Source organism: Acidobacteriota bacterium (assembly GCA_019347945.1).
Lineage (GTDB): Bacteria > Acidobacteriota > Thermoanaerobaculia > Gp7-AA8 > JAHWKK01 > JAHWKK01.
Map to the genome: position 1 here is coordinate 57,672 of JAHWKK010000001.1, position 57,671 is coordinate 115,342.

43 protein-coding genes and 1 pseudogene (2 of these 44 cut by a window edge) are annotated in these 57,671 nt (G+C 61.9%); 17 read left to right on the forward strand and 27 right to left on the reverse strand.

The genetic code is table 11. The features are described from left to right. Positions 1 to 1,642, forward strand: partial view of a DNA-directed RNA polymerase subunit beta gene (gene rpoB / locus KY459_00255; GenBank protein MBW3563139.1) — the 3' end only. 2,645 nt of this gene lie to the left of the window's left edge; only the last 1,642 of its 4,287 coding nucleotides appear in the window; its start codon lies beyond the left edge, outside the window; its stop codon occupies positions 1,640 to 1,642. 63 nt (positions 1,643 to 1,705) lie between these two features. After that, positions 1,706 to 5,866: a DNA-directed RNA polymerase subunit beta' gene (rpoC, locus tag KY459_00260; GenBank protein MBW3563140.1), complete on the forward strand. Its 4,161-nt coding sequence runs from the start codon at positions 1,706 to 1,708 to the stop codon at positions 5,864 to 5,866. 85 nt (positions 5,867 to 5,951) lie between these two features. On the opposite strand, the gene KY459_00265 is transcribed toward rpoC, so the two are convergent. Further along, positions 5,952 to 6,131 (reverse strand): DUF1328 domain-containing protein, encoded by a 180-nt coding sequence (locus KY459_00265; GenBank protein ID MBW3563141.1) that lies wholly within the window; start codon positions 6,129 to 6,131, stop codon positions 5,952 to 5,954. A gap of 299 nt (positions 6,132 to 6,430) precedes the next feature. On the opposite strand from KY459_00265, the gene KY459_00270 reads away from it, so the two are divergent. Beyond that, positions 6,431 to 8,245 (forward strand): S8 family peptidase, encoded by a 1,815-nt coding sequence (locus tag KY459_00270; GenBank protein ID MBW3563142.1) that lies wholly within the window; start codon positions 6,431 to 6,433, stop codon positions 8,243 to 8,245. A gap of 165 nt (positions 8,246 to 8,410) precedes the next feature. On the opposite strand, the gene KY459_00275 is transcribed toward KY459_00270, so the two are convergent. From KY459_00275 to KY459_00290, 4 genes are all read right to left on the reverse strand, one after another. Then, on the reverse strand, positions 8,411 to 10,456 hold the full coding sequence (locus KY459_00275; protein ID MBW3563143.1) for a S9 family peptidase: 2,046 nt from the start codon (positions 10,454 to 10,456) through the stop codon (positions 8,411 to 8,413). A 246-nt stretch (positions 10,457 to 10,702) separates the two neighbouring features. Next, a complete protein-coding gene (locus tag KY459_00280) occupies positions 10,703 to 11,794 on the reverse strand; it encodes a sporulation protein (GenBank protein MBW3563144.1) in 1,092 nt (363 codons plus the stop codon). After that, on the reverse strand, positions 11,776 to 12,468 hold the full coding sequence (locus KY459_00285; protein ID MBW3563145.1) for a hypothetical protein: 693 nt from the start codon (positions 12,466 to 12,468) through the stop codon (positions 11,776 to 11,778). Before KY459_00285 ends, KY459_00280 begins: the two co-directional genes overlap by 19 nt. 69 nt (positions 12,469 to 12,537) lie before the next feature. Continuing rightward, entirely contained in the window at positions 12,538 to 14,808 is a 2,271-nt protein-coding gene (locus KY459_00290; GenBank protein MBW3563146.1) for a protein kinase, read from the reverse strand. Positions 14,809 to 14,924: 116 nt separating this feature from the next. On the opposite strand from KY459_00290, the gene KY459_00295 reads away from it, so the two are divergent. The 4 genes from KY459_00295 to KY459_00310 are packed head-to-tail and all read left to right on the forward strand — an operon-like array spanning position 14,925 to position 20,003. Next, a complete protein-coding gene (locus KY459_00295) occupies positions 14,925 to 15,326 on the forward strand; it encodes a GntR family transcriptional regulator (protein ID MBW3563147.1) in 402 nt (133 codons plus the stop codon). Beyond that, positions 15,319 to 16,245 carry an ABC transporter ATP-binding protein gene (locus KY459_00300; protein ID MBW3563148.1) on the forward strand — a complete coding sequence of 309 codons (927 nt, stop codon included), beginning with the start codon at positions 15,319 to 15,321 and terminating at the stop codon, positions 16,243 to 16,245. The genes KY459_00295 and KY459_00300 overlap by 8 nt, the downstream gene beginning before the upstream one ends. Continuing rightward, a complete protein-coding gene (locus tag KY459_00305) occupies positions 16,242 to 18,092 on the forward strand; it encodes a hypothetical protein (GenBank protein ID MBW3563149.1) in 1,851 nt (616 codons plus the stop codon). Before KY459_00300 ends, KY459_00305 begins: the two co-directional genes overlap by 4 nt. 9 nt (positions 18,093 to 18,101) lie before the next feature. Then, positions 18,102 to 20,003 carry a hypothetical protein gene (locus KY459_00310; GenBank protein ID MBW3563150.1) on the forward strand — a complete coding sequence of 634 codons (1,902 nt, stop codon included), beginning with the start codon at positions 18,102 to 18,104 and terminating at the stop codon, positions 20,001 to 20,003. A gap of 115 nt (positions 20,004 to 20,118) precedes the next feature. Here the strand turns inward: KY459_00310 and KY459_00315 are convergent, their stop codons facing one another. From KY459_00315 to KY459_00340, 6 genes are all read right to left on the reverse strand, one after another. Then, positions 20,119 to 21,816: a S8 family serine peptidase gene (locus tag KY459_00315; protein MBW3563151.1), complete on the reverse strand. Its 1,698-nt coding sequence runs from the start codon at positions 21,814 to 21,816 to the stop codon at positions 20,119 to 20,121. A gap of 213 nt (positions 21,817 to 22,029) precedes the next feature. After that, complete coding sequence (locus KY459_00320; GenBank protein MBW3563152.1) at positions 22,030 to 23,067, reverse strand: glycosyltransferase family 9 protein; 1,038 nt, start codon at positions 23,065 to 23,067, stop codon at positions 22,030 to 22,032. Continuing rightward, positions 23,039 to 23,824 (reverse strand): hypothetical protein, encoded by a 786-nt coding sequence (locus KY459_00325; protein MBW3563153.1) that lies wholly within the window; start codon positions 23,822 to 23,824, stop codon positions 23,039 to 23,041. Before KY459_00325 ends, KY459_00320 begins: the two co-directional genes overlap by 29 nt. A 57-nt stretch (positions 23,825 to 23,881) precedes the next feature. Further along, positions 23,882 to 24,115 (reverse strand): hypothetical protein, encoded by a 234-nt coding sequence (locus KY459_00330; protein MBW3563154.1) that lies wholly within the window; start codon positions 24,113 to 24,115, stop codon positions 23,882 to 23,884. Positions 24,116 to 24,417: 302 nt separating this feature from the next. Next, positions 24,418 to 24,612, reverse strand: a complete 195-nt coding sequence (locus KY459_00335; protein ID MBW3563155.1) for a hypothetical protein — start codon at positions 24,610 to 24,612, stop codon at positions 24,418 to 24,420. 111 nt (positions 24,613 to 24,723) lie between these two features. After that, positions 24,724 to 25,455 carry a VIT1/CCC1 transporter family protein gene (locus KY459_00340; protein MBW3563156.1) on the reverse strand — a complete coding sequence of 244 codons (732 nt, stop codon included), beginning with the start codon at positions 25,453 to 25,455 and terminating at the stop codon, positions 24,724 to 24,726. Positions 25,456 to 25,574: 119 nt separating this feature from the next. Between KY459_00340 and KY459_00345 the strand changes: the two genes are divergently transcribed. Both KY459_00345 and KY459_00350 read left to right on the forward strand, forming a co-directional pair. Continuing rightward, the gene (locus tag KY459_00345) at positions 25,575 to 25,961 is read left to right on the forward strand and encodes a YkgJ family cysteine cluster protein (protein ID MBW3563157.1); all 387 of its coding nucleotides are present in this window, start codon (positions 25,575 to 25,577) and stop codon (positions 25,959 to 25,961) included. A gap of 181 nt (positions 25,962 to 26,142) precedes the next feature. After that, positions 26,143 to 26,714: pseudogene (locus tag KY459_00350) on the forward strand (hypothetical protein). Here KY459_00350 and KY459_00355 read toward each other — a convergent pair. The 5 genes from KY459_00355 to KY459_00375 form a co-directional block, all read right to left on the reverse strand. Beyond that, on the reverse strand, positions 26,696 to 27,898 hold the full coding sequence (locus KY459_00355) for a site-specific DNA-methyltransferase (GenBank protein ID MBW3563158.1): 1,203 nt from the start codon (positions 27,896 to 27,898) through the stop codon (positions 26,696 to 26,698). The pseudogene KY459_00350 and the gene KY459_00355 sit on opposite strands and share 19 nt — an antisense overlap. Positions 27,899 to 28,036: 138 nt before the next feature. After that, positions 28,037 to 30,439, reverse strand: a complete 2,403-nt coding sequence (locus KY459_00360) for a YfhO family protein (protein ID MBW3563159.1) — start codon at positions 30,437 to 30,439, stop codon at positions 28,037 to 28,039. Further along, positions 30,436 to 31,365 carry a lysophospholipid acyltransferase family protein gene (locus KY459_00365; protein MBW3563160.1) on the reverse strand — a complete coding sequence of 310 codons (930 nt, stop codon included), beginning with the start codon at positions 31,363 to 31,365 and terminating at the stop codon, positions 30,436 to 30,438. The genes KY459_00360 and KY459_00365 overlap by 4 nt, the downstream gene beginning before the upstream one ends. Beyond that, complete coding sequence (gene lpxK / locus KY459_00370) at positions 31,349 to 32,320, reverse strand: tetraacyldisaccharide 4'-kinase (protein ID MBW3563161.1); 972 nt, start codon at positions 32,318 to 32,320, stop codon at positions 31,349 to 31,351. The genes KY459_00365 and lpxK overlap by 17 nt, the downstream gene beginning before the upstream one ends. Continuing rightward, complete coding sequence (locus tag KY459_00375; protein MBW3563162.1) at positions 32,317 to 33,573, reverse strand: 3-deoxy-D-manno-octulosonic acid transferase; 1,257 nt, start codon at positions 33,571 to 33,573, stop codon at positions 32,317 to 32,319. The genes lpxK and KY459_00375 overlap by 4 nt, the downstream gene beginning before the upstream one ends. A 45-nt stretch (positions 33,574 to 33,618) precedes the next feature. On the opposite strand from KY459_00375, the gene hflX reads away from it, so the two are divergent. Further along, positions 33,619 to 34,821, forward strand: coding sequence for a GTPase HflX (hflX, locus tag KY459_00380; GenBank protein ID MBW3563163.1), 1,203 nt, complete (start codon positions 33,619 to 33,621; stop codon positions 34,819 to 34,821). Between the two features lie 31 nt (positions 34,822 to 34,852). Here the strand turns inward: hflX and KY459_00385 are convergent, their stop codons facing one another. The 7 genes from KY459_00385 to KY459_00415 form a co-directional block, all read right to left on the reverse strand. Beyond that, complete coding sequence (locus KY459_00385; protein MBW3563164.1) at positions 34,853 to 37,021, reverse strand: cation:proton antiporter; 2,169 nt, start codon at positions 37,019 to 37,021, stop codon at positions 34,853 to 34,855. Between the two features lie 17 nt (positions 37,022 to 37,038). Beyond that, a complete protein-coding gene (locus KY459_00390; protein ID MBW3563165.1) occupies positions 37,039 to 37,335 on the reverse strand; it encodes a peroxiredoxin family protein in 297 nt (98 codons plus the stop codon). Between the two features lie 130 nt (positions 37,336 to 37,465). Further along, complete coding sequence (locus KY459_00395) at positions 37,466 to 39,412, reverse strand: Zn-dependent oligopeptidase (protein ID MBW3563166.1); 1,947 nt, start codon at positions 39,410 to 39,412, stop codon at positions 37,466 to 37,468. Positions 39,413 to 39,532: 120 nt separating this feature from the next. Beyond that, entirely contained in the window at positions 39,533 to 41,965 is a 2,433-nt protein-coding gene (lon, locus tag KY459_00400) for an endopeptidase La (protein ID MBW3563167.1), read from the reverse strand. A gap of 111 nt (positions 41,966 to 42,076) precedes the next feature. Then, positions 42,077 to 42,565 (reverse strand): transcriptional regulator NrdR, encoded by a 489-nt coding sequence (nrdR, locus tag KY459_00405; GenBank protein MBW3563168.1) that lies wholly within the window; start codon positions 42,563 to 42,565, stop codon positions 42,077 to 42,079. Between the two features lie 7 nt (positions 42,566 to 42,572). Next, complete coding sequence (locus tag KY459_00410) at positions 42,573 to 43,661, reverse strand: flippase-like domain-containing protein (protein MBW3563169.1); 1,089 nt, start codon at positions 43,659 to 43,661, stop codon at positions 42,573 to 42,575. Between the two features lie 9 nt (positions 43,662 to 43,670). Continuing rightward, complete coding sequence (locus KY459_00415; protein ID MBW3563170.1) at positions 43,671 to 44,840, reverse strand: glycosyltransferase family 4 protein; 1,170 nt, start codon at positions 44,838 to 44,840, stop codon at positions 43,671 to 43,673. Positions 44,841 to 44,921: 81 nt separating this feature from the next. On the opposite strand from KY459_00415, the gene KY459_00420 reads away from it, so the two are divergent. From KY459_00420 to KY459_00445, 6 genes are all read left to right on the forward strand, one after another. Beyond that, positions 44,922 to 46,217 (forward strand): hypothetical protein, encoded by a 1,296-nt coding sequence (locus tag KY459_00420; protein MBW3563171.1) that lies wholly within the window; start codon positions 44,922 to 44,924, stop codon positions 46,215 to 46,217. A gap of 172 nt (positions 46,218 to 46,389) precedes the next feature. Beyond that, positions 46,390 to 46,866, forward strand: coding sequence for a DUF1844 domain-containing protein (locus KY459_00425; protein ID MBW3563172.1), 477 nt, complete (start codon positions 46,390 to 46,392; stop codon positions 46,864 to 46,866). Between the two features lie 4 nt (positions 46,867 to 46,870). Continuing rightward, entirely contained in the window at positions 46,871 to 48,712 is a 1,842-nt protein-coding gene (locus tag KY459_00430; protein MBW3563173.1) for a hypothetical protein, read from the forward strand. Then, on the forward strand, positions 48,712 to 49,992 hold the full coding sequence (locus KY459_00435) for a DUF4388 domain-containing protein (GenBank protein ID MBW3563174.1): 1,281 nt from the start codon (positions 48,712 to 48,714) through the stop codon (positions 49,990 to 49,992). Before KY459_00430 ends, KY459_00435 begins: the two co-directional genes overlap by 1 nt. Positions 49,993 to 50,049: 57 nt before the next feature. Beyond that, entirely contained in the window at positions 50,050 to 51,834 is a 1,785-nt protein-coding gene (locus KY459_00440) for a hypothetical protein (GenBank protein ID MBW3563175.1), read from the forward strand. A gap of 82 nt (positions 51,835 to 51,916) precedes the next feature. Continuing rightward, on the forward strand, positions 51,917 to 52,711 hold the full coding sequence (locus KY459_00445) for a DUF4339 domain-containing protein (protein MBW3563176.1): 795 nt from the start codon (positions 51,917 to 51,919) through the stop codon (positions 52,709 to 52,711). Between the two features lie 22 nt (positions 52,712 to 52,733). Here the strand turns inward: KY459_00445 and KY459_00450 are convergent, their stop codons facing one another. From KY459_00450 to KY459_00465, 4 genes are all read right to left on the reverse strand, one after another. After that, complete coding sequence (locus KY459_00450) at positions 52,734 to 53,129, reverse strand: type II toxin-antitoxin system VapC family toxin (protein ID MBW3563177.1); 396 nt, start codon at positions 53,127 to 53,129, stop codon at positions 52,734 to 52,736. 290 nt (positions 53,130 to 53,419) lie between these two features. Next, positions 53,420 to 55,276, reverse strand: a complete 1,857-nt coding sequence (locus KY459_00455; protein MBW3563178.1) for a potassium transporter Kup — start codon at positions 55,274 to 55,276, stop codon at positions 53,420 to 53,422. Positions 55,277 to 55,479: 203 nt separating this feature from the next. Further along, a complete protein-coding gene (locus KY459_00460) occupies positions 55,480 to 56,454 on the reverse strand; it encodes a beta-lactamase family protein (GenBank protein ID MBW3563179.1) in 975 nt (324 codons plus the stop codon). Positions 56,455 to 56,557: 103 nt separating this feature from the next. After that, positions 56,558 to 57,103, reverse strand: a complete 546-nt coding sequence (locus KY459_00465; GenBank protein MBW3563180.1) for a DUF1453 domain-containing protein — start codon at positions 57,101 to 57,103, stop codon at positions 56,558 to 56,560. 176 nt (positions 57,104 to 57,279) lie between these two features. Here KY459_00465 and KY459_00470 point away from each other — a divergent pair, with 176 nt between their 5' ends. Beyond that, positions 57,280 to 57,671: the 5' end (the start) of a hypothetical protein gene (locus KY459_00470; GenBank protein MBW3563181.1), read on the forward strand. Its footprint extends 646 nt past the window's final position; only the first 392 of its 1,038 coding nucleotides appear in the window; the start codon lies at positions 57,280 to 57,282; its stop codon lies beyond the right edge, outside the window.

The window sequence follows — 57,671 nt, forward strand, 5'->3', positions numbered from 1 at the left end:
GAACACGAGCATCACTCAGAAGCCGATCGTTCGCGAAGGGCAGCGGGTCCGCAAGGGACAGGTGCTCGGCGACGGGCCATCGACCGAAGCCGGTGAGCTCGCGCTCGGCCGGAACGTCCTCGTCGCGTTCATGCCGTGGCGTGGTTACAACTTCGAGGACGCGATTCTCGTCTCCGAGAAGCTGGTCAAGGACGATTACTACACGTCGATTCACATCGAAGAGTTTGAGGTCGAGGCACGGGATACCAAGCTCGGTCCCGAGGAGATCACCCGCGACATCCCGAACGTCTCGGAAGCGGCGCTTCGCGATCTCGACGAGTCCGGCATCATCCGCATCGGTGCGACGGTCAAGCCGGGCGACATTCTCGTAGGAAAGGTCGCGCCGAAGGGCGAGACGCAGCTCACGCCCGAGGAGAAGCTTCTCCGCGCGATCTTCGGTGAAAAGGCCGGCGACGTCCGCGATGCTTCGCTGACGGCGCCTCCTGGCATCGAAGGGACGATCGTCGACGTCAAGATCTTCTCGCGAAAGGGTGTCGAAAAGGATGCACGTGCCCGCTCGATCGAAGAGGAAGACATCGACCGGATGAATCGCAACATTCAGGACGAGATCCGGATCATCAACGAAGCCCGAAACAAGAAGATCTTCGAGGTTCTCGGTGACACGAAGATGACCCGCGACGTCGTCGACTTCCGCAGCGGTGAAACGCTCGTGAAGAAGGGCTCGGGAATCGATCGCGACACGATCGGCCAGCTGTCCCGCCGAGAGCTGCTCGCGCTGCCCGTCGACGACGAGATGCGCGAGACGATCCGGATGTTCATCGAGCGCGCCGAGAACCGAATCAACGTTCTCGAGCGTCGCGCCGAGGAACGCCGGGAAGATCTCGAAAAGGGCGACGAGCTGCCCCCGGGCGTCATCAAGATGATCAAGGTCTACGTCGCGATGAAGAGAAAGCTCTCCGTCGGCGACAAGATGGCCGGGCGTCATGGAAACAAGGGCGTCATCTCGCGGATCCTTCCGGAGGAGGACATGCCGTACCTCCCTGACGGGACACCCGTCGAGATCGTTCTGAATCCGCTCGGCGTACCGTCACGAATGAACGTCGGCCAGATTCTCGAGACACACCTGGGCTGGGCCGCGCGAGCGCTTGGTCTTCATTTCGCGACACCGGTGTTCGACGGAGCCACCGAGGAGGAGATCCGTGCTCAACTTCGCGCGGCCAATCTCCCCGAGGGCGGCAAGACGGTCCTTCACGACGGAATGACGGGCGAGCCGTTCGAACAGCAGGTCACCGTTGGTTACATCTACATGCTCAAGCTCTCCCATCTGGTCGACGACAAGATTCACGCTCGGTCGATCGGGCCGTACTCGCTGATCACCCAGCAGCCGCTGGGAGGGAAGGCGCAGTTCGGTGGACAGCGGTTCGGAGAGATGGAGGTCTGGGCTCTCGAGGCGTACGGCGCTGCCTATACGCTTCAGGAGCTCCTCACCGTCAAGTCCGACGACGTCGAAGGCCGTTCGAAGGTCTACGAGGCAATCGTCAAAGGTGAGGTTCCGGAGGATCCGGGCCTGCCCGAGTCGTTCAACGTTCTGGTGCGCGAGCTTCAGTCTCTCTGTCTCGACGTCGAGTTGATGAGCGAATGAAGACGATGACGAAAAACAATAAGACTCCTGACCAAAGAGGAGGCACAGTTGGAAAGTTTTAACCTGTTCCGGCAGTCGAAACAGCAGCGTCCGAACGACTTCAACGCGATCAAGATCTCGCTCGCATCACCGGAGAAGATCCGCAGCTGGTCCTTTGGCGAGGTTACCAAGCCCGAGACGATCAACTATCGGACCTTCAAGCCGGAGCGCGACGGGTTGTTCTGCGCGAAGATCTTCGGACCGACCTCCGACTGGGAGTGTCTGTGCGGCAAATACAAGCGGATGAAGCATCGCGGGGTGATTTGTGACAAGTGTGGCGTCGAGGTCACCAAGTCGAAGGTCCGCCGCGAGCGGATGGGTCACATCGAGCTCGCTTCGCCCGTCTCACACGTCTGGTTTTTCAAGGGTCTTCCCTCGAGAATCGGACACCTTCTCGACATCACCCTCCGCGATCTTGAACGGATCCTCTACTTCGAGAGCTACGTCGTCATCGATGCGGGTGACATCGCGGAGATCATCAGCGAGAAGGAGCTGTTGACCGAGGAGAGGTTCCGTGAGCTCCGCACCGAGCACGGCGAGGTCTTCGTCGCGAAAATGGGCGCGGAAGCGATCAAGGAGCTGCTCTCGCAGGTCGACGTCGAGGAGCTGGCAGACGAGCTGCGACTCCTGATGAGAACCGAAACCTCGCAGGTCAAGAAACTGAAAGCCGCGAAGCGCCTGAAAGTCGTCGATGCGTTCCGCCGCAGCGGCCATCGGCCGGAGTGGATGATTCTCGACGTGATCCCGGTCATTCCCCCGGAGCTTCGTCCTCTGGTTCCGCTCGATGGCGGCCGTTTCGCCACCGCGGACCTGAACGATCTCTATCGCCGGGTGATCAACAGAAACAACCGTCTGAAGAAGCTTCTGGAGCTTCGCGCTCCGGACGTCATCGTCCGGAACGAAAAACGGATGCTTCAGGAGGCTGTCGATGCGCTGTTCGACAACGGCCGGCGTGGCCGCGTCCTGAAAGGCTCGAACAACCGGCCGCTCAAGTCGCTGTCGGACGGCCTTAAGGGCAAGCAGGGGCGATTCCGGCAGAATCTGCTCGGAAAGCGTGTCGACTACTCCGGCCGTTCGGTGATCGTCGTCGGGCCTGAGCTGAAACTTCATCAGTGCGGGATCCCGAAGAAGATGGCGCTCGAGCTGTTCAAGCCGTTCATCTACCATCGGCTCGAGCAGAAGGGTCTCGTCGGGACGATCAAGGCGGCGAAGGAGCTCGTCGAGCATCAGGGGACCGAGGTATGGGATGCTCTGGAAGAGGTGATCAGGGAACATCCGGTTCTGCTGAACCGTGCACCTACGCTTCATCGTCTCGGCATCCAGGCGTTCGAGCCGGTGCTGGTCGAAGGCAAGGCAATCAAGATTCACCCTCTCGTCTGCACGGCGTTCAACGCGGATTTCGATGGAGACCAGATGGCCGTGCACGTCCCGCTCTCACCAAAGGCTCAGATCGAGTCCCAGGTGCTGATGCTGGCGGCCAACAACATCCTGTCGCCCGCGCACGGCCGGCCACTGGCCGTTCCGTCGCAGGATCTCGTGCTCGGTTCGTACTACCTGACGCTCGAGAAGCCGGAAGCGAAGGGTGCTGGTAAAATCTTCGGCAACGCCGAGGATGTCGAGCTCGCGCTGGAGCACAAGGAAGTCGAGCTTCTGACTCCGATCAAGCTCCGTCTGTCGGGCCCGTACATCGATCTGACGCGCCAGCTCATCCGTCAGGACATTGTTCACGCGGAAGTCGAGGAGCTCGACAACGAGATCATCGATACCACCGTGGGAAGAGTCGTCTTCAACTCCCGTCTTCCCGAGAAAGTCCCGTTCATCAACGGCCTGATGAAGAAGAAAGCCGTCCAGGATCTGGTCAACTACGTCTTCATCAATCTCGGAAACGCCGCAACGGTGCAACTGCTCGACGACATGAAGGAGATGGGCTTCCTCTACGCGACTCTCGCGGGCGTCTCGATCGGTATCGACGACATGGTGATTCCGAAGAAGAAGCCGGAGATCGTGGAGCGTGCGCGCAAGTCGGTTCTGGAGGTCGAACGCCAGCGTCTCGATGGTGCGATCACCGCCGGTGAGCGTCACAACAAGATCATCGACATCTGGCATCGGGCGACCGAGCAGGTGTCGGACGAAATGTTTGCTCAGATGCGCCGAGTCGAGGAGGACAAGGGAGAGTTCAACCCGATCTTCATGATGGCCGACTCGGGAGCGCGAGGCTCGCGCGAACAGGTCCGGCAGCTGGCCGGTATGCGAGGTCTGATGTCCAAGCCTTCGGGAGAGGTCATCGAGACACCGATCACGGCGAACTTCCGCGAGGGCCTGTCGGTTCTCCAGTACTTCATCTCGACCCATGGTGCGCGAAAGGGTCTTGCGGATACGGCGCTCAAGACGGCCGACTCCGGTTATCTGACGCGGAGGCTGGTTGACGTCGCGCAGGATGTCATCGTGACCAACGGTGACTGCGACACGATCGATGGGATTACGGTCCAGGCGATCATGGAGGGGGGAGACATTCTCGAACCTCTGCGCGACCGCATCGTCGGCCGCGTTGCGCAGGAAGATCTTCACGATCCGCTGACCACCGAGCTCATCGTCGGGCAAAACGAGGAGGTCACCGAAGAGCTCGCCAACCAGATTCAGGAAGCGGGTATCGAGAGCGTCAAGATCCGTTCGGTTCTGACGTGCGAGACCCGTCGCGGAGTCTGCCAGCGCTGCTACGGGCGTAATCTCGCGACCGGGCGCCTGGTGGAGCTCGGCGAGGCGGTAGGCGTCATCGCCGCCGAGTCGATCGGCGAACCGGGCACGCAGCTCACCATGAGAACCTTCCACGTCGGTGGTACCGCCTCTCGTGTGTCCGAGCAGTCCAAGCACGAGGCCACCAACCCAGGGATCGTCCAGTTCGCCAACGTCAACACGGTCACCAACATCGATGGCAATCTCGTCGCGGTCAACCGCAACGGGAAATTGCTGATCGTCGACGAGAATGGTCGCGAGAAGGAGCGTTACCAGATCGTCTACGGATCAACTCTGAAGGTGCACGACGGCCAGAAGGTCAAGCCGGGTCAGAGCCTCGTCGAATGGGATCCGTTCACCTCGGCGATTCTCACCGAGATCAACGGTAAGGTCGAGTTCCGCGACATCGTCGAGGGTGAGAACGTCCGCGAGGAGACCGATCGCGTCACGGGTCTGACGCAGATGGTCATCGGCGAATCGATCGCCGCCGAGAAGCGAACCCCGACCGTCATGGTCATCGGAAAGAAGAGTGCCGAGAAGAAATACCTCCTTCCCATCGGGGCGCATCTGATCGTCACGGAGGGTCAGCAGGTCCATCCCGGAGACATCATCGCGAAGATTCCGCGAGCCACGACCAAGACGAAGGACATCACCGGCGGTCTTCCCCGGGTGGTCGAGCTCTTCGAGGCCCGTCATCCCCGCGACAGGGCGGAGATCACCGAGGTCGACGGTACCGTCCATCACGGACCGATCGTCAAGGGCAAACGCGAAGTCGTCGTGGAGACCGAGGACGGACAGCAGTTCACGTATGCCGTGCCGCGCCAGGCGCACATCAACGTGCAGGAAGGCGAGCACGTTCGTGCCGGCGATGCCCTGATCGACGGATCGATCGATCCGCATGACATCCTCGCGGTTCTCGGAGTCAAGGAGCTGCAGCGCTACCTGGTCGACAAGATCCAGGAGGTCTACCGCTCACAGTCGGTCGCGATCAACGACAAGCACATCGAAGTCATCGTCCGTCAGATGTTGCGGTCGGTGAAGGTGACGCGCGTCGGCGATACCGACTTCCTGATCGACGAGCAGGTCGACCGGTTCCGGTTCCTCGAGGAGAACGAGAAGGTCATCATGCGCGGTGGTGAGCCGGCAGACGGTACGCCGATGTTGCTCGGAATCACCAAGGCCTCGCTTTCGACCGAATCGTTCATCTCCGCGGCTTCGTTCCAGGAGACCACGAGGGTTCTCACCGAAGCTGCCATCTCGGGTCGGGTCGACTACCTCCGAGGCCTCAAGGAGAACGTCATTGTCGGGCGACTGATCCCGGCAGGTACGGGGACGGCCGACTTCCATCGCCTTCAGCTCGAAAGAGACGAGCCGGTACTCGATCTCGACGAGCAGCTCGCGGCGGAAGCGGATGCGGCTCTCGCGTTTGCCGACTTCGACGACGAGATCTGATCGCGTAAGTCACTTGCAGTAATTCGAGAGGCAGGCGCCGAGAGCGCCTGCCTCTTTTTTCATACCTCTCGTCCGGATTCGAATATCAGGTGACCGCACCGACGCCGAGTACGACCATGAGAATGACGATGATCGCGATCGCGAGAAAGATGAAGAAGAGTATCTTCGCCACCTTCTTTGCGCCGCTCGCGACGCCCGTGAAACCCATCGCACCGGCGATGACCGCAATGATGAATGCAATGATTGCCCACCAGAGTAGATCCATTCGTGTCCTCCTGCCGATCCCCGGGTTCATGGTCGGTGCCATGATGAGATCCTTGGCCGGCAAAATCACTGTCGTGTCGCCCTCTTTCCGAAGATCCGGCCGCATCCGTCGACGACGTCCTGATCGGCCAGATTTGTCGCCCGAGGTCTTTGTTTCCGCGCGCGCCATCCACGTAACCTCCATCACTTCAGTTATTTGGGCTTGTGGTTGAAATGCGTCAACTTTTGAAAAACAATTACACCACTGAAAGGCGGTCGGCCGGCGACAGCCTCCCACAAAAACAGGAGGGTTTGTTAATCATGAAGAAGCTCAGTCTATTGACTCTGTCATTGTTACTCTGCGCGCCCACGTTTGCGGGGCAGTTCATCACCGTAGACAACCCGGTGCCCAACAGCTACATTGTCGAGTTCACACCGGCCGCAGTGGAGGCTGCAAACCAGGCACACGGCAAGGGCAAGGGCGTTGCTGCTCTCGCTCAGGAGCTCGCCGGACGCAGCGGAGGCAGCGTGGATCGAGTCTACAACCATGCGATTCGCGGGGCAGCGATGACGATCTACAACCCGAAGCAGGCGGAGGCTCTGTCGCGAAACCCGAACGTCCGGCTCGTCGAGCAGGACGGCTACGTTTCGATCGACGCGACGCAGTCGAATGCCACATGGGGTCTTGATCGTGTGGATCAGCGCGACCTGCCCCTCAGCGGGACCTATACGTACAACACGACCGCTTCGAACGTCAACGCCTACATCATCGACACCGGCATCCGTACGTCGCACGACGACTTCGGGGGGCGGGCCCTCCACGGCTACGACGCCGTCGACGGCGATTCGAATGCCTCGGATTGCAACGGACACGGCACGCATGTCGCGGGGACAGTCGGTGGAACCACGTGGGGAATCGCCAAGGGAGTCACGCTCTACGCTGTTCGGGTCCTCGACTGCAACGGATCCGGAACAACGTCCGGTGTGATCGCCGGCATCGACTGGGTGACCCAGAATCACATCGCGCCCGCGGTCGCGAACATGAGCCTCGGTGGCGGCGCATCCACCTCGCTCGATAACGCCGTCGAGAATTCGATCGCCGCTGGCGTCACCTACGCGGTGGCGGCCGGGAACGACAACGCGGATGCGTGCAACAGCTCGCCTGCCCGTGTCGACGCTGCACTGACGGTCGGCTCGAGCACGTCCTCGGACTCCCGCTCCTCGTTTTCTAACTGGGGAAGCTGCGTCGACATCTTCGCTCCCGGATCGAGCATCACCTCGGCCTGGTACACGAGCGATACTGCGACCAACACGATCAGCGGCACGTCGATGGCCTCTCCGCACGTCGCGGGAGCCGCCGTGCTTTATCTCGCCGATAACCCCGGCGCCTCTCCTTCGACCGTCTTTCAGGCGATTCTCGGCGATGCGTCGGCGAACAAGCTTTCGAGCATCGGCAGCGGATCGCCGAACCTTCTGCTCTACACCCTCTTTGGCGACGGTGGCGGAGGTGGTGGCGACACCGAGCTTTCCAACGGCGTCTCGGTCTCAGCTTCCGGTGCGAGTGGCTCGCAAACGTATTACTACCTGGACGTTCCTTCCGGCGCATCGAAGCTGACCGTCACAATCAGTGGTGGGAGCGGCGACGCCGACCTCTACGTGAAGTTCGGGAGCAAGCCGACCCTGTCGAGCTATGACTGCCGTCCCTACAAAAACGGGAACGAAGAGACCTGCACGTTCAACTCTCCTGCGGCGGGTACCTGGTGGATCATGCTCCACGGCTATACGTCCTACTCGGGCACGTCGCTGACGGGAACCTACGAAACAGCGGCATCCTGCGGAGACGAGATCTACACCGGAACGCTTTCCGGCAGCGGCGACTCCGACGTTCATCCGGACGGAACCTATTACCACTCTTACGCTGGTACGCACCGTGGCGTTCTCGACGGCCCCTCCGGCACCGACTTCGACCTCTATCTGTACAAATGGAACGGGTCGAGCTGGAGCTTGGTGGCGAGGTCGATCAGCAGCACGTCTCACGAGGAGATCAACTACAGCGGAACCACCGGCTACTACTACTGGAGGATAAAATCGTACAGCGGGTCCGGCAGCTACACATTCTGCCTGACCCGGCCGTAAACCGACGGCTTCCGCTTCGACCGATTCCGGGGTCCGCCGCTCACACGGCGGACCCTTTTTTTTGACCACGGTCCGTTACTCGAAAAGCATCCGCCAGGCGGGTGCGCGGCGTCCGCCGGGAGGAGTTTCATCTGACCGGACTCTCTACCGGCCACCCTCCGAATATCATGGTTCGCTGTCGAGACCTCCGTATCTCTCGAACCATGCGAGCACATGCGCGGGCTTCGCGATCAACCGGCTCGGGCGTGCAACGATGCCGTGCGAAGCTCCCGGCACGCGGACGAGCGCCGTCGGTACACCCCGAAGCTTGAGCGCCTGGTAGAACTGCTCGCTCTCCGAGATCGGAGTGCGGTAGTCCTCTTCGCCCGTCAGGAGCATCGTCGGCGTCGAGACGTTTCCGACGAGCGACAAGGGGGAACGCTTCCAGTAGTGCTCGACCTCCTCCCACGGAAGTCCGGGAAACCAGTACCGATGAAAGAAACTGTAGAAGTCCGCCGTCAGCGCGAAGCTCGTCCAGTTGATCACCGGTTTCGCCACGACCGCTGCGCGGAATCGATCGGTCTTTCCGACGATCCAGGCCGACAGCACACCGCCGCCGCTTCCCCCCGTCACGTAAAGCCTGGCGGGATCGACGAAACCTCGTTCCAGAACCGCGTCGACACCCGCCATCAGATCGTCGTAATCCTGCCCCGGATAGTTGTGATGAATGAGGTTGCCGAGCTCCTCACCGTAGCTCGTGCTGCCTCGTGGATTCGCGTAGAGAACGACGTATCCCGCCGCCGCGTACAGCTGAATCTCGGGCGAAAATCTCGGACCGTAGTTCGCAAAGGGCCCGCCGTGGATCTCCAGAATCAGCGGATACGATTTCGTTGGATCGAAATCCGGAGGCGTCACGAGCCAGCCCTGGATCCGACGCCCGTCGTACGACGACTCCCACCACAGCTCCTCGGTCTTTCCGAGATCCCGGAACGCGAGCAGATCGCGGTTGAGGTTCGTCAGGCGTTTCGCGTCCCCCCGCCCTCGAACGCCTGAGAAAAGATCTGCCGGGTAGTCGGGCGAGGTCCCGGTGTAAACGTAGCGATCATTTCGTGCGAGAGAGAACGATCCACCGGGGTAGGGGCGGCCGATCGAGGTTCCTCCGACGTTGGAGGCGACGGTCTCGAGTCGGGAGTCGAGCGAGACGGATCCGATTTTCGTGACGCCCTCGTCGTCGTATTGAAACCAGATGCGCCGTCCATCCTGCGACCAGACGGGATCATCGACGCTCCGGTCGAGCGACCCGGTCAGGACGCGCCGGGAACTTCCGTCGCGATTCATGACGTAAAGCCGCGTGATCTGGTATCCCTGATAGCGGTCATCGAAGCCGGTGAAGGCGATCGATCTGCCGTCGGGAGAGATGGCGGGGCTTCCGTCGGGTCCGTCGCGGTCGGTGAGGCGGACGATCGCCCCGTCCTCGATCGATACGCGATAGAGCTCGCTCTCCAGCGGGTCGGTCTCCCAGTCCTCGTTTCGATTTGCAGAAACCACGATCGACCGCCCGTCGCTGTCCCAGGCAACCGAGGGGCCGTGATCGAAGTCCCCCGAGGTCAGCTGCCTCGGCGTCCCTCCGTCGGCCGGAACCACGAAGAGGTGATCGAATCCTTCTTCGAGGTATCCGGCGCCATCCGAACGGTATTGGAGCGACTCGATCACCTTGAGCGGTTCCGCCCACTTCGCTCCTTCGGGCGGTTTAGGCATCTTCGCGAGCGGCTCCCGCTCGCTCGGCACCTTCATCGTGAATGCGATCCAGTTTCCATCCGGCGACCAGGTGACGCCGCGCGGCGAGTCGGGAAGCTGCGTGAGTCGCGCCGTCTCGCCCGAGCCCAGCCATCGGACGAAAAGTTGCGCGGAACCCTCCGACGACGAGACGTAGACGATGCGCCCCCCCTCGGGCGACCAGCGCGGAGAGGTGTCGTTGCGCAGGCCGCTGGTCACCGGACGATGCCTTCGGCCGTCGAAATCGATTGCCCAGAGATTCGCTCGCCGGCGGTCCGACTGAACGTCCATGAAGTTCCGGACGTAGACGATCGATTGCCCGTCCGGAGACAGCCGCGGATCGGATGCCCATTCGAGCTCGAACATGTCCATCGGCTCGAGCGGTCGGGGAGCATCCGCGCCTGCTGCGGCTCCGGCAGCCATTAGTGAAAAGATCAGCGGTACGAGTCGTTTCATCACTATCCCCCTTCGAGCTGGATTCTCATCCGTCTGCGTGACTCTACTTTAACCGCACCTCCGGGAACGGGGAGGCAATCGCCGTCACGGTAGGTCTCTTGCACGCGCCGGGGCCGTGCTGAGTCTGCTGTTTCTCCTCGCGGCGGCGTTGCCCGTTTCCGCTGAAGAGCCCGATCCGCCGCCGGAGGAGCAGGTCGTGGCGGAGGTGATCGTTGTGACGCCTTCGAAACCGATCGATACCGACCGTCAGGCGTGGACCAGGATCTCCCGCTCCTCGATCCAGTCGGGCCAGCGCGCAATGTCGAGCTGCGTCGTGACAGTCCAGGTCAGACTGTTGCTCGACGCATAGAATGACGGTGACGCGTCCGCCGGGATCCGGATCGATGCGCCTTCGTTGAATGGCATGTTCGGAGAGAGCGTTCGTGCGCCCGCGACGTTCAGCTGCTGCTCGAAGACGACGTGGCGGTGCGTGGTTTTGTTCGTGCCGGAGCCGCTGACGACGATCTCGGTCGCCACAACCTTCGCGGTTGCGCCGTTGAGCTCCACGGGGTTCTCCGGCCGGCAACCGATGCTCACGCGAACCTCTTCGCCCGCCCGGATCAGTGCGGGCTCGACCGTGAGCTTCACCTGACCGAGTTTCTTCCGGGCGACCATGTTCCGGACTACCTTCAGGAGGATACCGAGGAACAGCGCGATGACCACGAGTCCCCCGACCCCCCACATCAACGCTTCGATGAGTGCGACCTCCCCTCTCGTGAACCCGATTCCCTGCCGGACCGCCGCCCCCAAAATAAAGACCAACGGTCCCAGAAAAACGAAGAGACAGCCAATTGCCACGAGGTTGCCGACCCAGCCACCCGATATTGTGGGCGCTGCGGCCGCTCCGCCGGAGGTCTGTTCCTTCAGTTTGGCAGGCAGATACGTTTCCGAGCCGGCAGCGGTGAGCCAGTTTGGTTCCGCCTCCGGGTTGGGTCTCAACACGACTTCCTCTTCCACCCTCGGATCGATCGCCCAGGGAATATCGGCGGTCGCGTAGACTTCCCAGACGACGTTCAGGAGGGTGCCGTGGTAGGTGTAGGGGCCTGCCGGAAACTCGAATGCGAAAGGGCGCCGGAAAACCGTACCGGCGGTCCATTCGCCTTCGAAAAGCGTCTCGAACACGATCCTTTCGGTAACACTGTTGCCCCTGCCGTGGGTGCGCCATCGAAGTCCGACCTCGAGTCCGTCGCACCGGACGTCCTTGTCGATTCGCACGTCGATGATTCCGCGCACGGTCTCGCCCGGGCGGAAAGTATTCTTCCCTTCATCCAGATGCAGTGTCAGATCACATTTCGCCATTGCGTCTCCTTCTCGCTGCTGCGCAGCATGTTCTGATAGTCCTCGTAGAGCTGGTCGAGCAGCGAGCGGAGATCATCGCCGTATTGTTCGACGAGATCGCGGGCGATGGCGCGGCTCATCACCGGCAGGGATCCGTCACCCGCACGCGCCCGCTCCAGCCTTCGGCTCACGATCTCGAGAAGCAGGTCTTCATCGAGCCCGCTCACCGTGATCGTACGGCTGACCAGACCCTTCGCGCGCAGTTCGTCGGTCAGATCCTCGTGACTCGCGAGCACGAGTGTCGCACCGGTACGACGGGCCTCGCGAAAGAGCCGGCGGCGCCGGCGCCGTGGCAGGCGCTGTGCTTCGTCGAGAAGAAGAGCCGGCCCACCCCCCGGTCGGGCCTCGAGGCGGGGGAGCGAAGGTAGGGGCTCGTCTTCCGCGAGATAGACGTACGGGGCGCCGCGGAAGCGCCTCTGCAGCAGCCGGAGACGGGCTGTCTTGCCCCGGCCAGCCTCCCCCAGAAACTGGAGAACTGCTCGCGGTTTAGCCAGCCAGTCGAGCAGTTCGGCTTCGTTCGAAAGTACGATGAGATCGCCCACGACATCCAATGGCGGCTCACCGAACGGGTTCCGGCGGAGATTGAGCCGCGACCAGGGAGACACCTCGCCGCGCATGACCGGGGAGAGTAGCACGGCAGCGGCCGTTCCGGGTGCTCGATCTGAACCGGGAGCGGGCGACACCTCCGCCAGGACGGCGGGGCGTCAGTTCCCCTCGAGCACACGCGCCTCGATCGAACGGAACCGAGGGGTGTGCCGGATCGGGTCCCATGCCGCGTCGACCCTGAGGAAGGCGAGATGAACCTCACGCTCCTCCAGCGCCCTGTCGAGTCGGTCGAGCGCCGCGTCGGTGCTGCCGAGGACGCTTTCGATCCTCGCCACCAACGTCTGGGGTACGTAGCGTGGACGTGGCGGTTTGTCGAGCCGCCGGATCGCCTTCGATGCGCCGGCTCGCTTCCCCCACAGCGCGTAGAGCTCCGCGAGCGCGACCTCGACTTCCGGATAGTCGGATCTTTCACGAGAGAGCGCCTGCAGCTCGTCATGAGCCTCTTCGAACATTCCCTGTCGCGCCAGTGCCAGCGCCAGAACGATGCGCGCTCCGGCCGCGGAGCTTCTCTGGATCAGCGTCCGATGCCCGTGCTCCTGTGCGTCGATCCACCGCCGCCCGAAGTAGAGCACTCGTGTCGCGCGCTCGCCCAACTCCGGGTTCAGACTGTCGAGTACGACCGCGCGTTTGGCGTCGACGACCGCCTCGTCGGGCCTCCCCACGCAGACCAGGATCTCGGCACGGCTGATCAGGCTTTCGGGCGATTCCCGAAGGCCGGAGACGATGGTCAGTGCCTGTTCCCACTTCCAGTCCATGAAGGCCCGCATTCGAGCGCAGGCCAGCTTCGTCTCGTCGCTCGGGTGAATCGCTTCGGCTCTGGAAGCCTCGGAGAGCGCTTGATCTCGAACCGCGGATGTGGGAGCGAAGCCATTCAGTGCTTCCTGAAGCCGGGCTTCGGCCAGTCTGGCGTGCCCGAGCGCAAATGCAGGCATGCTCGTCACCGCGCGTTCGAGCGCTTCGATCGCGCGTCGAAAGCCGCTGCTGGTTCCTCGCGAAAGATCGCTGCGCACCGCTCCGAGGATCTCGACGGTTTCGCTCGAAAGCTCCGGCTGCGAGGTCATCTCGACGGTGGCATCGACCGCCGGTCTGCGAAACGGGAGGTGCGGGCCGAGCGTCTTCACGATGTTCGAGATCAAACCTTCGATTGACGCCTCGCCGGTATCGACCAGACGTTCTCGTCCGCCCCAGATCTGTGCGCCGCGGGAAGTATCGATCAGCTGGAGCTGCACGAGAACGGAGCCCGAAGATCTGCGAATCGAGCCGGCGATGACGAGCGTGGCCTCGAGCGCAGATCCCGCCTCTTCCGGATCGGGTCGGGCGCCAAGCTTTCTGATCCGGCTGCGCGCGACGACCTCCAACGCCGTCTCGTTGGCGAGCCGGTTCTGAATCTCCTCGGCGACGGTCATCCCGACCGATTCCAGCTCGGGATCCTCATCCGGCGTCTCCAGATCGAGAACGGCGAGCGTTGCGCGTCCCCGCTTCCTCACGACCGGCAGGTAGCCGGAGAGCGTCTCGTGATCCCCTTTCAGAAGCGCGTCGAGGGCCGATCGGAGCTCTTCTCCCTCCGGAAACCGATCCTCGACGTTCTTTTCGAGACTCTTCATCACGATCGACTCGAGGTCCGACTGAATCGCTGCGTCGATGGCCGGCAGGGGTCGCGGCTCTTCCTTCATGATTGCGTGCATCGTTTCGGCCGCCGTCTTGCGCGCAAAGGGTCTCGAGCCGACCAGCATCTCGTAGAGCACGCAGCCGAGCGAGAAGATGTCGCTCGCAGGCCCTGTCTCTTCTCCGGCAGCCTGTTCCGGCGACATGTAACCGACCGTGCCGAGAACAAAGCCTGCCGGCGTTTTCACGATCGTCTGTTCGGTGCTGTTGATCTCCCGCATGGAGGTGTCGAGCCGCGCAATGCCGAAATCGAGCACTTTCGCTCCGTGTACCGTCAGGAAGATGTTTTCCGGCTTGATGTCACGATGCGTGATTCCGCGGGCATGTGCGGCCGCAAGAGCACGCGCGACGTCGAGCGTGATCCTGAGCGCCTCGCGGTAATCGATCCTTCTTTCATCTCCGATGCGCTCCCGAAGAGTCTGTCCTTCCAGCAGCTCGGTCACGACGTAGCGTAGGTCTCCGTCGTGCCCTACGTCGAAAATCGAGACGATGTGCGGGTGGGAGAGGGCGGCGACCACCTTCGCTTCCCGCTCGAATCGCTCGAGAACGTCCGCGCGGGAGGTGAGGTGGGGCGAGAGCACCTTGACCGCGACGTCCCGGTCGAGCCGGGAATCATGAGCGCGATAGACCTCGCCCATACCCCCCGCACCGAGCAGTCCCTGGATTTCGTAGGGACCGAGCAGTGTGCCTGACTCAATCGGCATGCGACGGAGTATAACTTCGGGGAAGATTCGCATTCGCGGGGCTTGACAGATGGCGATCCCAGGTGTATTAGTACAGCAGTACAGCAACTCACCTCGAAGGAAGGATCCGGCAATTCATGTTCAGCATCAATCCGGGAGACGCCGTCCCGATCTGGAAGCAGATCGAGCAGGAGATGCGGAGACTTCTCGCGATCGGCCGCCTCTCGCCCGGCGAAGCTGTACCGAGTGTGCGGGAGGTGTCGAGGGAGCTTCGCGTCAACCCGGCGACGGTTCAGAAGGCCTACCAGCGGCTCTGCGACGAAGGATTGTTGATGGTTCGCCGCGGAGAGGGAACCTTCGTGGAGGTGCAGCCGGCGAGGCTCGATGGGGCGCATCGCCGGGAAGAGCTCCACGACGCTGCCGTGCGGTATGCCAGTCTGGCAGCGACGATCGGTGCGACTCCGGCGGAGGCGCAGGGGATAGTGACCAAGGAAATCGAACGAGTCATGAAAGTGGCACAAGGGAGGCGAAATGAGTGATCACAACGGAGCTGAACCCGTTCTCGAGCTCGAGGGTCTGAAGGTCCGCTACGGCAAAATGATCGCGGTCAACGACATCTCCATCCGCGCCGAAGAAGGGTCGGTCTACGCGTTGCTGGGCCGGAACGGAGCGGGAAAGAGCTCGATCGTCCGCTGCCTGCTCGGATTCCAGAGGCCGAATGGTGGCGAGGCGCGGCTATTCGGCGAATCAGTGTGGAAAAAGCGCGCGAGCCTGATGGACCGGGTCGGCGTGGTTCCGGAAGACCCCGATGCACCGCCCGAGATGAAACCGCGCGAGATTCTCGAGTTCTGCTCGCGCCTCTATTCGAAGTGGGATCACGACACGGCGATCTCGCGGCTCGACCGGTTCAGAGTTCCGCTGAATACTCCCTTCGGAAAGCTCTCCAAGGGACAGAAGCGCGAGGTCCTTCTCGCCGCGGCTCTTGCGAGTGAGCCGGAGCTCCTGGTGCTCGACGATCCGACGCTCGGGCTCGACGTCGTAGCTCGAAAGGAGCTGTTCGAAGAACTGATCTCGGACCTCGCGGATCGGGGGACGACCGTCTTCGTCACGACCCACGACCTTCCCGGAATCGAGGGAATCGCCGATCGCGTCGGCATCATGCTCGAGGGCGACATGCTGGTCGACGAGGACCTCGAAGCGTTGAAGTGGCGTTTCCGCCGGATTCGCTTCACTGCGGGTGGCCAGACGAGCGACCAGATCGATCTCGGCTCTCTTCATCCAGTTTTGAGGAAGCGGTGGGGAACGGGGGTCGAGGTCGTCGTTGACAATTACTCGGAGGATCGGCTCGACGAGCTCCGAACGAAATCGGGTATTGCCGAGATCGAAGTCAATCCCCTGTCACTCGAAGACATTTTCATCGCGGTCGCCGAGGCCGACCTAGTGAGGGGCGCGTCATGAAAAATCTCCTGCTCGTCATTAGTCGAGAACTGGTCGAACGGAAAATGCTGATGATTGGTGCTTTTGCGATCGGCCTGGTCATTCTGGCCGTTCCCCTGGTCACCCGCGCACCGGCAAGAGATACCTGGAACATCGCGAGCCTGTACCTGCCGATCATGCTCGGCCTGGGGATCGCTGGTTTTGCCGCATCATCGTTCGTCGCGAGCGATCTGCGAGAGCAAAGACTCTCGTTCTTCCTCGGGCGTCCGCTGTCGACGGCGAGCGTGTGGGGAGGAAAGATGCTCGCGGCGTGGCTTCTCGCGATCCTCTGTGCGCTTCTGGTCCTTCTGCCCGCGACTGTGGTCGGCAGCGGGCTGATGTTCTGGCTGACAGCGGGAGAGGGTGGGCCGATGATGCTCGTGATGTCTCTGGTGGCGTCGGCAGTGATCATCCCCTTCGGCCATGCAGCGGGAGTGGCGCTCAGGGCCCGGTCTCCATGGCTTCTGGCGGACTTCGTCGCGCTTGCTCTGTTCGGTCTCGTGACGGCAGCGGCGCTCCGCCCCTTGTTTCATCAGTACGCCTTCCGCCTCGTCTACTCGACCATTCTCGTGTTGGCGGCGTTTCTGACGGTCACGCTTCTGATTGGAGGATATGTCGGTCTGTCACGCGGTCGGATCGACCTGCGCAGCGCTCACGCGCATCAGTCGATGATCTCGAGCGGCGCTCTGATCGCTCTCGGCATCGCGGTATCCCTTTTCGTCGTCTGGGTTCGCTCGGTCGATGCTGAGGACCTGACCGAGTTCCGGCTGATGCCCTGCGTGACGGATTGCGAGCCGATGTTGGTAGGGACTTCCCGCGGGCGGGGAGACTATCGAGCCCATTTTGCGATGAGCGGCGAAGGGTTCCGTCAACTCGACTTTGCAAGTGAAGTCGGGCAGGCGTCGGATCGGGGCCGGACCGTCTGGCTGTCGGCCGAGTCGATCGAGCCGCCGACGGCTCGTGTCGGATACCTCGATCCCGGGATGGAGCGATCCGTGCGAACGAACATCCTGGCGCACCCGTACAACTCCTGGATCGCCGTCTCACCCGACGGCGAGCGGCTCGCGATCGCTGAAGACAGAACGCTTCAGATATTCAACCTCGATGAGGAAAGGGTGATCCGGACGGTTCGTCTCCCGGACGCAGCGGACTCGAGCTTCAGAGTATGGTTCCTGAACCAGGATCAGATTCTCGTTCTGACACCCCCGGCGGGGAGAGGGCCACTATCACCTGAGGGAGGCCGCAGCACCGGTTGGACCGGCGTGGTCGCCGACGTCGAGTCCGGCGACACGCGCGAGGTGGAATTTGCGACATATCCGCACGCGATCGATTCCGACCGCGGATTGCTGATGTTCGAAGACGAGAGTGAGATCACCGTATACCGCGCCGGCTCGTCGGAGCCGTTATTCACGACCGAGGGGACGAGCGCCGTTTCGACTTCTCACGGCGTTTTCGTCACCCGCCCCAGGAGCCGCCAGGTCGCAGTCGTCGATCCTGGCAGCGGGACCGAAAGAATCTATCCGCTGCCCGCCGACGTCACCGATATCGCGCTCGGGCCGGCCGACGAGGAAAGCATGATTCTGGGCCTTACCCGCAGAAGCCAGTTCCAGCGATGGTCGTCGAGCGTTCCCAACGGAGCGCGACTCGTACGGCTCGATCTGACGACTGGCGAGCTCGAGGAAATGGAGGAAGGTATCGTCCCGGCGCGGGCATACCAGCCCGGGATCTCGGGACCCTACTTCCTCCGGGATACCCCCTCCGGGATGCAGCTGATTCGAATCGATCCGGGTAGCAGCGAAATGACCGTTCTCGCGGGCGGGACGGCGTAAGGAAGAACCATGGTGCGAGACATTCTGATCATTGCTGCCCGCGAGATTCGTGACAAGAAGATCCTCTTCCTCGGAGCTGCGCTCTGTGCGCTGATCGTTCTCGGAACGCCGCTGCTTCCCGGCGCTAGCGGAGAGAGTCCAACCGACGTGATGACCACGGCCGCGCTCACGCTCTTTCTGGTCGTGATGTTCGCGACGCCGGCGGCGCTCGGGTTCGGCATCATCGGGCGTGACCTCGAAGAGCATCGGATGGCGTTCTATCTGGCGCGACCGGTCAGCACCTCCTCAGTGTGGAGCGGAAAGACCCTGGGGGCTGTTTGCATCACCTTCGGGCAGGCGGCGATCATCGTTCTCATTCCCACACTGCTCGGCAAAGGTCTTCTCTCGTTTGGCAACTACGCTGCTACGGTCGGTTTCGAGAGCTTCCTGCTGAGCTCGTTTCTGAGCTCACCATTGAGAAACTCCATCCTTGCGTCTCTGCTGGTTCTCGCGCTTGCGCAGTTCTGGGCTCTCGGGTTGCGCTCGCGATCAGCATGGCTTCTCCTCGACCTGGCGGTCTTCGCGACGGTCGCGACGATCTTCTGGATGAGCCTCCGGCCGTTCCTCCTCAACGGCGCGGAACCGGATGCAGTCCTCTTCACCTCGATCTCACTCGTCATGCTGGGAATCCTGTTGTTCGCCGGGAGCGCCGCAGGACTGCAGCTCGGGCGCAGCGACCTCCATCGAACCCATCGATGGACCGGCATCGTCACCGCCGCTCTGTTGCTTGCAGGATTTCTCGCTCTCGGAATCCTCTCGCACCAGATTCGTTCGCTCGAGCCGAACGAGCTCGAGTACACCTCACTCATCGCCGCTCCTAGAGAGGGGCCATGGATCGCACTCGAGGGGGCGAGAAACCGGGAGTGGAATTCCTACCGGGCGTCCTACCTGATCAACACCCGGACCGGCAGGTCGGTGAACATCGGCAACAGTAACCCGTCAATCAGCCGTGATGGAACGATCGCCGCGATCTGGAAGCGGGAAACGCTCAATCCTCCAGTCGCACGGCTTCACTGGATCGATCTGAAAGAGCCAGACGAATTGAACCACACCGACGTTTCGATTCCTCTCGAGGCGAGGGATGATTGGAGATTCGTCCTGTGGCCGTCGCTTGCAATCTCTCCCGCCGGCGGGCGCGTGGCCTGGCTAGATCGAGGGACTGTTCAGGCCTGGGATCTTCGAAGCGCCACGAGTCTGTTCAGCGCGAGGCTTCCCGACGAGGATGCCAGACCCAGGGTGCTGTTCGATGGAGAAGACGATCTCTACGTCTTCAGCCGTCCGGCCGGAGACACCGAAGGCCAGTGGACGATCAGGAAAATCGACTTCGAAGAGAAGTCGTGGGCGATCACCGGGACAATGCCGGATGGTTGGTTTGGCCACGTCGAGGCGGGCGCTCCGCTACGCTTCACGAGGCGCCCCGCGGACGACGATATGGAAGGCCCGCGGGTCCATGAGCTTCGCGACATCGAGGATGGGTCCGTCATATCGAGCTTCACCGCGAGGGGGCGATTTCTAAGCGATGGCCGTTTCGTGGAGATGAGTGGTGAGAGCGGAGCCGCGCTTCGGATTCTCAACCGGGAAGGCGAGCTCGAGAAAACGATCGAGCTGCCGCCGGAGGGCACCCCCGTCGGCGCTGCTCAGGTCAGGAGCCAGATGCTCACCGTCCGGCTCGTCCCGGGCCGTGATTACCGCAACGGAAAGGACTACCTGGTCGATCTGGAGACATCGAAGGTCCGTCAGATAGATTCCGCTTTGCATGTCGTGCATCCGGCGTCCGAATCGGAAAAAGACATCATTGTCAGCGACGGGCGGAGCCTCTTTCTCCTCGACCTCGAGACAATGAAGACCGAGCGGATCGCCGGCAGGGGCTGAGAGAGGGCGCACGAAGGAGATTTCGGGGCAGGCAGGGGAAGCCTTCATCGCAGTCGCCGAGAAAAAAGCCCCGGGTTTGCACCCGGGGCTCTCAAGCGACGTCCTTGAAAGAGAATCAGAAGGTCACTGTGACGCTGTTCGAGCAGGTCGAGGTTCCTGCTTCACAGATCTGGTACGTCAGCGAGCCGCCTCCGACGAAGTTGGTCGCATCGGTGTACGCTCCGTCGTTCGCCGTCGTCGCAATCACCGATCCGTCGCGGTACACGTCCACATTCGTGGAGCTCGCTCCGCTCCAGCTCAGATCAGTATGCCAGCGGCCTTTCACCTTGTATCCGGTGGCCGAGAGCGAGATGCCGTCGGTCGAGCAGCCTTCGTCGACCGAACCGTCGCAGTCGTTGTCGATGCCGTCGCCACAGACCTCGGTCTCGCCAGGGTTCACGCCCGCGTTGCTGTCGTCGCAGTCGCCATCCTCGGCGCACCATCCGTCACCGTCGGCGTCCGTGCAGGTCGAGCAGCCTTCGTCGACCGAACCGTCGCAATCATTGTCGATGTTGTCGCCGCAAACTTCCGACGCGCCTGGATTGACGCTCGCATCATTGTCGTCGCAATCATCGCTGGCGCAGTAGCCGTCACCATCCGCATCCGTGCAACCGCTTCCGCCGTCGAAGAGGGTGTACAAAAGGTGGTTGTTGGTCGTGCTGGACGAAGTGACGATGTTCTTAGTGGTCGCGTTGTAGAGCGCATCGCGAACCGTCTGCGGAGAGGCGCCGGAATTCGCGTCGAGATAAAGCGCCGCAGCTCCCGCCACATGCGGAGCGGCCATCGAGGTTCCACTGATCGTGTTCGTGTCGCTGTCGCTGTCGATCCAGGCCGATGTGATGCTCACACCAGGCGCGAAGAAATCGACGCAGTCGCCATAGTTCGCCCAGGAGGCTTTCTTATCGGAGCTGTCTGTGGCGCTGATCGTCATCGCTTCCGGAACGCGGGCTGGCGAGTAGTTGCATGCGTCCTGCTGGATCCCGAGGAAGTTGCCGTTTCCGGCCGCGATGGCGTAACTCACGCCCGCCGCGATCGAGTTGCTCACCGCGCTGTCGAGCGAGTCGGACGCGCCGCCGCCGAGACTCATGTTCGCCACGGCCGGCTTGATGTGATTCGCGGTCACCCAGTCGACTCCCGCGATGACGCCCGAGACCGTGCCGCTTCCCTGGCAGTCGAGAACGCGAACGGCGATCAGCTTCACGCTTTTCGCCACGCCCCAGGTCGATCCACCGACGGTTCCGGCCACGTGCGTACCATGACCGTTGCAGTCATCGGCCGTTCCGCCGTCAATCGCGTCGAAACCGCTGACGGCCCGGCCCCCGAAGTCATTGTGCGTGGTACGGATTCCGGTGTCGATGATGTAAGCATTCACCCCGGAGCCGGTGTGATTGTAGGTATAGCTGCCGTCGAGCGGGAGGTTTCGCTGATCCACACGGTCCAGCCCCCAGGTCGCATTCGACTGGGTCGCGACGACGCGAACCATCGAGTCCTGTTCCACGTATGCGACTCGAGGATCGGCAGCCATTTTCTCCGCCATCTCTGCGGACAGGCGTATCGAAAAACCCTTGATCGCCGATGAGTAAATATAGCCGATCGTTCCGGCGTGGGTGGAAGCCAGCGCTCTGGCCTCGGCTGCCGGATTCGCGACGTCGTCGTTGAACACGACGATGTACTGGCCCGGAATTGGATTTTCTGTCTGCCGGACGTCCGGACTACCGAGTACCGAGAACGCCATCAGACAACATATTGCCGCTACAAACAGGTTTCGCTTCATCCAGAGAGCTCCTATGTGAAAGGGGAAAGAATGCCGCGCCGTGCCGGACGTGACGGTTTCCTGACGCCTGTTACAAAACTGCCAACGGCGGGGAATCTACCACATCCAGCCGCTCAACAAAAACGGTGGCAAGGACGGGGATTTTCCGAGAAAATTGCCCTCTCGGTGGGAGCCGATTGGTGCGGACCGCTTGAAAATGGAAAGTTGGCTATCCTACCGGTAGCGCTCGAGAGCGAGGCCGATTTTGTCGAGAACCTGGCCGGGGGTGATGCGATTCATCCGTGCGCTCTTCTTTCTTCGCGAGATTTTCTCCCCCGTCGCGGGGTCGGCCCAAGCGTCGATCAGAAGGTCGTGAAACCGCCCGTAGGGTCCGCACCTTCTGGGATCGGAGTAGCCGTAGAGCCCGACCGTCGGACGGTTCAGGGCGACGGCAGCATGCAGCGGACCGGTATCGGGCGCGACCACCACTCTCGAGCCATGGAGTTTCCAGAGCATCTCCCGGACAGGCCGTTCGAGAGCAACGACCGGCTCGGAGGTCATTCGCGAAGCGATCTCTCCGGCGATCTCCCTTTCACGGGCCGACGGTCCTCCCAGCAGCATCGGCACGAGGCCGAACCGCCACCGAGCTTCGTCGGCCACCGCGGCGTAACCGGCGGCGTCCCAGTCCTTATCGGCCGACGATGAAGCCACGACGAGCGCGAGAACCGGCGCGCCGATGGCGGTGAAAAAGTCACGCTCTCTCTCCATCTCCTCCGCCGTGAAACGGAGGTTCCACTCCGGCTCGTACGATTCGAGCCCGAGATAGTCGAGAAAGTCGAGAAAGAGATCCTGGGCATGGCGGGGAGGTCCCGGTGGTAGGTGCCGATTGACGAACCACCAGTGCCCCTCCCGCGAGCGGTTCCAGTCGAATCCGAGCCGGATCCCGGCGTCGACGAGAAGAGAGACGAGGCTCGAGCGGAGGCTGACCTGAGGAACGAGAAGGAGGTCGAATTGGGGACTCGCGCGGAGCCGGTGGCGAATCTCGCGCCAGCCGGCGAGACCGCTGCCCGGCCTGAAGACGATGAACTCGTCGATCTCGGGTTGCTCTTTTGCGATCTCGTGCGGAACCGGCTCGAGGATCCAGCTCAGATGTGCGTCCGGATAGAGCCGGCGCAGACCATTGATCATCGAGATCGCATGAATTGTGTCGCCGAACGCTCCGAGACGAAGCAGGCAGATGCGCTCAGCGGGGATTCTCGGTGAAGTGATCATAGGCCTGCCTGACCCGCTCGACGACGGCATCGACGAACTGATGAGGCCGACCATGAATTCTTCCCTGCTTCCGGATCGACCGCTCGAGCCGTGAAAGATTGCGTCGCCGCGCGGCCTCGTCGAGGCCCTCCGGGTGCAGCTCGACCTTGTCGAGGTCGAGAATGTAGGAAGTTCCATCCTCGGAAAAGAAAATATTCATCATGTTCAGATCGCCGTGCTCGAATCTGCTCTGATGAAGATTTGCCGTCAGCCGGCCGATCTGCTCCGCCTTCGCTTCACAGTTCTGCGGAGGCTCCTCGCTCTCGAAGAAAAAATGATCCGCATCCTTTCCGAAAATTCTTTCGAAGCCGATCTCCGCGCGCACGAGCCCGTTCTGCCGGATCCAGCTGAGAAAGAGCAGCTCGGGAGTCGGGATCCCCTGCTCCGAGAGATACTCGACCGCTTCTTTGACGCAGTATGCACGGCGGGCGCTGAGAAAACGGTCTTTCCAGAGCGTTGCGGTCGAGCCGCCGTGAAACAGCCGTTTCACCACCACCGGCCGTCCTCCGATCATGCCGGCCAGGACAGGATGCCTTCCTCGGATTTCCCCGACGTCGGCCTGTTCCTTCACGAGATCGTAGACCCATTCCCGGCTGTTGTAGGTCTCCACGAGCTCCTCTCTCAGCGACGGGACGCAGAAAAGGTGAAGATCGCTGTCGATGAGCGGAAGACGATGATCGCGAGGAACGATCACTTCCTCGAGGGGTTCCATCGCCATGCAGTGTAACGGATGGCACGGGATGGAAGGAACGGCATTTCCCGAGTCCGGGCGTGGTCAGAGCTCGACGGCCAGCGACTTTTTCTCGCGCCACGCGGCGAGAAGCGCCGTTTCATGGCGAGCGATCGCGGGACCGTTGCCCGGAACCGTGAAGTCGAAGTCCAGATGATCTCGGAGAAACGTATCGATCGGGCCGAAGGTCTCGGCACTCGATCTCGGGCGAAGGCCCGCGGCTCGAGCTTTTTTCGTGCTCGCGTAGAAGAAACCCTTCTCGGTCTCCCTTCTCCACACCCAGAGCGGAACATCGACGAAGGAACGAATCCCGCGCTCGAAGAGAAACTCGGCCGTAGGACGTCGCGTCCCAATGACGCGATAGCTCGCGCCGGCGGCTGGCGGCTTCCAACCCTGGCGGCGAACACTTCCTTGAAGCTTTCAGTGGCGCCGGAGGAGCGGGTCGTTCAGGCCGTCTCTCTGGACTCGAGGGGATATCCCTTTTCCACCCAGGCGTCGTATCCACCTCGCAATGCGTGCACGTTCGAGAATCCCTTGTCGATCATCTTTTGCGCCAGACTGGCGCTCGAGCCTTCGCCCGGTCACGTGCAGTAGGTGACGATCGGGCGGTCTTTCGGGAGCTCGTCGATGTGGTTCTCGAGCTCGTTCGCCGGAACTCTCACGGCTCCGGGAACCTTCTTCGTCGCTTTGCTCCAGGCCTCTGGATTTCTCGCGTCGACGAAGAGGGCGTCATCCAGGTTGCGGGCTTGTTCTGGCTCGATTCTCAACTCGCTCACTTCATCCTCGCTTTCGATCGGGTAAGAGCTTGTGCGTCCTGGCTCACTAACCGTTCGAGAATCGTGCCGCTTATCGCTCGATCACGCGCTTTCCGCCATCCCTTCACGAGCTCAGACACCGAGGGATCGGAGAAGGTAGCCGATTGCATAGGCGAGCCCGGCCGCGATCGAGCCGATCGCGAGTGTCGAAAGACCGGTCCTCCACCAGGGATGAATCGACCAACGGCTTCGGAGCGACCCGATTCCGAAGAAGACGGCGAGAGTCATTCCGACCGACCAGTCGAACGGCGAGGAGATCCCGAGGTACCACGGCACGAGCGGAACGATTCCGCAGAGGATGAAGGCAAAAAACGTCGCCGTGGCCGCTCGCAGAGGTGATCGAACTTCGAGGGGGAGGCCGTACTCGTCGGTGAGCATCGTATCGACCCACCGATCGTCATCGCCGGTGACGACGCTGACGGCTGATTCGAGATCTTCTCCCTCGAAACCCTTCGACGCGAAAATCTGCCGGACTTCCTCCCGCTCGCCATCGGGATCCACGCGGATGTGCCGGTACTCGATCTCCCTGATGTGCTCGATCTGCTGCAGCTCGGTCTGCGTGGCCGAGTAGTTCCCGGCAGCCATGGAAAAACCGTCTCCCACGAGATTGGCGACGCCCAGAATGAGGACCACACGAGCGGAGAGCTCCGCTCCGACGACGCCCGTCACGATCGCGAACGTCGTCACGGCGCCGTCGATCCCGCCGTAGACCCAGTCGCGAAGATAGCTGTGCGAGGGTCCCGACTCCAATCTTTCCCGGATGTCTTCGGGAGCATGGGAGTGCTCGAGGTCTTCGGTGCTCACAGCGCAGAGTTTAGCGTCAATGCGCACTCGGATTCGAGACCGTATCCGGCGAGTCGCGTGCGGGTGGGAACCGTCGCGCGTTGTCGAACATCGGTTCCATCTCTGGTAGGATCACTTCAATGGCGAAAGAGAAGGCGAAGAAGAAAGCGAAGATCAAGTACGACTGCTCGAAGTGCCCGGCATACTGCTGCAGCTACGACCGGATCGAGGTGAGCGACTTCGACCTCGAGCGGCTCGCCGCATATTTCGGTATCCCGGTGAAAAAAGCGGAGAAGAAATTCACCAAGTGGTGGGACGACGATGAGCGAGTTCTTCGCCACCAGAAAGACCACATTTTCGATTCGGTCTGCAGATTTCTCGACAGCGACACCCGGCAGTGCACGATCTACGAGGCACGACCCGAGGTCTGCCGGGAGTACCCCGATGCGAAGATCTGCGGCTACTACGAGTTTCTGAGGTGGGAGCGGAAGTTTCAGGAGGATCCGGAGTTCATCCCGCTTTCCTGACGTCGTCGGATACCATGTTTATTGATTGGAGCACCGGCGCGAACGCGTAGAGATGAGGAGTTCTGATCGCAGCGGGCTTGCCTCGGATCACCCTACAAGAGCTGTGCTTGGTTGGGGTAGAAAGCCATTGCGAAAGAATGTTCAGATGCCGTTAAAGCGGAACGAAGTCGAGTGATCGAAGCTGAATGCTGACGCGGTGCTGCCGTACGAGCTGCGGCTCGACGACTTCGTAATCGCGATGCAGGACGTGTGCGACTTTTTCTAAGATGTGAATACCGGGGTTCTGGAAAAAGCGCTAGAGCGCTTTGATGACATGCTGCGGCCGCAGAACATGTCGGGCATATCTCGGACATGTTGACTGCAAGCATGGCGAGCCACTCGCGGTCCCTGACCCAGAACCAGCAACACAACGGCCATCCGGATCTACTGGTCAAAGGTGTGTATCCGGGCAATGCGGCACGGGCGGGCTCAGAAGGAGTGGAGATCAAGACCACACGCAAAAAAGGCGGTGCCGTCGATACGCACGGAGCACGGGATCAGTGGATGTGCGTGTTCGTTTACGAAGTCGACAACAAAACTGAGCCGGCGCGTAATCGGGAACCGATGACCGTCACAGAGGCCTATCTTTGCCAGGTCTGTGTGGCGGACTTTCGAAAGAACCCACGTAGTGAGCTCGGTACAAGAACAGCAACCCTTCACAAGGAAGGCGTTGCTCGGCTTCGGGAGAACTGGATCTACATGCTGAACAGGTAGCCGCTGTTCGCTCCGCCGTTCTTGTACTTGATGAGTTTCGGAATCGCTTTGACAGCGAGGTCGAAGTAGCGCGGATCCTTCTCGATGCCGATGCTGCGGTAGCCGACGGCTTCCGCCGCGGCAAGCGTTGATCCTGAGCCGGCGAACGTATCGAGGATGATGCCTTCGCCGAGCGGAAGCACACCACGAATGAGAGTCCGCAGGAACATCTGCGGCTTGAGGCTCGGATGCGGCGCCAAATCCTTCTCCTTCTTGTGGGTCGGCGATGACGGGATCACGTCGCCGAACGGCTTGTCAGGTGACGGCCTTCGAAATCCTCCCGTCGACCACCTGCGCAGGTTGTCCTGCACGCGACCGTCGATAGGTTTCCGGAAGACGAGCCACGGCTCCCACATCGAGCGCGGCATGACCGAGACCCCGAAGAACTCGTCGTGAGCCGCCTTCGGGCGATCGCCGCCACGCATCGTCATCACGAGTCGCGCGATCTCTCCGCGCCGCTCGAGTCCCGCTCGTGCGAGAGCACCTGAGATGACGTAGGAGAGAAGCGGGTTGCTGGCGACTACCACGTTCGCGCCAGGCACGAGAACCGGCAGGAGCGCCTGGCCCCAATCGAAGAAGAACTTCCCGAGCTGCTCGACATCGTTCTCCGACAGTACCGTGAAGCGGGGGAGGGGAGAGCGCTTGCTGCCATCGAAACTAGGCGGGATCCGCCAAACACCACCCTTACCATTTCGCAGTTTCTCTTGTTGTGCCGGTTGGTACTCGATGAGCCCGTAAGGTGGATCCGTAACGACCGCGTGGATCGTGTTCGCCCGTTGCTCCGCGAGCCACTCGAAACAGTCCGTTTGGACGAGCGTGGACGATCGGAACTTGCTCGTCCGGAATTCCCCCCATGCAGGATCGGGATTGTCTCCATACTCTTCCGCGTGCTGATCCCCGATGGTGTAGATCCCGCGATCTTCGCGCTCGAACAGCTCCCCCAGGTTGAGCCGGAGATAGGATCGGATGCTCGAGGACGGGATGTCGCCGATGAGACCCTTGACTCCATCTTCGATCTCGGCGACAGATGCTCGCTTCTTAGAAGAGAGAACGGTTATGATCGCGTCCCGTATCTCGCCGGGCCGGCGACGCTGTTGCTTGGGTTTGCCCGGGGTCTTCTTCGACCGGCGGGATGAGGAGGGCATAGGGAAATCATAAGACGTCCAGACGTCTTAGTCCACCAAGGCGTGCGAAGTTATTGGCCCGGTGATCGCCGTATACGGCGAATGCAGAGGAACTCATCGGTGACGCAGGTGTCCTCCAGCGCCACGATCACTTTGAAATCATCTCCTGACGCGTGAGCGGCGTCTCGCCACCGGCCAGGCGGCGAGTCCGAGAAGGGCGGTGCCCGATACCCAGAGGCCGTGGTAGAAGGATCGCGGCCTGTAGTCGACCCGAACGTGGGTCGTACCGGGAGGCACGAGGAATCCGATGAACCCGCCGTTCACCTCGCTGATCGGAAGCTCGATGCCGCTCGATGTCCAGACGCGCCACCCGGGATAAGCGGGAAGGGAGGAGGCGATGACGGACCAGCGCTGCGCGTCGACCTCGATGTCGTAGCGCCGCGGGCTGGATCGGAGAATGGTGATCTCCGTCGGCGGAAGCAGATCGGGGCGAGGGCCGAAAATGTCGTCGTGCGCCTGCTCGACGAGACTCGAGTGGATCCGGTTGACGACGACCGCATTTCGCCAGTCGATGTGATCGAGAAGCAGCGCCTGCCGTTCTTCCGCATCTCCCTCCATGAGCGTATGGCGAGGTGCAATGAACCTCGGCATCGCCTCATCGTTGCGATAGATGCGTGCATCGGACCCCTCCCAGACCATTACCCAGGCGGAATCGTTGAGCTGCACGCCTGGTGGTGTGATGACGTATCGCACACCCATGAAGTCGAGAATCGGATGATGGTAGCTGCCGAGCATCGCGAAGTAGCTCTCCGCCGTATAGCCGGTGTAAACGCGAAGCATCCCGAGCACCCTTGCCGTCGACATCGGATCGTGCGCGCGGATGTCCTCGAATCCGTAGATCGCCGATGTATTCGGAAAGAGAGCTCCCGATACTCCGGCGATTCGTGCAGGTTGGAGATCGTCGCTCGCGATGAGCGCTTCGAGTTTCTGGATCGCGGGGGTCTCCGGATAGAACGCCGAGCTCGGCATGGTCGTGTTCCAGCTCCAGCCGAAAGCGAGAAGCTCCGCGGTAATCGCCACGATGAGGGCGGCAAACCAGAGGGGGGAACGCGACAGGAAAAGTGCAATTGCGGCGACGATCAGAACGATGAACGAAGGGATCGCCGCGATGGCCGAGTCGATGAGCACGCGGTCGGCCGGCGTACCGAGCGCGAGCTGATGCCCCAGAAAAACCGCGGCGAAGATCACGACCGTGCTGACCACGCCGATCTGAAGAGGACGCCGGTCCCCGTCGAGCGCCCGCTGCACCAGGAGGCCGAGCAGAAGGGCGCCGGTCCAGCAGAAGAGAAACCGGAACCTTCCGTTGGCGATCATCGAATAGAGAGGAAGGGACTCGAAAGCCCGGGTCAGCCATGGGGTGTGGATCGCGACCGAACAAAGCAGGATCGTCAGCAATGAAAAGAAAGTCGCGTCGTGACGCCACAGCCGGTCGCGAACGGCGAGAGCTCCCCAGCCGACGAAAGCTGCAACCGCGAGCACACCGCTCCATCCCATGATCACTTCTGCGTGCGCCGGCCCCCAGGCCGTGTTCTCGGTAACCGAGCCGAAGAACTCCGGATGCAGGAAATTCATCAGAAAGCCCCAGTAGAAGCGACCCCCCCGGTGATCGCGGAATGCGTCCAGCTCGACCCATCGCTTCGAGAAGGGGAGGACCTCGAAGAAGGGAAAGAGGAGAGGAGCCGCGATCAGCAGCGCGAGGATCCCGGCGCCGATTGCCGCGGCGGCCGCGCGCTTCGTCACGGGCCATCCATCCCGAATCATCCTGAAGAGGAGCCATGCGGCCGCGACTGTGACGATGTGCGCGGCGGACTCCGGATGCCCGTTGATCAGAAGCGAAAGGAAAGCAAACGTCGTGAAGCAGAAGCGGCCCCAGCTGACGCGCTCGAGAAGGAGGTCGAGAGCGACCAGCGTCATCGGAAGATGGACGAGCGTCGTCGCGAGCGGAAAGTGGAGCCACACCATGATCGCCGTCGAAAAACTCCATGAGACGGCCGTGATCGTGGCGGCGAGGTCCCCCGCGCCGCGCCGCCTCGCGAATACGAAAGCGAACCAGAGCGCGACGAGGAGCTTCAGGGCGGCCTCGGCGGTCATCGCATCTCCGAGATCGAGCGGGAGAGTCACGAGCCGGAAGGGAGAGAAGGCCGAGCTCTGCATGTTTGCCAGAAGCGGGTAACCCCCTTGCGCGGTGTGATTCCACAACGGAGCCTCCAGACGCGTCCAGGATTCCCGAACGAGGTGAGCCCACGGAACGATCTGCATCGATACGTCGTTGGTCTGGCTGTTGTGAACCTCGAAGTCGGGATCGGATCGCCAGGGGGGAAGCCGCTCGAGCTGGTCGACTGGAATCGCCACGTAATCGAGAACCATCGGCCGGAAGAGAAAGACGAGGACCGCAGCGTAGAAAAAGATCGCGACCCGCGGCGGAAGGCGGAGAGAAGTAGTCCGCGCCATCAGGACGAAGACCGCGAAGACGGCCGCTACGAGGATGAACGTGGGATTCATGGCCGGGAAACAGTCTGGTAACGCGGATCGGACGGGGATCGCTTCCACCTCTCGTGCATCCACAGCCAGAGATGCGGCTCACGTCGGATGTGCGTCGAGATCAGCTCGTTGATCCATTGCGTGATCTCCTCGATTTCCTCGGGTGTTCCCGTCATATCCCTGGTTTCACGCAGCTCGGTCAGCTCGATCTCCAGCCCTTCATCATCGGATGGATAGCAGAAGGCTCCAATGATGGCTGCTCCGTTGCGGATCGCGAGCTTCGCCGGTGCTGGGGTCGTCCATGCGGGCTGCGACACGAAGGGGACCAGAAGTCCGTGACGCGGAGCCACGGCCTGATCGGGAAGGACGACCACACCCTTACCCTGCGCGATCCAGTCGCGCATCGTCCGCGCGGATTTGCGTCGCGCGAGAATCCTGATTCCCGTCCGAGTGCGGGCCCGTTCGATATCGCGCTGGAGTAGCGGATTGTCGAGGGGTCGCGCCACGACTGCGAAGGGAATGTCGAGCGTCTCGAGCGCCGCGATCGCGGATTCCCAGTCTCCGAAGTGGGCAGTGAACAGAACGACCCCCCGGCCTTCTCCAATGGCACGATCGAGCGCTTCACGTCCGTGCACCCGAATCCCGGTCTTCTCGATTGTCGGCCGGTCCAGGCTTCTCAGATACTGCAGAGACTGACGGGCGAAATGGCGCCAGCACGCCCGGATCGTCTGTTCGATCATTTCGTCGGTCCGTTCCGGGAAGCAGAGGCGCAGATTTGCGCGTGCGGTGCGCGTCCGAGATCTCGCCACGGAAGGGAGAATTCGGGCGAGCGCATCGGCGATGCGTTGCGTTCCGCCCCGTCCGATCAGTCCGACAATCCAGCGGACCACCCGGAAGGCTCCGTACTCGAGAAGAATCAGCGAGCGTGACTTACGTCTTCTGGCCATCGTCCTTTTCGCGCCGGGAAAGCGCCCTCATGAGGAGATCGTGAAACTGGCGCTCAGGCCTGATCAGCATCGAGACTTCGAGATAGCCGATCCGGTCCTGCCATGGTCCGATTTTCACCCAATCCTTTTCGGTCGTGAGGATGAGGCTGGCGCTGAGCTCTGTGGCGGATCGGACGATCGCGTCCAGCTCTTCGTCGGAGTAGCGGTGATGATCATCGAAGCCGTCGAAGCGGACGATCGTCGTGCCGAGGTGCCTCAGTGCTTCGGCGAACTGAACGTTGTCGGCGAGGCCGCTGAACGCGACGATTCGGAGGCCTGTAAGCGACGCGGTAGGTTTTCTTCCACCGGCAACGACGACGGCGTCCGGTTCGAGTGTGGCGCGAAAAACTGGAGGGCCATCCGGGAGTCTTTCGATGGTTCCACGTCCTCTTACGAGCACGCCATCGGCCCACCGGAGCGCCGCCCGGGACTCGCGGTACCATCTGGCCCTTCGGTAGTCGATCACCAGATCGAGGTCACGGTCGAGCTGAAGATGCTGAAAGCCGTCGTCGAGAATGAAGACGTCGCAGTCATTGTCCCGGAGCCAGGCCGTGGCGGCGTCGAAGCGTCTCGAGCCGACGATGATCGTGACGCTGTCCGGGAGCCGGCGTCTCATCAGAACAGGCTCATCGCCGAAGCGAACGGCGTCGAGCGCATCGACCTCAGCCCATCGGTCGCGGCCTCTCCGTCCATAACCGCGCGTGAGGACGACGACGCGAAGATTCTGCGAGGCCAGCCATCGAGCGACCGTGATGACCGAGGGCGTTTTTCCGGCGCCTCCCATCGCGATGTTGCCGATGGAAATGACCGGACGAGGAAGCGAGCTCTGGCGGAAAATCTTCATTCGGTAAAGAGCACGCCGCGACCGGTTGATCCCCCGGATCAGAAGCTGCGCAGGAGTGAAGAGCGGGCTCACCCGAGCAACCCCACCACTCTGCGGGCGGTGTCACCGGCGGCGCCGCGATTCCGTTCGACGCAATCGAGCGCGCGAGTACCGTACTCTTGCCGCAGCTCGTCGTTGCTGGTCATCCGGGCGAAGAAACTCTCGAGCTCGGCGGCATTGGCGACGACGACGGCGGCGCCGGAAGCGACCAGCTCGGAGGCGATGTCGCGGAAGTTCGTCATGTATGGACCGAAGGCGACGGGGCAGCCGCTGGCCGCCGCTTCGACCGGATTCTGGCCTCCATGCGGCACGAGGCTCCCGCCGATGAAAGCCGCGTGACACTCCCGGTAGAGATTCGCGAGCTCGCCGATGCTGTCGAGCAGCAGAACGTCGGACGGACCTGCTTCCGCCAGCCGCGACCGCCGCGCAACGTTCAGGGAGGAGCTGGAAATGATCTGTGCCACCTGATCGAAACGCGTTTCTTTTCGAGGCGCGACGATCAGAAAGCAGTCGAGATCGACGAGCGATCGCATCATTTCCAGCAGCATCGCCTCCTCCCCCTCGGCCGTCGATCCGAAGATCACGATCGGGCGCTCGCCGGCCAGCTGATGCAGCTTCTCTGCGAACGACACGGGAGGGCCTGGAAGCTGGAGATCGAACTTCACGTTTCCAGTGACGACGACACGCTCGGGGAGAGCTCCGATCGCAACGAATCGCTCTCGATCGATCCGCTCGCGAACCATGAGCAGATCGAAGCTCCGCAGGACGCGGGCCGCGAGTCTGCGAAACCGGAAATATCGGGGGAACGAGCGATCGGAGAGCCGGCCATTGGCCACCGAGAGGCGGATTCCTCGCTCGGAGCATGCCCTCGTCAGGATTGGCCAGAGCTCGGTCTCCATGGCGACGTGGACCGAGGGGGAGTAATTCGAAAGGAACCGTTTGACTGAGAATGTAAAATCGAAGGGAAACCAGGTGATCGTAGCTTCCGAGAAGAGCCTTTTTGCAAGATCCTGCCCCGTGGCCGTCGTCGTGGTGACGACGAGCGAGGTTCCGGGACGTACCCGGCGTATGGCGTCAGCGACGATTTTCGCCGCCGCGACCTCGCCGACTGAGACCGCATGAATCCAGACGTCATGACTTTGACGGACAGCGGCGTAGAAACCGAGCCGGTGGGGGATGTTTCCGAGCTTGCGCCCGCCGAGCAGGCGGCCGAGAGCGTAGAACGGGATGATCGCGACGAAGGTGATGAACGCAGCGATCTCGTAGAGGAAGAACATCCGCGGCATCATCCTTCGGGCACCAGCGAGGGTCAAGCCACCGCCGAGCGCGTCGTGATCGTGGGAATCGCCCGGCCGGGGACCGGCCGATTCGGGGCGAACGAGCACCTCGATGAGCTTCACGGTCTGGTCGAAGCCGCCTCGGGAGAAGTCGTCGGCCGGGTCCTTCAGGAACGAAGGGCGCCCGATTCCGCAACATGGATCGGCAAGGGAAAAGCGAATGAAGTCGCCGCTCTCGTCGCGGAGACGAAGGCGGCGCTCGTCGTCTTCGATGACGATCTTTCGCCAGCCCAGCTTCGCAACCTCGAGAAAATCGTCGCGGTCAAGGTGATCGACAGAAGCACGCTGATTCTCGACATCTTCGCCAAACGTGCACGGACGGCCGAGGCGCGGACGCAGGTCGAGCTCGCACAGCTCGAATACATGCTTCCGAGGCTGACGCGCCAGTGGGTCCATCTCTCACGTCAGGCCGGCGGAATTGGAACGAGAGGCGTCGGCGAGACGCAGCTCGAGATCGACCGGCGCCTGGTCCGAACCAGGATCCGACGCCTGGAAGAGGAACTTCGAAAGATCGAGCAGTCACGCCGTCTACGCCGATCCGGCCGGAGCGTTTTCACGGTTGCCCTGGCCGGTTACACGAATGCCGGAAAATCGACGCTCTTCAACCGTCTGACCTCCGACACGACCTATGCCGCCGACAAGCTTTTCGCAACGCTCGACTCGAAGCTCCGGCGGATGAACGGAGAGATGCCGCTCCAGACCGTTGCGGCCGACACGGTCGGATTCGTCAGAAAACTTCCGCATCATCTGGTGGCATCGTTCCGCTCGACAATGGCGGAAACGACCGAGGCGGATCTCGTGCTTCACGTCGTCGACGCCTCACATCCCGCCTCGGACGAGCAGGAAGCGGTCGGGCGGGAAGTCCTTCAGAACCTTGGGGTGGATCAGTCGAATGTCGTGGTCGTGCACAACAAGGTCGATCGACTTGGAGCCGGGTTTGGTCGTGCGGGGGACGTCGTGCGGGTCTCGGCGCTCGACGGCCGGGGGATCGGAGAGCTGCTCGCGGTCATCCGGGAGCGGCAGCGGGCTCTGGGGCAGGTGGTCGAGCTGCTGATTCCTCATCATGAGGCAAAGGTACGGGCCAGACTCTACGAGACGGGAAGGGTCGAGGCGATCACCGAACGGGAAGAGTGTTCGGAGATCCGCGCCTGGATTCCGTCCGCGCAGATCCCGGAGCTTGAACAGTTCCGTAAGTGAAGAGGAGCTGATTCCGCGAAGAGGCGTCGCTTCAGGCCGTCGAATGATGCGGGATGTTGAGCACGAGGACGGGGCAGGGGGCGTTCTCGAGGACGTGTTCGATCTTGGGCCCGAGGAAGAGCCGCTGCGTGCCGGCCTGGACGTCCGACCCGAGGATGATCAGATCGACGTCTCGCCGCTTGGCCAGATCGAGAATGACTCGTTCGGGATCCCGCCCGACGCGTACCTCGACGTCGGTCCGGATGTTCTGAGCCTCGCCCAGCTCCTCGAGTTGGGTGACGATCTGTCGGGCGTTACCGAACTGACGCGTGAAGAGGGTGCTGTCGGGGTCGAGGGAGGCGAGACTCTCCTGCCGGGCGACGACGTTGAGCAGAGTGACGATGTCCTGCTCAGCGTGTGCGATTGCAAAGGAAAGCTCGGCAGCGCGGCGGGCTGCCATCGACCCGTTGGTCGGAACCAGAATCCGCTCCGGCGACCAGTCGGTGAAATGGCGGCTTCCCGACTGAACCACGAGAGTCGGGCATGGGCTCACCCGGACGAGGTAATCGACCAGGGGGTTGAAGAGGACCTGGGACCGGTCCGCTTCCTCGGAAGCTCCGAGCACCATCAGATCGAAGCCTCTCGCCGCCTCGTCGAGAATGATCTCGGAAGGAGAGGACCCTTCGACGACCCGCTCGATCAGATCGATCTCGGGGAACAGCTCGCTGACGCGATCGAGGAACTCCATGCCCTTCGCCTTCTCGCCGCTGCGCGTCACCGTCAGCAGCGTGAGCTCGATCTCATTCTCTTTCGAGAGCCGGGCGAGTACCTCTGCTTCCACACGATAAGTCAGCGATGTCGTGTCGCGGAGGCGGATCGGGAGAAGGACGCGATGAATCCGGGCGATCAGACTCGCCTCGGTGCGTTCCTCACGGGTGAGCCGGTCGAGCTCTTCTGCGCTCGGCTCGACATGGCGGAGTACCCATCGGAGAGCTGAAGGGGCGAGCATCGCGTTGGTCATCGCCATCAGGACGATGATCGCGAACATGTCCGGCGAAAAGACCTCCAGGGAAAGCCCGATCGTCGCGATGATGATGTCCATCGCGCCGCGAGTATTGAGCCCCGCCGCGAATGCGAGGGAGTGCCAGTGGTCCTTTCGACCGATGAAGCGGGCGCCGACATAGGCGCCGACTCCCTTTCCGAACACCGTTGCACCGATGACGGCGCCGGCAGCTCCCAGCATCGAGGGATTCGACAGATCGGCGAGATTCACCTTCAGCCCCGCCACCGCGAAAAAGATCGGAGCGAAGACGCCGAGCGCGATGCTCTCGAGCTTTTCCGTGGTCTCCGCAGAGAGTCGTCGCATCTGGCGCAGCACGATTCCGATGACGAACGCGCCGAGAACCGCCTCGAGATGAATCGCCTGCGCGATCGCTCCCCAGGCGAACATCAGGACGACGACGAGCGTCAGAAAACGGTCTGCGCCCGAGACGTGGTCACCGACGAGATCGATCAGCTTGCGAACGATGATGCGACCAAGGAAAAAGCTCAGCACCAGGAACAGCAGAACGCCCCCGGCGCTCTGCACGACACTCGTGAGCCCGATGCCATGCCCTGCCGCGAGACCCGCGACGACCGAAAGTATGATCCAGCCGATCGTGTCGTCACTCATGCCCGCGGCGATCAGAGTCTGACCGATGTCGCGTCGAATGAGACCTAGGTCGATGACCACTTTGGCGATGACCGCAATTGCCGAGATCGACATCGCCGTTCCGAGAAAAAGGGCGAACACCGTTCGCTGGTCCGGGTTCGCGAGCAGAAAATCGGGAAGCTGCGTCCCGACCAGATAGCCCGTGGTGAAGGTCAGAGCAATCCCGCAAAGGGAGACGCCGAAGGCGGTTCGCGCATGCCTTCGGATCAGCGAGAGGTCGGTCTCGATGCCGGTGATGAGCATCAGAAACATCGCGCCGATCAGACTGATGACCTCGAGCAGATAGCCCTGAACATCCGTCTGCGGAATGATCCAGATTCCGAACGCGGGGATCACCGAGCTCAGCAGCGAGGGTCCCAGAACGATGCCGGCGAGGATCTCGCCGACGACTGCCGGCTGTCCGAGCTTTTTCGACACCTCGCCCAACGCCCGTGCCGTGAACAGCAGCACTGCGATCTGAAGAACGAGCTTCAGGATGTCCGCGTGAGGTGCAGCCGTGAAAGTTTCCATGAAAAAAACAGCGGAGCTCAGCCGCCGGTCGACCGGGCTTCGGTCTCTGCGACGACGGTGCCGATATGGCCGGCGATGTCGTTTCCGGAGTGAACCGCCCGGATCTTCTTATCACGCCGGATGTAAAAGGTGACCCTTCGAGCCAGACCCAGCAGCGGAATGCCCACCCCGTAGTCACTGATCACGCTGCCGCCGCGATCCCCGACGAGCGGATATGGAAGATCGAGGCTTCGCGCGAAGGCGTCGCTCTTTTTCTGTCTGTCGTTGGACACACCAACGACGGCGACACCGACCTTCTTCAGCTCTTGGTAGATCCGGCGAAACTCGCCGGCCTCGAGCGTTCAGCCGGGTGTAAACGCCTTCGGAAAGAAGAAGACTGCGACGTCGCTGGTCTCGAGCAGCGCATGCAGCCGGGTCTCGGCGATCTCGAAGTCGGGCGCCTCGTCACCTCGTTTGAGCATGGATCGCTTCCTCTCCGCGAATGTGCCGGATGAACGGATCGTTGCTGATGGGGCGGCCCAGAAACGCTTCGACCGAATCCATCCCCGGGCGCTCCGCTCCCCGGGCCAGAATCTCGTTGCGAAACCTGCGACCGGTTTCTGCATCCATGAGATCGTCGCCGAAGGCGCTCAGCAGATCGTAGGCGATGGCTTCGGACCAGAGGTAACCGTAATAGCCGGCAGCATAGCCGCCTGCGAGATGACCGAAGGAGGCGGGAAACCGGGTTTGATCGACGTAGCCGAGAGGAGTCTGCCCCTCCATCTCGGACCAGACATCGCCCGAGGGGGCCGGCGCCGGACCGGAGAGCCGCATGTCGAATGTTGCGTAGAGGTGCTGTCGGGCATAGTGAACTCCTCGTCCGAGCGACCGCGCGCCGTCGAGGCGCTCGATCAACTCCTGGCTCACCCGCGGAGCATGCGGAGCCACCTCGGAAAGGACGGCGAATCCCGCGGGCCGGCGCGCCCACCACTCGAACATCTGCGAAGGGGCTTCGACGAAGTCGCGCTCGACGCTCGTCCCGGCGTGGTGAACGAACCAGGTCTCGGACAGAACGCCATGAAGGACGTGACCCATCTCGTGAAAGAGGGTCTCCACTTCGGAATGAGTCAGCCCGCGCCTCTCGAAATTGGCCACGAGAACGCTGATCGGAGTCCGGCCGATCCGCCGGGCAGAGCCGCGCAGTGGCCACGCCGCAGCGTGCTTGAATTTCCCCTCTCGCGGGAAAAGGTCGAGGTAGATCGTTCCGATGAAGCCGTGATCCCGCTCGTCATGGAGGTCGTAGGCGATCACGTCCGCCTCCCACAGCGGCGCGTCGACTCTCTCGAAGCGGACTCCGTAGAGTCTTCGAGCGGTCTCGATGACCCAGTTCACCGACTCCAGCGTCGGAAAATACTGTCGGGTCTCTTCCTGATCGACATCGTAGACGCGCTTGCGAAGACGCTCGGTGAAGTAGGGGAGATCCCAGCGGTGAAGTTCCACCTCCGCGGGGCTCGCCCGCTCCTGTCTGGCCATCTCCAGCCGGATCTCGTCGAGATCGGCTTTCTCGCGTTGCCGTACCTGAGCGAATACTTCTTCCAGAAAACGCCTGACCGCCTCGGGCGTCCGGGCCATTCGTCTGCGAATGACGTGGTCCGCGAACGAAGGTAGCGAGTAGATGTCCGCGAGCTCGGCTCTGAGGCTCGTGAGCTCGTCGAGGATCTCGAGATTTCGCTGACCGCCGCGCTGGTGAAACGCCATGTAGAGCCTGCGACGTGCGTCGGCATTGCCGACGTTCATCATGAAGGGGTGATAGTCGGGATAGTCGAGACCGACGAGCACCTTGTCACCGTCCTGCTCGAGCCGATCGATAATCACCGGTGGAAGGCCGGCGACCTCCTCTCGACTGAAGGAAAGTTTTGGTGATTCCTCCCGGATGTTGCGGGCGAATTCCTGCTCGAGCTCGGAAGAGCGGGCGACGATCTCCCGGATTCTCTCGCGACGATCGGCCGGCAGATGAGCTCCATTGTCCTCGAACTCTTCGAGAAGATCCCGTCGAAGCTTCCGGGAGACGTCGGTCGAGGGATCGGACCGGTCGACGAGCTCGAAGAGCTTCTGGTTCTGAAAAATGTCGTTGATGAACGATGCGTATCTGATCAGCGCATCCTCGGCAACCCTCCGGACCTCGGGAGACGGATGAACCTCGGAAAACAGCGACGCCGGGCCGAAGGCGTCCTCGAGCTCGACCTCGAGATCATCCCAGAGATCGAGGATCTCGGATGGTTCTGCACTTTCGATCTTCGCGACGCGGGCGCGACCATCCGAGAGAGAGCTTTCGCACAGCCGCGCGAGTGCTGTCGCGTCCGGAATCGGAACTCTCGGCCGCGTGTCGATGGATTCGTTCACAATGGTCATTTTGCCCGATTGTGTGCCACCTTCCGGCGTAATGTCCACGGCCCCGTGCGACGCTCCGTCGCTCTCGACGAATCGAAAATCGCGAGATCGAGACTCGAGGCGGCCTGAATGCGCGCCGGCTCAGTTGCTCTCGAGTGCAGGCTCGATCGGGCGGCTGGCCCGGGCGGCGCGCTCGACCGTCTTCTGCTGGTCGGCCTCCTTCGCAAGAAGCGCGATGTCGAGGACCTGCTCGACGTTCTCGACGAAGTGAAACTTCATGTCTCTCTTCAGCGGCTCGGGTACTTCTACGAGATCCCGTTCGTTCAGCTTCGGAAGGATGATGGTGTTGAGGCGGGCGGCCCGCGCGGCCATCACCTTCTCTTTGACACCACCGATGGGAAGCACCTCGCCGCGAAGCGTGACCTCGCCCGTCATGGCGATGTTTCGCCGCACCGGCTGGTGTGTCAGGACGGAAATGATCGCGGCGGTGATCGTAATGCCCGCGGAGGGCCCATCCTTCGGAATCGCACCCGCGGGAACGTGAATGTGGATGTCGTGCTCCTCGAAAAATCCGGGTGGAATGCCCCGATCCTCTGCATGAACGCGTGCATAGGTGAGCGCCGTCTGCGCGGATTCTTTCATGACGTCGCCGAGCTGACCGGTGAGCTGAAGCTTCCCCTTGCCCTGAACCGCGGTCGCCTCGATGAACAGAATGTCGCCACCGACGGCGGTCCAGGCGAGACCGGTCGCGACGCCGATCTGATCCCGCTCCAGAAGCTCCTCCGCATAATGGCGCATTGGCCCGAGGAACTTCTCGACGACGGCCTCGGTGATTCTGTAGGACTCTTTTGCATTTCCTTCGGCCACCTCGACGGCGATTTTGCGGCAGATCCGGCCGAGCTCACGCTCGAGATTTCGCAGCCCCGCCTCCTTCGTATAGCCCGCGATGACGCGCATGATGCCGCTGTCGGTCCAGGTGATCTCGACATCGGCGATCCCGTTCTCGTCTTCCTGTTTGGGAATCAGATGTCGCCTGGCGATCATGATCTTTTCCTCGTCGGTGTAGCCCGAGAGGCGAATCACTTCCATCCGGTCGAGGAACGCGGGCTGAATCGTATCGAGAACGTTCGCCGTGACCACGAACATCACGTTGGAAAGATCGTACTCGACGCCGAGATAATGATCGCGGAAGGAGTCGTTCTGCTCGGGATCGAGAACCTCGAGAAGCGCGGAGGAGGGGTCGCCGCGGTAATCGGCTCCGATCTTGTCCACCTCGTCGAGCATGAAGACCGGGTTCGACGTTCCGGCCTGATTGATCCCCTGCAGGATGCGCCCCGGAAGAGCCCCGACGTAGGTCCGGCGGTGGCCGCGGATCTCGGCTTCATCCCGGACGCCGCCGAGCGAAATGCGAACGAACTTCCGGTCGAGCGCGCGTGCGATCGATTTTCCGAGAGACGTCTTTCCAACGCCGGGAGGGCCGACGAAACAGAGGATCGGTCCCTTCATGTCGGCGCCCTTCAGTTTCCGGACCGCGAGGTACTCGAGAATCCGTTCCTTGATCTTCTCGAGGTCGTAGTGATCTTCGTCGAGGATTTTCCGCGCCCGCTGGAGATCGAGATTGTCCTCGGACATCACGCCCCACGGCAGGCCCGTCATCCAATCGAGGTAGGTCCGGATGATCGAGGTCTCCGCGGAGTCCGGATGTGAGCGCTCGAGCCGCTTGATCTGCTTCTCGACCTCCTCCTTCGCTCCCTCCGGCATCGCCTTTTCCTTGATCTTCTGGTAATAACCGGCGACCTCCTCAGCGAGATCCTCACCTTCTCCGAGCTCGCTCTGAATGGCCTTCATCTGCTGGCGGAGGAAGTACTCGCGCTGCGACTTGTTCATCTCCCCCTGAGCCGCCGACGAGATCTCCTGCTGCATCTGAAGGAGATTGATCTCGCGGATGAGCAGCTCGTTGACGCGCTTGAGTCGTTCGAGCGGATCGAGAAGCTCGAGCAGCTCCTGGGCTTCTTCGAGCTTGAGGTCGAGATTGGAAGCGGCCAGATCGGCGAGTCTCGCCGGATCGTCCAGATTCGCAGCGATGACCATCACCTCCGGCGAGACGTTTTTCCCGAGCCCGACCGAGTTGTCGAGGTTCTGCTTGATGGCGCGGATCATCGCCTCGACCTCGAGCGTTTTCTCCTCGACCTCCCTCTCCTCGAGCCGGGTGATCTTCGCCTTGAAGAATGGTGCGGTCTGAATGAAGTAGTCGATCCGGGCGCGGCTCAGGCCCTGGACGAGAATTCTGATCCGCCCGTCCGGCAGCTTGAGCATCCGCATGATGATCGCCACCGTCCCGATCCGATAGAGGTCATCCTCTCCTGGGTCTTCGTGCTGATAGTCCTTCTGAGCAGCGAGCATGATGACGCGGTTTTCGGCAAGCGCCTGGTCGACGGCGTTGATCGATTTCTCGCGCGATACCGACAACGGCACAATGATGTACGGGAAGGTCGCGAGATCCTTCAGCGGCAGGACCGGCAGGACGTCGGGGATCTTGATGGCTTCTTCGGCTGGCGGCTGTTGTTCAGACATTTCGATGTGGGTCGATCCCGAGGAGCGGATGAAGTGGCTTTTGCGCTGCAACCGCTGTTCCCAACAGTAACAGGGAAGCGCGGCGAGGTCTCCTTCCGGTACGGCGAACCTTCAATCCGACGATCCCTCGGATGCGTCGGGGCTCCCCGCTTTCTCTCTCAGCTCTTCGAGCTCTTCGAGAAATTCGTCGACGTCCTCGAACCGTCGGTAAACGGAGGCGAAGCGGATATAGGCAATCTTGTCGAGTGCCTTGAGCCGGTCCATGACGATGGTACCGAGCTGGCTGCTCGAGATCTCCCGCTCCGCCGAGTCCTGAATGGTCAGCTCGATGTCGTCGGCGAGCGTTTCGAGGTCGTCGGCCGAAACGGGGCGTTTTCTGCAGGCGATCATCAGCCCCTGCTTCAGCTTTTCGCGATTCCACGGCTCGCGTCGCTCGTCGCGCTTGATCACGACGAAAGGGGTCAGCTCGATCTTTTCGTAACTGGTGAAGCGCCGTTCACAGGCGAGGCACTGGCGCCTCCGGCGGATCACGTCTCCTTCGCGGCTCTCGCGCGAGTCGACGACCCGGTCGCGGTCAAACCCGCAAAACGGACACTTCATGGTCTTCTTATACCACCGTACCGGCCCCTCCGGGTTTCGGGAGAGTTTCGTCGCCCTTCTCGGCCTCCGCCTCCGCCTCCTTCTCGATCGTTTCGAGAAGCTTCCAGGAAAGCCCTTCTTTCGCGAACATCATTGTTCCGCAGACGATGACCGGCAGCGTTCCGACGACGTGATAGACGAGCGCGATCGCTACGGAAGCGTCCACCGTGAAACCGTAGAAATTGACCAGAACGAGCTGACAGATCTTATGGAATCCGCCGACGCCGCCTGGGGTCGGTATCGCGAATCCGATGACCGTCATCGCCGTCATGAAAAAGCTGGCCACCAGGGGGAGCGGACGGCCAACCGACAGCATGACGAAGTAGAACTGCGTCGTCAGGCAGAGCCAGACGCCGAGCGTGAGGACGATGACCGTGATGAATTGCCTTCTCGATCCGCGAAAGCGAAGAGAGGTAATGAAGGACTCCGCCATGTTTCCGAGGCTCTCCCGCAGACGAAGGGGGAGAATCTTGCCGAGAAAGGCGATGTGCCGCCGCACGGTGGGCTGAAAAAGAGTGGCCGAAATGATCACGAAGGCGAGCCCGGCCAGAAGGAGGAGCGCAACCGATCCCGTCGTGCGAATGAAGGAAGCCTTCGCCGGTTCGAGTGGAGGGCCGGACCAGAGTGTCACCGCTACGAAAATCAGAAAGAGCGAGATGATCGACGTGAGGTCGAGCACGCGCTCGGTGACGACTGTCCCGAGCGCCGAGGAGAATCGAATTCCGGTTTTCTTGCGAAGCAGCGCCGAACGAACGAGATCTCCTGCCCGCACAGGAAGAATCGCTGACGACATGAACCCGATCGAGGTCGCGAAAAAAGTGTCGTAAACCCGCGGAGGCTCATCGGGACGGACGATGATTCGCCAGCGCAGAGTTCGGAAAAGAAGCGCAAGGCCATTGATGACGAATGCGATGGCCAGCCAGAAAGGATTCACGGCGGCGACGACCTCGGCCACCCCCCTGAAGTCGGCGTTGCGGAAGAAGAGATAGAGAAGGCCGATGGTCAGGACCGCGATGACGATCAGCCTGGTGGTGTGCTTCTGTCTTCGATCGGGCACGAAGCGTCTTCAGACCGACCTGGCGGCCGACGCATCCCTCATGCCGAGCGAGACGCGCTCCGCGATCGCCGCTTTGTAGACCATCCCGAGATGGTCGATTCGGTGATCCACTGTGAATCGCCGGAGGATTCGCTCTCGCGCTGCTTGCCCGACGGCTTCCGCGCGGCCCGGGTCGCGATGAACTTCGATCAGCCCCTGGTAGAGAGCTTCCACGTCGCGCGGTGGCACCATCCATCCAACCTCCGCCGAATTGACGAGCTCGCGATTTCCTCCGCAGTCGGTTGCGATCACCGGGATCGATAATGCCATTCCTTCGCGGATCGTACCGGTAATGCCCGTTCCATCCCACGACGCGTCCATGACGACGTTGCAGGCGGAAAGCACGCGAGGCATGTCGCTTCGGAAACCGGTGAAGACGGTCGCCTCCCGAATCGCGAGCTCTTCCAGTACTCGCTCCATTCGTCGGTGCTCACCCGGCTTCGCCGCGCCGATCAGGAGCAGCTTCGCCCCGGGAACCTGCCGGTGAAAGCGTGCGAAGGACTCCATCGCCTCCCGATACCCCTTCCAGGGCCGGATCCCGACATGTGCGACGACGAAGTCGTCCGCTCCGAATCCCGCTTCCCGCCGGAAGTCGTTGCGATCCCACAGCGCAGGGTCGAACCGCTCAGGGTCCGTTCCTGCAAACACCGTCACGACGCGATCGGGATCGACCTGCCCGGTTCGTATGACGGTCCGCCGGATGCTTTCGCAGACGGTCACGATTCTCCCCACACGAGCCGACCGGTATTTCACCGCATTCATCCGGTTCAGCGGAAACGACACCCCTCGATTGACGATCAGTGCCGGAGCCGGATTGCCCGTCAGCGCCGCCAGGGCGAGCGAGTGGGCGCGCCCTTTGTGAACGTGGATAACGTCCGGCCGAGTCTCGTCGATGAGACGGCGAAGCCGGATCATCGAAACGATGTCGACGTCATTCCTGAAGGAGATCGCCCTGAACTCCACGCCCGCCTCTCGGCTGGCCTCCTGAAGGGCCCGGTTGAACCGCGTGGCGATGACCGTCCGATGCCCCGCAGCGGCCATGGCCGCCGCCGCCTGGAACATCTGGTTGACCGAGCCCGTGGAAAAACTGCTCTTGACGTTCAGATGAAGGACCGTCAGAGGAGTAAGATGGCCTGCCATTGACATTATTATGTGCGAACTCGGTTCGGTTGTTGGGGGCTCGGCCGCTCCCGGAATGCCGAGCCGAGGGTCAAACGTCTAATGTCGCTGCTCAGAAAGAGGTTCCTCATTCGCACGCTCGCTGCCTCACTCGCCATGTTGATCCTGCTCGGCGGTTGCGCGATCTCCGATCGCACTCGCCGCAATCTGGTTGCGGAGATTGCGAGTCATCTGCCACCTCCGCAGCGGCCGCTCGTCATCGTCCCCGGCTTCGGTCAGTCGAGGCTCTGGAACCCCGAGACGAGCGAGTTTGTCTGGGGGACTGCCCACTCCACGATCGTGCGCGGTTACGAGGAAGACCTCGATCTTCCACTCGTATCGACCGCGCTGGAAATGCCGATGGATGCCCTCGAACCCAACGGGTACACGGGAAAGTGGGGCCCGGTCGATTTTGCCTGGAATCTGGCCAAGCCGCTCGTCTCTCACGGAGGTTACAGTCTCGAGCCGGGACTGCGCTCGGTCTACTTCTTCGAGTACGACTGGCGCCTCGGAACCGATCACAACGCGAAACGGCTGGATGCGTATCTCGACGAGATCCGGCTCGATCTCGGCCAGCCCACGCTTCGATTCGACGTCCTCGGCCATTCGCTCGGCGCGATGGTCGTGACTACGTGGCTCGCCATGGGGGATTCCGGCGTCGATCAGCCGGAGCTGTGGGAGGAGGGATCGAGGCGCGCCCGGGAGAAGACTGAAAAAGTCGTGCTGATCGCCAATCCCTCGGCCGGAGTGACCGAGTCCATCCGTTTCCTCGCGCGCGGTGAGAAGTTCCTCAGACGCGAGATCGACCCTGCAACGGTCGCCACCTTCCCGGTCATCTACGAGCTGCTCCCCGACGAGGATGACCTCTTCGTCCGGTGGGACCGGCGCGTCGTGCGGGCAGCTCCCGGGTCGGACCGCTTCTGGGAGATCCTCGGCATCGGCACCGACGACCCGGAGATCCGCCGCAGCCGGCAGATTCTCCTCCAACGCGGACGCGAGATCCGGAAGGCGCAGCGAATGTATCCCCCCGACGCGTCCCGCCTTGTCCAGATCGGAGGCGACTGCGTGCCAACCCCGCGACGCGTATTCATCCGGGAAAACGGGACGCTGCTCTTTGCCGCTGACGAGCTCGACCCCGTCGAGCTCCAACGGATGAGTGGGCTGGTGTTCGTTCCCGGAGACGGCAGTGTTTCACGCCAGAATGCCGTTCAATTCGAGTCCGAGAGAGTCATTCTCTGTGACGGTCACCATGCACTCACCAGCGATCCCGACGTTCACCGAACTCTGCTGCGGACATTTGTTGAAAGCCGGCCTGCGGGCCCCGGAAGCGTTTCCGCCGTCGCCGCTGCCGGCAACTGACGCCGGAGCCCGCCCCAGTCACCGATCTCCCGCCTCGACTCGGGCAGCTGCCTGCGTTCGACGGAACCTTTTCGACCTTCCTCGGCCCAATGATAAGATTCGCCATCGGATCTGAGAGATGATCCGCGACGAAGGTGCATCAGGGTCGCGGTTGCCTCACCGGGAGGTCGTGTTGTCCGAGAGTTCCAGAAAGAGCTCGATCAGAGTCACTGACAGGAGGTTATTCACTCCCGACGGAGATGTGCGCGAGGAGATCGAAGAGGAGATCGAAGCCAGAGAGAGGGAAACTCCCGAAGCAACCGTAAAAAAGCCCACTCCTCCGGAGGCGTCTTCGGAGCGCCCGACTCCTGGACCGGAAGCCCCGGGGCGAGGGGCGGGAGAAGCCCCACGGGAGGCGGCGGAGGAACCGACTCTGTTCATGGCGCTCCTCGACAACTTCGTCGTGAACGCATACGCAGCGATGGGGATGGTCGGCGGACCCTACCAGCAGAGTGAGCCGGATTACCGCGCCGCACGCCAGATGATCGACATTCTCGAGATGCTCGAAAAGAAGACGAAGGGGAATCTCGAACCGGCCGAGGAGAAGTACCTCCGCACTCACCTCGGGGATCTGAAGCTCGCATTCGTCAGGAAGAACAAATCGATCTGAGATGATGCGGAACGACTTCAGATTCATCACCCTCGCAGTGGGAATCATGGCCTTTGCGACGAGTGTCCTGGGGCAGGTGACCGGACCCGCAATCGGCGAATCGTGGCAGATGGCGACACAGTTTGCTGCGACGGGGGATCTCGAGCAGGCCGAGCAGAGCCTCGGCGAGGCGATGGCGATGGCTTCGCAGCTCACCATCTTGCGGATGCCCGCCTACGCAAAGGCGGCCGCCGGTCTGGCAATCGAGTCGGAGATGGCCGGGAGCAGCGACATCGCGGACTGGGCGATCGACGCCGCCTATCGGCTCGATCCGGAGAGCCCGGATGTCGCTTTCGCACATGCGGATCTTCTGCGGATCAGGTCCGGCCTTGGCGGAGCAATTTCGCCCCTCTCGAGAGGAATCTCGTCGGTTTTCGGCTCCCGCACGGCGTCGACGATCGCGCGCAGCGATTTCCTGGTCTCGCTCGCGGTCGCGATCCTGCTGATCGGCGCAGGCTTTGGCGTCTCCATGGTCACGCGATACGGTCGCTCGATCATGCACGACTGGCGCGAGAGCCTCTCGGGCAGAGTCAGCGCCGGTACTGCGACGATCCTGGCATTCGCCCTTCTGTTTCTTCCAGTATTTCTCTGGCTGAATCCCCTCTGGCTGATCCCGTGGTGGTTCCTGATCTCGATGTCCTACGCCGGAAGGATGGAGAGGATCGCAATCGTCATCGTCCTGATCGGCATCGGGCTCACCCCGCTGTTGATGGCCTGGTCGGCTTACAAAATCGTCGAATCGCGAAATCCCGTCGTCCGGGCGGTCGAAGCGACCTACGAAGACATCTGGGATCCGGAGATCATGAAAGCCGCTTCCGAGCTCACGCAGTCGCTGCCGGACGAGGCGCGGATTCAGGTGCTCGCGGGCGACCTCGCGCTGATTGCCGGCGCCGAGAACCAGGCAATGATTCATTTTCAGAGAGCTGTCGAGCTCGACGATACCCATGCAGGGGCCCATCTCAATATCGGGAACATCCATTTTCTTCATCAGGACTTTCCGGCGGCGACGTTTCGATACGAGCGTGCGGCCGAGCTCGATCCAGGAATGGCCATTGCGTTTCTCAACAACTCCATCGTGGCTGGTGAGACGTTCCAGTTCGAAAGGCAGTCCGAGCAGATTGCACTGGCGAGGGCCGCGAACCGGGAAGTTGCAGACCGGCTGAGGAATCCCAAGCGGAAGGTCTTTCTCTACAGGATTCCGTGGGAAGAGGTTGATGAGCTGGTCGCTCACGCGCGCGCATCCGACAATCCTCTGTTCGGGAGCTATGCGAGACTCGATGTCACGGCTGCACTGCTGCACCCGGTGGCGCTCGGATCGGCGGCAGTCCTCGCCATCGGATTGCTCCTCGGGGTGATGCGGAACCGGAAAGGTCTGGCGGGTCAGTGCGTCAAGTGCGGACGGACCTTCTGTTCAAGGTGCAAGTCCTCCCGCGAAAGCGCGACGTATTGTACCCAGTGCATTCACATTTACATCAAGCGTGACGGAGTCATCGCGGACGCAAAGCGCCGCAAGATGGACGAGATCATGAAGTACCATCGCGGCACGGTACGGACGAAAAGCCTGATGTCGGCTTTCATACCCGGATCGGCTTCCGTGGTGGGAGGGCGGCCGTTCCGAGGGCTGCTTCCGATGTTCCTCTTTGCGCTCGCGGTGGCAATCGCTTTTCTGACTGGAAGGCTCGCCCCGATCGCGACACCCGCAGAAACGATGCAGCAGGTCATGCGCTACGCTTTCATTGCTCTCGCGGCCATCGTCTGGCTCGTCGCATTCATCCCGGCGCTTCGCGCGAAAGTGCAGGCAGGCTGATGGCGCTCGAGGGAACACTCAAGGATTTCAGTCTCGCCGATATCTTTCAGCTGATCGGCCTTCAGCGGAAGACCGGTGTGCTGCGGCTGACTGGAAGCAGTGACGCGGTCACCGTGACGTTTCTCGACGGTCAGGTCGTTGCCGCCGATTCGGAGAACAAGCGTATCGAAAACCGCCTTGGCCACGTGCTGGTCAAGAAGGGCAACATTACCGCCGAGCAGCTCAACCGCGCGCTGGAAATCCAGAAGGAAACTCTCCAGCGGCTCGGCTTCATTCTCGTCAACAACAACTTCATTTCGCGCGACCAGCTTCGAGAGGCTCTGCAGATGCAGATCCTCGGTACGATCTATCGCCTCTTTCGCTGGCAGGACGGCGAATACCACTTCTCGCAGGAGTCGACCATCGAGTACGACCGCGAGAACGTCCTGCCGATAACAGCCGAATCGATTCTGATGGAAGGCGCGAGGATGATCGACGAATGGCCGATCATCGAAAAGCGCATCCGCTCGTACGACATGGTGTTCCGCAAGAAGCCGGTCGACCAGCAGATCGTCGTCGTCGACGAAGAGGATGCCGACGAGCTCGATTTCGACATGGGGGATGGGCCTGCCGCGGCAAACGTGGCCGATGCGGGCGACCAGATCAGAATCACCGCGGAAGAGAAGGCAACTTACGATCTGGTGGACGGCGTTCGGAACGTCGGCGAGATCGTCGAGATGAGCCGGCTCTCCGAGTTCGACACGAACAAATACCTGTACGAGCTCCTCACCAGAGATCTCATCGAAGAGGCCCGCAAAGTCACGGAGAAGACAGGGCCGGCGAGAGAGACTGTCGGGCAGACGGCCGCCACCGAGGTCCCGACGGCGCTTTCTCTGCCCCTGATTCTCGTCGTCGCGGGGCTGGCAGCCGCATCACTCCTGACGTTCTACAAGAACCCTGTGAACGCGATCGGCCACGAGGTCGTCGCCGAGCTCAAGAAGGCGATCTCGCTCGAGCGAATCGCGAGGCTCGGAAACGGGATCGATGCCTGGTCGGCCATTCATGGAACGCCTCCCGATGAGCTCGAGGATCTCGTGCCGGCGTACGTTTCGGATAATCTCCTCCAGGATCCGTGGGGCCGGACCTACAGCTACCTGTCGAAATCGGCTCCCGTCAGTCAATACATCATCAGCGGCTCCGACGGGGACAACAATACCGATACCGATCTGTTTCTTGCACGCAATCTGGACGAGGCGCCGACCGAGCAGGTCCAGGCGGGCGGAATCGAGCTCGTCGATTAGAAGTCCCATCCATTCGCCGCGGAGCCCAAAGCTCCGGCTGGGATATTCTTCGCCGCAGTGCGTATGATCGGAGCGAACTGCCGGCTGACGCGGAAACTGGCTGTCGGCATCGCCATTTTCGGGGGTGGACTGATGGCGTGCGCTTCCTCGACCCAGGATGCCGAACCTCTGACGATCGACGAGAAGATCGGTCAGCTCGTCGTGGTTGCGGCGCAGGGCTCGTTCATGAACGAGAGCTCGTCTGCGTATCAGCGGCTTCTGAGGCTCGTTCGCGACGAACACGTCGGCGGCATCATCTGGTACGGCGCGGACGTCTACGAGACGGCATGGGTCAACGACCGCCTGCAGGCGGCGGCCTCGATTCCTCTTCTCATCAGCGCCGATCTGGAGTCCGGCCTCGGGATGAGGTTCGACCACACGACGTTCTGGCCGTGGGCGATGGCGATGGCCGCAACCGGAGACCCCGCGCTGGTCGAGATGCAGGGCCGGATCGTCGCGCGGGAAGCGAAGCTCCTCGGGATCAACCACATCCTCGCTCCCGTCGCCGACGTCAATGGCAACCCCGACAACCCGGTGATCAACGTCAGGAGTTACGGAGAGGATCCGGTCGAGGTCGGCGAGCTCGTCAGCGCGTTCATTCGAGGAGTGCAGTCGGAAGGCGTGCTCGCGACCGTCAAGCATTTCCCGGGACACGGCGACACGCGGACGGATTCGCATCGCTCGCTTCCCACCTTCGACGTCGATCGCGACAGGCTCGATCGCGTCGAGCTTCTCCCGTTCCGCGCCGCCATTCGCTCGGGTGTCGGCTCGGTGATGCTCGCTCACCTGTCGATCCCGGAAGTCGAGCCGGAGAAGCTTCCGCGCGGCCGGCGTGCCGATCCGAATCCCTACGCGGACGACGAAACCGAAGTGAATCCGAATGCGACGCTGCCGGTCTCCCTTTCCCCCGTCGTCGTCGACGGACTTCTCCGGCGGAGCCTCGGGTTCGACGGTCTGGTGATCACCGATGCGCTCGACATGGGCGGGATCAGCGATTACTTCAACGCGGGCGAAGCCGCCGTCCGCGCGATCGAAGCGGGAGCCGACCAGGTTCTGAAGACCGCGGATACGGATCGCTCGCTCCGCGCGCTGAAGGAAGCCGTCGCGACTGGCCGCATTTCGATGGAGCGGCTCGATCGCTCAGTCGACAGGATTCTCGCCGCGAAACGCCGTGTGGAGATCCACGAGTTCACTCCGGCCGAGATCTTCCGGGAGGTCGATCGGCCTGAGAACCGGAAGTTTGCGCAGGAGGCCGCCGAGAAAGCGATCACTCTCGTCCGGATGAGCGAGGCGCACCTTCCTCTGCGGCCGGAACTGCGAATCGTCCAGGTCACGGTTGGCGACTTCCGCGACGAGCCGGGAGTGCTTTCGACGTTTTCGAGGGCGCTCGACGAGCGCGTTTCGAGCCCGGTCCGACGTTTCCGCCTCGACCGGACGTCCTCGACTGCCGACACCGACGAGGTGATCGCTGCCGCGGCCGTAGCGGACCTGGTTCTTTTTACATTCACCGTGCGGACCCGCTCCGGCCAGGGATCGGTGGCGGTTCCGGCTCCCGCTCGCAAGCTCATCGCGACCCTCGCCGGCCGCGATGTCCCGATGATTGGGATCTCGTTCGGAAATCCCTACCTCTTGCGCGAGATCCCGGAGCTCGGGACGTACGTCGCGGCTTACGGAGTGCAGCCTGTGATGCAGCTGGCGGCAGCCAGGGCAATCTTCGGGGAACGGCGGATCGGCGGACGACTTCCGGTCACGATCCCCGGCATCGCGCCCCGGGGGACGGGGCTGACTCTCGAGAAGCCCTGAGATCGACGGTGGCCAGCGCCGGCAGCTGCGCCGAAGAAGACTTGCCCTCTCCGTCTGTGACACGAATAATGTCCCGATCATCATGGATGCCGGAGGAGATATGTCGGTCGACTCGCGCGAAGGGCGGCGTTATCAGGTAGAGCTTCAGCACGGAGTAGAGGAATTTGATTTTCGGCAACTGCGCGATCTGATCCGGAGCGGGATCGTCGGCGCGACGACCTTCGTCGCGGAGGCCGGCGGCGAGGAGTGGAAGATGGCGGCGGATCATGAAGCTCTGCGTCGGTACATCGAACTGGCCGGGGCAGCACGCGAAAGCGCGGCCGTGGCGCCTCCATCGGTGAGCGCGAAACGCCTGATCATCTACCTCGCCCTGGGCGGTCTCGTGGCGGGCGCGATCATGTCGATTCTCGCGCCGATCTGTCTCGTCATCGGGGTTTTCGCCAAGTTCGTGGTCAGCTTCGCCGCTTTCGGTGCGGTGCTCGCACTCGGTATCAATTCAGCGGTGAGAGAGGAAGATACGCGGCTGATCGGGATCACCGCCGCGTCCTTTGCTGCGGGAGGTCTCGTCGCGTGGCTGATACGCGGGACCGCTCAGTTCACGGCCATGCATTTCGCGATCATCGGGCTGATTGGCGCGGCCGGCCTTTGCTGGGGCCTCGGTTTCGGGCTCCGTCGCGCCATCCCGGTCGTGGTCGCCGCGCTGGTCTTCTTTCCGCTCGCAGTTGCGATGCTCGGGAGATTTCTTCCGGAAGGACAGATTTCTCCGATCCTGGCGCTCCTGATTCTGCCGCTATCCATCTTCCTCCCATCGATTCCCTTCGCCTTCTTCGGCGGGATTCTGGGCGGGGTGATGGCGATGACCGAGGAGAAAGCGTAAGGAAAGTGTCCGAACAACGCTTTCATCGGACGAGCGTGATCTCCGCTTCGTGACCGGATGATGCCGCGAGTCGCGCATCGCAGGTGACCAGAGTCGCGTCGAGAGTCTCCGCCAGAGCCACGTAGGCGGCGTCATATGCCGTCAGGCTTCGGCGCAGCGCCCAGATTCGTCCCAGGAACAGGTCGTGCGGGTACCGTTCAATGGAAAAGGCGCGGAAATCGCTGATTGCCTCGAATCCTCTCGCGTCGTCGAGACGCCCGTTGATCTGGTAGCGGCGAAGCACCTGAGTGACCTCGAGATCGATCAGGTGCGGCGCGTGAAGCGTCTCGTCATCAACGAAGATCAGTGATTCCACCTCCTCTGCCATGGATGTTCGCAGAAGAACTTCGAGAACCGCCGAAGCATCGATGACGATCATCGCTCACGTTCTTCTCGAACTGCCTTCGCAGGAGAGACGTCGGTTTGAACGGTTTCTCTTGCCTGAAGGCGCGCCCGCAGATCGCTCTGGGAAGGTCGATCTGCAGACTTTCGAATCTCCTCGAGAAGGAAATCGGAGAGTGATCTTCCATCCATGGCTGCTCTGGCCTTCAGTTTTCGATGGAGGCGATCAGGAACATTGCGGATCTGAATCATCTTCGACATGCAGAAATTATAATTGCATGTGCTGCACATGTCACGTCGCAACAAAAGGCACGGCCTTTCGGCCGATCAGAGCTCGATCTGCGCCCCGAGCTCGACGACGCGATTCGGAGGGAGCCTGAAGAAATAAGCAGCCGGCAGCGCGTTGCGCGACATCCAGGCGAAAAGCCGCTCGCGCCAGATGGCCATGCCCGGCCGCTTCGTGGCGAGGAGGGTCTCCCTGCCGAGAAAATATGAGGTGTTCTCCGGGGCGAAGCTCACCCCTTCGAGCTGGAGGCTCGCGAGCAGTTCCGGGATGTCGGGATCTTCCATGAACCCGTAACGGGCGGTGATCGCGAAGATCCCCTGGCCGTGATCCACGATTTCCGCCCGATTCTCCGGCTCGACGTACGGGACTTCCTCGGTCTGAATCGCGAGCAGGACGACTCTCTCGTGGAGGATCTTGTTGTGCTTGATGTTGTGAAGGAGACTCGGCGGAGTGGAACCGGCGCGCCTGAACATGAAGACCGCGGTTCCCGGAACTCGCGTCAGAGGCATCTTCGCGAGAGACTGCAGGAAGAGATCGAAGGGGAGAGAATCCTCACGGAGACGGTCGTCGAGAATTCCACGGCCGCGTTTCCATGTCGTCATCGCGACGAAACAGAGAGCTGCGACGACCAGCGGAAACCAGCCTCCCTGTGGCACCTTGTAGATGTTCGCACCCCAGAATGCGAGGTCGACGATCAGGAAAACGGCTGCCATGCCGATAACGAGCCCGCGTCTCCACTTCCAGCGCATGGCGGCGACGACCGCGAAGAGGATCGTCGTGAGAACCATGTCGCTCGATACCGCGACGCCGTATGCAGCCGCCAGGTTACTCGAGCTCCGGAATCCGAATACCAAACCGATGCAGGCAACCATCAGCACCCAGTTGACGAACGGGATGTATACCTGGCCTATCTCTCTCTCCGAGGTGTGCTCGATGCGGAGCCGGGGCATGTATCCGAGCTGGACGGCCTGCCGCGTCAGCGAAAAGGACCCGGAGATCACGGCCTGTGACGCGATCACGGTGGCGGCGGTTGCAATGATCACGAGAGGGTAGAGAGCCCACTCCGGAGCCATGTTGTAAAAGGGGTTGACCGCCGCGGCCGGATCGCGCAGGAGAAGAGCTCCCTGCCCGAAGTAGTTGATCACGAGCGCCGGAAGGACGAACGTGAACCACGTCAGCCGGATCGGGCGAGTGCCGAAATGTCCGATGTCCGCGTAGAGCGCCTCGCCACCGGTTGCGACGAGAAAGACGGCGCCGAGGATCAGGAAGCCCTTCCATCCGTTGAGCACGAAGAACTGAAACCCGTACCAGGGATTGATTGCCGCGATGATCTCGGGATGGTGGACGATCTGGGAGGCACCGAGGACGATCAGAGTCGTGAACCATACGAAGGTGACGGGACCGAAGATCGCGCCGATCCCCGCGGTTCCTCGTTTCTGAGCGAGAAAAAGCACGATGAGAATCGCGACTGTGATCGGAATGACCCAGGGAGTGAAGAATGGGGTGGCGACCTCGAGACCCTCGATCGCGGAAAGTACGGAGATCGCCGGGGTGATCATCCCGTCGCCGTAGAGCAGCGAGGCGCCGAAAAGTCCCATCATCACGAGGATGATTCGCCGTGTGCGCGTGGTCTGGTCCATCTTCGCGGGGCGGATCAGCGACATCAGCGCGATGATGCCTCCCTCGCCGCGGTTGTCCGCCCTGAGAACGAAGATCAGATACTTGATCGAAATGACGATGACCAGCGCCCAGAGGATCAGCGACAGAACGCCGAAGATGTTCGCCTCGGTCGTGGGAATCGCAAGCGGACCGTGGAAACACTCGCGCACCGCGTAGAGAGGACTCGTGCCGATGTCGCCGTATACGATCCCGAGGGCGCCAATCGAGAGGAGCAGCAGATATTTACCGCGCGGCTTTTCGTCTCCGTGAGCCAGAATGTTCCCCTGTCCGAAATCCCCGTCGAATGCTGTCCGGATTCGCTCTCGTCTCCGGAGCCGGTGGCCCCCGATCGGCGAGTCATCATAACAGAGAGGTTTTTTCGGTCGAGTGAGCCCGGTCGGCCCCCGAACGGTCTCAACGACGATGCTTTACCGTATCGGCTTCACTCCGAGACATCAGACTGGCCGCCGTCATAGACCGCGGCGATTCGACGCGCGAGCTCGATCGGTTCACCCTCGTTGCGATTCGTCAGAACGATGACCGTCAGTCTGCGACCCGGATCTCGAAAAATCGCGGTGCGGAAGCCCCGGGTCTCGCCGGTATGCCATTGCGTTCGGTTCTCGAGACGCCAGCCGAATCCATAGCTCACACCGCTTCGATCGGTCGCCGTTGCGGGTGTGAAGGCGAGCTGCTGGAACGTCGCTCCCAGCAGGCTGCCGGTGGTGAGAGCAGCGTCCCACTTCGCGAGATCGTCAATCGACGAATAGATTCCGCCATCACCGAGCACCGCGCTGGTGAGGCTCTGATCGTCGAGCTTCCACACCTCGCCGTCGCGGCTGTAACCGTATGCACGGTCCGAAACCGTCGAGATGCCGCGCTCGAATGCCACGGAGCCGTTCATTTCGAGAGGCTGGAAGATGCGCTCACGAAGGAACGTCGCGAACGGCTTGCCGGAAACCTCCTCGACGACGAGCGCGAGAAGCGCATAGCCGGAGTTGCTGTACCGATACGCTGAGCCCGGAGGAAAGTATGTTTTCTCCACGCTCTCGAGGAGCTTCAGAACGTCGACGTCCCGGAGCTGCCGGGTGGTGTTGGCGGGAATGAGATCCTCGTAGTCGACGAGTCCGGACGTGTGCGTCAGAAGATGGTGGATCGTGACGGGCTCGACCGACGGAGGAAGTGAAGGGAGCCAGACGCGAATGCCGTCAGCGAGATCGAGTACCCCGTCCCTTGCGAGCATGAGGATCGCGGCCGCCGTGAACTGCTTGGTGACCGAGGCGAGGCGGTAGTTCGTGCCGGAGTGCGCAGCATCGCGCTTTTCGAGGTTGGCATAGCCCCAGGATTCGCGGAGAACGGGGTCGCCGTCTCGGAGTACTAGAACTGACGCGCCCGGAACTTCGCCCGAATACGCTCTCATGACGTCGTCGATTTGATGCGCCAGGTCGTCACCTCCACTCGCGCAACCGAAAAATACGAGAAACAGGGTCCACAGCGTCGTCGATCGTCGCACGGAAAAGATTCTACGGCGAGAGCTCGCCGCGATCCCGAATGAGACGTCCGCGAACGCCCGCCCAGTAGGTGAAGTAATAACCGAGGACGACGGCTCCGAAAGCGAGAGACGTCGAGACACCGGCCGCAGCGAGCCATGACTCATCACTCGTGGTACCCCACGCGTGCCATCCCCGGTAAAAACCGTAGGTGATCCGAGTGACGACGACGATCGAGATCATGAGGATCAGCACCCGGTTCGGAGTGTAGTAGACGGTCTCCGGGGTCGCCTCCCACCGGGTGAGTGCGAGCCCGAGCAGACCGAGCAGCCCCCCCACCGCGAGCCCGATCAGCGAATAGGAAAATGCTCGCGGCGCGGAAATACCGATGATTGCCGCGGAGGTGAGGAACATCGCGATCGAGATCGCAATGCTGACGAGGTTGACGCTCGCCACCCATTTTCGCGCCCGCCTTCGGCTGGTCCCGCGCCGGAATCGCTGCACGAGCGAGAACGGAATGCTGAGGAGCAGTAACAGAAACAGCGCGAACAGGGCGAGGATGGCGGCGAGAAGAGGCACGCGGATGGGAGTGTAACCCCTGCAGGGCGCGGTTCAGAGCGGGGTTCCGGGTAGGCGACGACCGCGGGATCCGTCGGCCAGAACCGCCGAGTTGGGCGGGCCTGGAGAAGCCCTACCGAGCTCCGGGTCGTTCGTCCCCGCTTCGTCCCGGCAGGTCGTATGATGGCACCGTGGAAATGAAAGCTTTCGGACGCGACCGGCTCGAGATCGGCGACGATGGTGTCTTTCATCTGACTTGCCTCCACGCCAAACCGGGGTGGGTGGCTCGAAGGGTTGCAGACGGAGTCCGCCGGGACTTTCCGGGCACCTGCATCCGATGGCATGACCAGTATTACGAGATCCGTGCGATCGAGCAGATGCCGGCAGGAGTGAGATACGCGCTGACGCCGTGGAGCGACGCTCACACGATGCGGACGATTCTCGACTACGACGATGCGAGCGAACTACAGCGAGAAGCCGACCGGAAGGCGGAAAGAACGCGGAACACGAAGGCTGCCGGTTTCACCCTCGGCTCGATCGTCACCGGTTTTCTCCCCGCCGAGGTCCAGCTCGAGATGGAAAGCGACCT

What these genes read in the sequence shown, in the direction of transcription:
- KY459_00265 (MBW3563141.1), bottom strand. Translation starts at nt 6,131, where the DNA reads ATGGATCTACTCTGGTGGGCAATCATTGCATTCATCATTGCGGTCATC.
- KY459_00270 (MBW3563142.1), top strand. Translation starts at nt 6,431, where the DNA reads ATGAAGAAGCTCAGTCTATTGACTCTGTCATTGTTACTCTGCGCGCCC.
- KY459_00275 (MBW3563143.1), bottom strand. Translation starts at nt 10,456, where the DNA reads ATGAAACGACTCGTACCGCTGATCTTTTCACTAATGGCTGCCGGAGCC.
- KY459_00280 (MBW3563144.1), bottom strand. Translation starts at nt 11,794, where the DNA reads ATGGCGAAATGTGATCTGACACTGCATCTGGATGAAGGGAAGAATACT.
- KY459_00290 (MBW3563146.1), bottom strand. Translation starts at nt 14,808, where the DNA reads ATGCCGATTGAGTCAGGCACACTGCTCGGTCCCTACGAAATCCAGGGA.
- KY459_00295 (MBW3563147.1), top strand. Translation starts at nt 14,925, where the DNA reads ATGTTCAGCATCAATCCGGGAGACGCCGTCCCGATCTGGAAGCAGATC.
- KY459_00300 (MBW3563148.1), top strand. Translation starts at nt 15,319, where the DNA reads ATGAGTGATCACAACGGAGCTGAACCCGTTCTCGAGCTCGAGGGTCTG.
- KY459_00305 (MBW3563149.1), top strand. Translation starts at nt 16,242, where the DNA reads ATGAAAAATCTCCTGCTCGTCATTAGTCGAGAACTGGTCGAACGGAAA.
- KY459_00310 (MBW3563150.1), top strand. Translation starts at nt 18,102, where the DNA reads ATGGTGCGAGACATTCTGATCATTGCTGCCCGCGAGATTCGTGACAAG.
- KY459_00315 (MBW3563151.1), bottom strand. Translation starts at nt 21,816, where the DNA reads ATGAAGCGAAACCTGTTTGTAGCGGCAATATGTTGTCTGATGGCGTTC.
- KY459_00320 (MBW3563152.1), bottom strand. Translation starts at nt 23,067, where the DNA reads ATGATCACTTCACCGAGAATCCCCGCTGAGCGCATCTGCCTGCTTCGT.
- KY459_00325 (MBW3563153.1), bottom strand. Translation starts at nt 23,824, where the DNA reads ATGGCGATGGAACCCCTCGAGGAAGTGATCGTTCCTCGCGATCATCGT.
- KY459_00345 (MBW3563157.1), top strand. Translation starts at nt 25,575, where the DNA reads ATGGCGAAAGAGAAGGCGAAGAAGAAAGCGAAGATCAAGTACGACTGC.
- KY459_00355 (MBW3563158.1), bottom strand. Translation starts at nt 27,898, where the DNA reads ATGCCCTCCTCATCCCGCCGGTCGAAGAAGACCCCGGGCAAACCCAAG.
- KY459_00360 (MBW3563159.1), bottom strand. Translation starts at nt 30,439, where the DNA reads ATGAATCCCACGTTCATCCTCGTAGCGGCCGTCTTCGCGGTCTTCGTC.
- KY459_00365 (MBW3563160.1), bottom strand. Translation starts at nt 31,365, where the DNA reads ATGGCCAGAAGACGTAAGTCACGCTCGCTGATTCTTCTCGAGTACGGA.
- KY459_00375 (MBW3563162.1), bottom strand. Translation starts at nt 33,573, where the DNA reads ATGCCGCGGATGTTCTTCCTCTACGAGATCGCTGCGTTCATCACCTTC.
- KY459_00385 (MBW3563164.1), bottom strand. Translation starts at nt 37,021, where the DNA reads ATGGAAACTTTCACGGCTGCACCTCACGCGGACATCCTGAAGCTCGTT.
- KY459_00395 (MBW3563166.1), bottom strand. Translation starts at nt 39,412, where the DNA reads ATGACCATTGTGAACGAATCCATCGACACGCGGCCGAGAGTTCCGATT.
- lon (MBW3563167.1), bottom strand. Translation starts at nt 41,965, where the DNA reads ATGTCTGAACAACAGCCGCCAGCCGAAGAAGCCATCAAGATCCCCGAC.
- nrdR (MBW3563168.1), bottom strand. Translation starts at nt 42,565, where the DNA reads ATGAAGTGTCCGTTTTGCGGGTTTGACCGCGACCGGGTCGTCGACTCG.
- KY459_00415 (MBW3563170.1), bottom strand. Translation starts at nt 44,840, where the DNA reads ATGGCAGGCCATCTTACTCCTCTGACGGTCCTTCATCTGAACGTCAAG.
- KY459_00420 (MBW3563171.1), top strand. Translation starts at nt 44,922, where the DNA reads ATGTCGCTGCTCAGAAAGAGGTTCCTCATTCGCACGCTCGCTGCCTCA.
- KY459_00430 (MBW3563173.1), top strand. Translation starts at nt 46,871, where the DNA reads ATGCGGAACGACTTCAGATTCATCACCCTCGCAGTGGGAATCATGGCC.
- KY459_00435 (MBW3563174.1), top strand. Translation starts at nt 48,712, where the DNA reads ATGGCGCTCGAGGGAACACTCAAGGATTTCAGTCTCGCCGATATCTTT.
- KY459_00445 (MBW3563176.1), top strand. Translation starts at nt 51,917, where the DNA reads ATGGATGCCGGAGGAGATATGTCGGTCGACTCGCGCGAAGGGCGGCGT.
- KY459_00450 (MBW3563177.1), bottom strand. Translation starts at nt 53,129, where the DNA reads ATGATCGTCATCGATGCTTCGGCGGTTCTCGAAGTTCTTCTGCGAACA.
- KY459_00460 (MBW3563179.1), bottom strand. Translation starts at nt 56,454, where the DNA reads ATGAGAGCGTATTCGGGCGAAGTTCCGGGCGCGTCAGTTCTAGTACTC.